42 protein-coding genes and 2 pseudogenes (1 of these 44 cut by a window edge) are annotated in these 57,671 nt (G+C 72.4%); 26 read left to right on the top strand and 18 right to left on the bottom strand.

Annotated features, from left to right (window positions below):
* Positions 1 to 802: the end of an SDR family NAD(P)-dependent oxidoreductase gene (locus ACFYT4_RS17445; protein ID WP_389269268.1), read on the top strand. It extends 1,550 nt beyond the left edge of the window; the window shows 802 of its 2,352 coding nt (coding positions 1,551-2,352); its start codon lies off the left edge, out of view; it ends in the stop codon at positions 800 to 802.
* Between the two features lie 555 nt (positions 803 to 1,357).
* Here the strand turns inward: ACFYT4_RS17445 and mmuM are convergent.
* The 7 genes and pseudogenes from mmuM to ACFYT4_RS17410 form a co-directional block, all read right to left on the bottom strand.
* The gene (gene mmuM, locus ACFYT4_RS17440) at positions 1,358 to 2,338 is read right to left on the bottom strand and encodes a homocysteine S-methyltransferase (RefSeq protein ID WP_389269266.1); all 981 of its coding nucleotides are present in this window, start codon (positions 2,336 to 2,338) and stop codon (positions 1,358 to 1,360) included.
* A gap of 4 nt (positions 2,339 to 2,342) precedes the next feature.
* Positions 2,343 to 3,266, bottom strand: a complete 924-nt coding sequence (locus ACFYT4_RS17435; protein WP_389269264.1) for an LLM class F420-dependent oxidoreductase — start codon at positions 3,264 to 3,266, stop codon at positions 2,343 to 2,345.
* 847 nt (positions 3,267 to 4,113) lie between these two features.
* Positions 4,114 to 4,680, bottom strand: a pseudogene (locus tag ACFYT4_RS17430) (DUF6099 family protein); the annotation flags it as partial.
* A 363-nt stretch (positions 4,681 to 5,043) separates the two neighbouring features.
* Complete coding sequence (locus ACFYT4_RS17425) at positions 5,044 to 5,394, bottom strand: nucleotide pyrophosphohydrolase (protein WP_389269262.1); 351 nt, start codon at positions 5,392 to 5,394, stop codon at positions 5,044 to 5,046.
* Positions 5,391 to 6,536 (bottom strand): AAA family ATPase, encoded by a 1,146-nt coding sequence (locus tag ACFYT4_RS17420; RefSeq protein ID WP_389269260.1) that lies wholly within the window; start codon positions 6,534 to 6,536, stop codon positions 5,391 to 5,393. Before ACFYT4_RS17420 ends, ACFYT4_RS17425 begins: the two co-directional genes overlap by 4 nt.
* A 101-nt stretch (positions 6,537 to 6,637) precedes the next feature.
* Positions 6,638 to 7,054: a cell division protein SepF gene (locus tag ACFYT4_RS17415; RefSeq protein WP_389269258.1), complete on the bottom strand. Its 417-nt coding sequence runs from the start codon at positions 7,052 to 7,054 to the stop codon at positions 6,638 to 6,640.
* Positions 7,055 to 7,280: 226 nt separating this feature from the next.
* The gene (locus tag ACFYT4_RS17410; RefSeq protein ID WP_389269256.1) at positions 7,281 to 11,006 is read right to left on the bottom strand and encodes a BTAD domain-containing putative transcriptional regulator; all 3,726 of its coding nucleotides are present in this window, start codon (positions 11,004 to 11,006) and stop codon (positions 7,281 to 7,283) included.
* A 151-nt stretch (positions 11,007 to 11,157) separates the two neighbouring features.
* Here ACFYT4_RS17410 and ACFYT4_RS17405 point away from each other — a divergent pair, with 151 nt between their 5' ends.
* The 3 genes and pseudogenes from ACFYT4_RS17405 (at position 11,158) to ACFYT4_RS17395 (ending at position 14,429) form a co-directional block, all read left to right on the top strand.
* On the top strand, positions 11,158 to 12,069 hold the full coding sequence (locus ACFYT4_RS17405; protein ID WP_389269254.1) for a ParB/RepB/Spo0J family partition protein: 912 nt from the start codon (positions 11,158 to 11,160) through the stop codon (positions 12,067 to 12,069).
* Between the two features lie 563 nt (positions 12,070 to 12,632).
* Positions 12,633 to 13,199, top strand: a pseudogene (locus tag ACFYT4_RS17400) (MarR family winged helix-turn-helix transcriptional regulator); the annotation flags it as partial.
* 498 nt (positions 13,200 to 13,697) lie between these two features.
* Entirely contained in the window at positions 13,698 to 14,429 is a 732-nt protein-coding gene (locus ACFYT4_RS17395) for a gamma-glutamyl-gamma-aminobutyrate hydrolase family protein (RefSeq protein WP_389269252.1), read from the top strand.
* Between the two features lie 164 nt (positions 14,430 to 14,593).
* On the opposite strand, the gene ACFYT4_RS17390 is transcribed toward ACFYT4_RS17395, so the two are convergent.
* From ACFYT4_RS17390 to ACFYT4_RS17375, 4 genes are all read right to left on the bottom strand, one after another.
* Positions 14,594 to 15,439, bottom strand: a complete 846-nt coding sequence (locus ACFYT4_RS17390) for a fumarylacetoacetate hydrolase family protein (RefSeq protein ID WP_389269250.1) — start codon at positions 15,437 to 15,439, stop codon at positions 14,594 to 14,596.
* A 5-nt stretch (positions 15,440 to 15,444) separates the two neighbouring features.
* Entirely contained in the window at positions 15,445 to 16,374 is a 930-nt protein-coding gene (locus ACFYT4_RS17385; protein ID WP_389269248.1) for a 3,4-dihydroxyphenylacetate 2,3-dioxygenase, read from the bottom strand.
* Positions 16,367 to 17,836: an aldehyde dehydrogenase gene (locus ACFYT4_RS17380; protein WP_389269246.1), complete on the bottom strand. Its 1,470-nt coding sequence runs from the start codon at positions 17,834 to 17,836 to the stop codon at positions 16,367 to 16,369. Before ACFYT4_RS17380 ends, ACFYT4_RS17385 begins: the two co-directional genes overlap by 8 nt.
* 150 nt (positions 17,837 to 17,986) lie before the next feature.
* Positions 17,987 to 18,799, bottom strand: coding sequence for an acetoacetate decarboxylase family protein (locus tag ACFYT4_RS17375; protein ID WP_389269244.1), 813 nt, complete (start codon positions 18,797 to 18,799; stop codon positions 17,987 to 17,989).
* Positions 18,800 to 19,050: 251 nt separating this feature from the next.
* Between ACFYT4_RS17375 and ACFYT4_RS17370 the strand changes: the two genes are divergently transcribed.
* Both ACFYT4_RS17370 and ACFYT4_RS17365 read left to right on the top strand, forming a co-directional pair.
* Entirely contained in the window at positions 19,051 to 20,799 is a 1,749-nt protein-coding gene (locus ACFYT4_RS17370) for a glutamine synthetase (RefSeq protein WP_389269242.1), read from the top strand.
* Positions 20,800 to 20,841: 42 nt separating this feature from the next.
* Entirely contained in the window at positions 20,842 to 22,209 is a 1,368-nt protein-coding gene (locus tag ACFYT4_RS17365; protein ID WP_389269240.1) for a pyridoxal phosphate-dependent decarboxylase family protein, read from the top strand.
* Positions 22,210 to 22,483: 274 nt separating this feature from the next.
* Here the strand turns inward: ACFYT4_RS17365 and sepH are convergent, their stop codons facing one another.
* On the bottom strand, positions 22,484 to 23,551 hold the full coding sequence (gene sepH / locus ACFYT4_RS17360) for a septation protein SepH (RefSeq protein WP_389269238.1): 1,068 nt from the start codon (positions 23,549 to 23,551) through the stop codon (positions 22,484 to 22,486).
* Positions 23,552 to 24,036: 485 nt separating this feature from the next.
* Here sepH and ACFYT4_RS17355 point away from each other — a divergent pair, with 485 nt between their 5' ends.
* Entirely contained in the window at positions 24,037 to 24,891 is an 855-nt protein-coding gene (locus tag ACFYT4_RS17355; protein WP_389269236.1) for a hypothetical protein, read from the top strand.
* Positions 24,892 to 24,897: 6 nt separating this feature from the next.
* On the opposite strand, the gene ACFYT4_RS17350 is transcribed toward ACFYT4_RS17355, so the two are convergent.
* Both ACFYT4_RS17350 and ACFYT4_RS17345 read right to left on the bottom strand, forming a co-directional pair.
* Complete coding sequence (locus ACFYT4_RS17350) at positions 24,898 to 26,220, bottom strand: D-arabinono-1,4-lactone oxidase (RefSeq protein ID WP_389269234.1); 1,323 nt, start codon at positions 26,218 to 26,220, stop codon at positions 24,898 to 24,900.
* Positions 26,177 to 27,427: an MFS transporter gene (locus ACFYT4_RS17345; RefSeq protein WP_389269232.1), complete on the bottom strand. Its 1,251-nt coding sequence runs from the start codon at positions 27,425 to 27,427 to the stop codon at positions 26,177 to 26,179. The genes ACFYT4_RS17350 and ACFYT4_RS17345 overlap by 44 nt, the downstream gene beginning before the upstream one ends.
* A 217-nt stretch (positions 27,428 to 27,644) precedes the next feature.
* Between ACFYT4_RS17345 and ACFYT4_RS17340 the strand changes: the two genes are divergently transcribed.
* Both ACFYT4_RS17340 and ACFYT4_RS17335 read left to right on the top strand, forming a co-directional pair.
* On the top strand, positions 27,645 to 28,772 hold the full coding sequence (locus ACFYT4_RS17340; protein WP_389269230.1) for a ferrochelatase: 1,128 nt from the start codon (positions 27,645 to 27,647) through the stop codon (positions 28,770 to 28,772).
* Positions 28,773 to 28,982: 210 nt separating this feature from the next.
* Positions 28,983 to 29,792 (top strand): inositol monophosphatase family protein, encoded by an 810-nt coding sequence (locus tag ACFYT4_RS17335; RefSeq protein ID WP_389269228.1) that lies wholly within the window; start codon positions 28,983 to 28,985, stop codon positions 29,790 to 29,792.
* 337 nt (positions 29,793 to 30,129) lie between these two features.
* Here ACFYT4_RS17335 and ACFYT4_RS17330 read toward each other — a convergent pair whose 3' ends face one another.
* The gene (locus ACFYT4_RS17330) at positions 30,130 to 30,303 is read right to left on the bottom strand and encodes a hypothetical protein (protein ID WP_389269226.1); all 174 of its coding nucleotides are present in this window, start codon (positions 30,301 to 30,303) and stop codon (positions 30,130 to 30,132) included.
* Positions 30,304 to 30,681: 378 nt separating this feature from the next.
* Here ACFYT4_RS17330 and ACFYT4_RS17325 point away from each other — a divergent pair, with 378 nt between their 5' ends.
* From ACFYT4_RS17325 to ACFYT4_RS17310, 4 genes are all read left to right on the top strand, one after another.
* Positions 30,682 to 31,335 carry a response regulator transcription factor gene (locus ACFYT4_RS17325; protein WP_389269224.1) on the top strand — a complete coding sequence of 218 codons (654 nt, stop codon included), beginning with the start codon at positions 30,682 to 30,684 and terminating at the stop codon, positions 31,333 to 31,335.
* 3 nt (positions 31,336 to 31,338) lie between these two features.
* Positions 31,339 to 32,571, top strand: coding sequence for a sensor histidine kinase (locus ACFYT4_RS17320; protein ID WP_389269222.1), 1,233 nt, complete (start codon positions 31,339 to 31,341; stop codon positions 32,569 to 32,571).
* Between the two features lie 396 nt (positions 32,572 to 32,967).
* Positions 32,968 to 33,264, top strand: coding sequence for a DUF4193 domain-containing protein (locus ACFYT4_RS17315; RefSeq protein ID WP_389269220.1), 297 nt, complete (start codon positions 32,968 to 32,970; stop codon positions 33,262 to 33,264).
* A 13-nt stretch (positions 33,265 to 33,277) separates the two neighbouring features.
* Positions 33,278 to 34,204, top strand: a complete 927-nt coding sequence (locus tag ACFYT4_RS17310) for a hypothetical protein (protein WP_389269218.1) — start codon at positions 33,278 to 33,280, stop codon at positions 34,202 to 34,204.
* A gap of 23 nt (positions 34,205 to 34,227) precedes the next feature.
* Here the strand turns inward: ACFYT4_RS17310 and ACFYT4_RS17305 are convergent, their stop codons facing one another.
* The gene (locus tag ACFYT4_RS17305; RefSeq protein ID WP_389269216.1) at positions 34,228 to 34,686 is read right to left on the bottom strand and encodes a DUF3093 domain-containing protein; all 459 of its coding nucleotides are present in this window, start codon (positions 34,684 to 34,686) and stop codon (positions 34,228 to 34,230) included.
* 148 nt (positions 34,687 to 34,834) lie between these two features.
* Here ACFYT4_RS17305 and ACFYT4_RS17300 point away from each other — a divergent pair, with 148 nt between their 5' ends.
* From ACFYT4_RS17300 to ACFYT4_RS17250, 11 genes are all read left to right on the top strand, one after another.
* Positions 34,835 to 35,398, top strand: a complete 564-nt coding sequence (locus ACFYT4_RS17300) for a PaaI family thioesterase (RefSeq protein ID WP_389269290.1) — start codon at positions 34,835 to 34,837, stop codon at positions 35,396 to 35,398.
* Positions 35,398 to 35,931, top strand: a complete 534-nt coding sequence (gene dut, locus ACFYT4_RS17295; protein WP_389269214.1) for a dUTP diphosphatase — start codon at positions 35,398 to 35,400, stop codon at positions 35,929 to 35,931. Before ACFYT4_RS17300 ends, dut begins: the two co-directional genes overlap by 1 nt.
* A 1-nt stretch (position 35,932) precedes the next feature.
* Entirely contained in the window at positions 35,933 to 36,691 is a 759-nt protein-coding gene (locus ACFYT4_RS17290) for a DUF3710 domain-containing protein (protein ID WP_389269212.1), read from the top strand.
* A gap of 125 nt (positions 36,692 to 36,816) precedes the next feature.
* On the top strand, positions 36,817 to 37,548 hold the full coding sequence (locus ACFYT4_RS17285; RefSeq protein ID WP_389269210.1) for an ABC transporter ATP-binding protein: 732 nt from the start codon (positions 36,817 to 36,819) through the stop codon (positions 37,546 to 37,548).
* A gap of 259 nt (positions 37,549 to 37,807) precedes the next feature.
* Entirely contained in the window at positions 37,808 to 40,351 is a 2,544-nt protein-coding gene (locus ACFYT4_RS17280) for a DUF4118 domain-containing protein (protein WP_389269208.1), read from the top strand.
* A gap of 149 nt (positions 40,352 to 40,500) precedes the next feature.
* A complete protein-coding gene (locus ACFYT4_RS17275) occupies positions 40,501 to 41,187 on the top strand; it encodes a response regulator (protein ID WP_389269206.1) in 687 nt (228 codons plus the stop codon).
* Between the two features lie 136 nt (positions 41,188 to 41,323).
* Positions 41,324 to 41,674 (top strand): OB-fold nucleic acid binding domain-containing protein, encoded by a 351-nt coding sequence (locus ACFYT4_RS17270; RefSeq protein ID WP_389269288.1) that lies wholly within the window; start codon positions 41,324 to 41,326, stop codon positions 41,672 to 41,674.
* A gap of 3 nt (positions 41,675 to 41,677) precedes the next feature.
* Positions 41,678 to 42,418 (top strand): DUF3159 domain-containing protein, encoded by a 741-nt coding sequence (locus tag ACFYT4_RS17265; protein ID WP_389269204.1) that lies wholly within the window; start codon positions 41,678 to 41,680, stop codon positions 42,416 to 42,418.
* 253 nt (positions 42,419 to 42,671) lie between these two features.
* Positions 42,672 to 46,034, top strand: a complete 3,363-nt coding sequence (locus tag ACFYT4_RS17260; RefSeq protein ID WP_389269202.1) for an FtsX-like permease family protein — start codon at positions 42,672 to 42,674, stop codon at positions 46,032 to 46,034.
* Positions 46,035 to 46,356: 322 nt separating this feature from the next.
* Positions 46,357 to 49,086 carry an FtsX-like permease family protein gene (locus ACFYT4_RS17255; RefSeq protein ID WP_389269200.1) on the top strand — a complete coding sequence of 910 codons (2,730 nt, stop codon included), beginning with the start codon at positions 46,357 to 46,359 and terminating at the stop codon, positions 49,084 to 49,086.
* On the top strand, positions 49,083 to 50,042 hold the full coding sequence (locus ACFYT4_RS17250) for an ABC transporter ATP-binding protein (RefSeq protein ID WP_389269198.1): 960 nt from the start codon (positions 49,083 to 49,085) through the stop codon (positions 50,040 to 50,042). Before ACFYT4_RS17255 ends, ACFYT4_RS17250 begins: the two co-directional genes overlap by 4 nt.
* 509 nt (positions 50,043 to 50,551) lie before the next feature.
* Here ACFYT4_RS17250 and ACFYT4_RS17245 read toward each other — a convergent pair.
* Positions 50,552 to 51,223, bottom strand: coding sequence for a potassium channel family protein (locus tag ACFYT4_RS17245; RefSeq protein WP_389269196.1), 672 nt, complete (start codon positions 51,221 to 51,223; stop codon positions 50,552 to 50,554).
* On the bottom strand, positions 51,223 to 51,891 hold the full coding sequence (locus tag ACFYT4_RS17240; RefSeq protein WP_389269194.1) for a potassium channel family protein: 669 nt from the start codon (positions 51,889 to 51,891) through the stop codon (positions 51,223 to 51,225). The genes ACFYT4_RS17245 and ACFYT4_RS17240 overlap by 1 nt, the downstream gene beginning before the upstream one ends.
* A gap of 270 nt (positions 51,892 to 52,161) precedes the next feature.
* Here ACFYT4_RS17240 and ACFYT4_RS17235 point away from each other — a divergent pair, with 270 nt between their 5' ends.
* Together ACFYT4_RS17235 and ACFYT4_RS17230 are read left to right on the top strand one after the other, a co-directional pair.
* On the top strand, positions 52,162 to 54,213 hold the full coding sequence (locus ACFYT4_RS17235; RefSeq protein ID WP_389269192.1) for an APC family permease: 2,052 nt from the start codon (positions 52,162 to 52,164) through the stop codon (positions 54,211 to 54,213).
* 129 nt (positions 54,214 to 54,342) lie between these two features.
* On the top strand, positions 54,343 to 55,671 hold the full coding sequence (locus tag ACFYT4_RS17230; protein ID WP_389269190.1) for a class I SAM-dependent RNA methyltransferase: 1,329 nt from the start codon (positions 54,343 to 54,345) through the stop codon (positions 55,669 to 55,671).
* Positions 55,672 to 57,671 lie beyond the last annotated feature (2,000 nt).

Raw genomic sequence — 57,671 nt, 5'->3', positions numbered from 1 at the left:
ACACGCCGGCGCCGCGGTCCCGCCCGCCCTCGCCGGACGGACTGCACTGATCACCGGCGGCTCGCGAGGCCTGGGCCGGGCCCTGGCCGGGACCTTCCTTGACCACGGCGCCAGAGTCGTCGTCACCGGCCGCGACCGAACGGCGCTGGCCGAGACCGACGCGGAACTCGCCTCACGCGGCGAACTGCACACCTCCTCGGTGGACATCACCGACCACAAGGCACTGCACGACCTGGCCGAGCGACTACGGGTCGACTGGGGAGGAGTGGATGTCCTCGTGGCCAATGCCGGCACGGACGGGCCGGTCGGTCCCGCCTGGGAGAACGACCCCGCCCAGTGGTGGTCCGTACAGGAGACGAACCTGCGCGGCACCTTCCTCACCTGCCACGCCTTCACGCCGCAGCTGATCGAAAACAAAGGCCGGATCGTGGCCATCGTCAGCCATGCCGGCCGGCACCGCTGGCCCCACATGTCGGCCTACTCGGTATCGAAGGCCGCGGTCATCAAACTCGCCGACAACCTGGCTGCGGAACTGCGCCCCCACGGTGTGCCCGTCTTCGCGTACCACCCGGGCCTGCTCACCATCGGGATGGCGGCGAACCAGATGAACGGTACGCCCGAGCGCAACACCTGGGAGGAGCGGATCCAACGCTGGTACCTGCGCGAGCACGCCGCCGGCCGGACCACGCACACCGACCTGAGCACCCGCGGTGCACTGCTCCTGGCAGCGGGTACCGCCGACCATCTCTCCGGCCAGTACCTGACTCCCGACCATCCGGATCTCACCGGCCCCCCGGCGTAGGACGCCACTCCGCCCGAGCCGGAGCCGGAGCCGACTGCCCGGAACGCCTGAGCCGGCGATGCCGCAGAACACCAATCCCGTCACTCATGTTCCATGCCCCCGACGGCGACGGCCTCCGCCGTTGCCAGGTGGCACAGGGGCGGTGTCTGAGGACTGAGGTCCGTGTCTCGCCTCATGCCGTGATGATCCTGGTGTGGGGCGAGCGCTCGGACCGCGTCCGGTGCCGCGCGTCCCGGCCCGCGTGCCGGGGACCCGGGGCCGGCCGCACAGGTTGAAGATCAGGCCAGACGACACTGTCGGCCCGCGAACTCCCGGCCACCCCGGAGCCTCGCGGCCACCAGGCCGCTCGCCTTAGCCGAGTCCAGCCGCACCGTCGTGCCCTTGACACCGGCAGAGGCCCTGGGGGCCATCGGCAGCGCTCCGCCATCGAGCCCGCCGCGCTCGGCGAGCAGACATCCCAGCCCGTAGCGGGAAAGCGCGTCCCGCCCCGGGGAGCGGACGGCGGCCACGAACAGCCGGAAGCCACCCGCGAGTTGTCTGCTCCCTGATTCCGGGCTAGAAGCCCCGGGTCTGCTCCGTCTGACGGGTCGGGAGGGCCGTCCGGCCGCCGGGCGCGTCCCCGGCGGCCGCGGTGAGCGCGGCCAGCTCGCCGATGGCCGCGGGGCCGACCCGGCAGCAGCCTCCGACCAGCCGGGCCCCGGCCGCCATCCAGTCCCGTATCCGCGCGGGATCGGAGGCCGGGTCGAAGGTGGGCCGGCCTCGCCACGCCCGCGCTCCGGCGTCCCACACGTCTCCGCTGTTCGGATAGACGACCATGGGCTTGCCGCCGGCCCGCGCGGCCGACTCCACGGCCTGCCGGACCTCGTGCGACTCACAGCAGTTCACGCCCACGGCGATCACCTGGTCGAGCCCCGACACGAGCCCGAAGGCCGCCGCGAGATCCTGCCCCGCACGGGTGCGCCCGCCGCTGACGGTGTACGAGAGCCACACGGGCACTCCACAGCCCTCGGCCGCCCTCAGCAGCGCCTCCGCCTCGTCCGCGTCCGGCACCGTCTCCAGTGCGAGCACATCGGGTCCGGCCGCGGCCAGCGCCTCGATCCTGGGCCGGTGGAAGCGCTCCAGCTCGCGCCCCGACAGCCCGTACCGGCCGCGGTACTCGCTGCCGTCGGCCAGCATCGCGCCGTACGGCCCCACCGAGGCCGCGACCCACACCTCCTCCTCCGTCGTCTCACCGGCCTTCCTCGCCAGGCGCACACTGCGGGCCAGCAGCCCGGCGGTCGCCTCCCGCCCCATACCCCGCCGGGCGAACCCCTCGAAGGTCGCCTGATAGGAGGCGGTGATGAGCACCCGCGCCCCCGCCCGCACATAGGCCCGGTGCGCCGCCTCGATCTGTCCGGGGCCGTCGGCGAGGAGGCGTGCCGACCAGAGGCCGTCGGACAGATCGCACCCCTGGGCCTCCAGTTGGTTGGAGATGCCCCCGTCGAGCACGACCGTGCCCTCGGCGAGAGCCGCGGCGAGCGTACGGGCGGGGCGCACCGGATCAGCCCAGCTGTGACTGGACCTGGGCCGAGATCAGCTCCAGATGGTCCAGGTCGTGCAGATCCAGGACCTGGAGATAGATCCGGGAGGCGCCGATCGCCCCGTACCGGCCGATCTTGTCGACGACCTCGGCGGGCGAACCCGCCAGCCCGTTCGCCTTGAGCTCGTCCACCTCCCGTCCGATGGCGGCGGCCCGGCGGGCCACCTCGGCGTCGTCCCTGCCCACGCAGACGACCAGGGCGTTCGAGTACACGAGGTCGTCCGGCGCCCGCCCGGCGGTCTCGGCCGCCGCCTTCACCCGGCCGAACTGCCGCTCGCTGTCCTCGACCGAGGCGAACGGGATGTTGAACTCGTCCGCGTACTGCGCGGCCAGCCTCGGGGTGCGGGTGGCCCCGTGCCCGCCGATCAGCACCGGCACCTTGCCGTCGACCGGCTTGGCAAGCGCGGGCGAGTCGGTCAGCCGGTAGTGCGTGCCGTCGTACGAGAACGTCTTGCCGGGCTCCGTGGCCCACAGCCCGGTGACGATCGCCAGTTGCTCCTCCAGCCGGGCGAACTTCTCCTTGGGGAACGGGATGCCGTATGCCCTGTGCTCCTCCTCGAACCATCCGGCGCCGATCCCCAGCTCGACCCGGCCGCCCGACATCTGGTCGACCTGGGCGACCTGGATGGCCAGCACTCCCGGCAGCCGGAAGGTGCCCGCCGTCATCAGCGTGCCGAGGCGGATCCGCCGGGTCTCCCGGGCCAGCCCCGCCAGGGTGATCCAGGCGTCGGTCGGCCCGGGCAGCCCGTCGGCGCTCCCCATCGCCAGATAGTGGTCCGAGCGGAAGAAGGCGTCGAACCCGAGGTCCTCGGTGGCCTTGGCAACGGTCAGTAGGGTGTCGTAGCTCGCCCCTTGCTGGGGCTCGGTGAAAATTCGCAGATCCATGCGTCCATCCTGCACCCTCGGACACCACCCGACCCCGCCACCCCGGCCAGGCCCCCACCGGCTCGGTCGGATGAAACCGTGGCCCCGCGCCACCCGCCCCTGGCGACCGCCACCACCGCCCTTCCGGCCGGTGCCCGTAGGGGCGTCGCGAGGAGGGTCGCGCGCCCGCACCGGTGCCAGGGCCGGCCGGGACTTCCGCCACGGGACCCGGTTCCCTCGCCACCGACCCGCATCACAGGTACCCGGCCCGGCCCGAGGGCCGAGCCCCGCCCGCCGCACGGAACGGCGCGCCGAGAACCGGCCCCGGAGCCAGACGGCAAGGACTTCGGTCACCGGACGCTTCACCCGCTGCCCCGGTCGCGGGGCCACACCGCCGCCGGACCGGCCCGGGGGCAGGGGGCCGCCTGGGGGCCTCGGCAGGGCACCCCGGGCGGCCCCCCTGCCGACGAGGACCCGTTCACGATGGACCCGCCGCCGAGTCCACCGCGTCCGGGACCTCCGCCGGACCTCTGCCTGCCGGGGGGCCGCCCGGACCGCCCGTGCCGGGAACGGCCCCGGAACGGAGTCGGGGGCCGCCGGGACCCGGACCGCCGGTGCCGGGAAGCTCCCCGGGGCCACCGGGCCGGGGCGGCGGCCGGGGCACATACGACGCCTCGGAAGCGTCGGGCCGCTCCGTGGCGGAAGGGCCGTCCTCCCGCGCGGGACCGGAGCCGTCCCGCGCCGGACCCAGGCCGTCCCGCGCCGGGCCCGACGACTCACCGGAGGCGCCGGTCTCACCCCGGGAGCGCGCACCGTCCCGAGGAGGGCCGCCGCCCGGCCCCCGGGCGGCGCTCCACCCGGCACTCTGCCCGGCGGCACCTCCGGGCGGGCCCGACCCGTCCCGCACCCGCCCGTCACCCGCCGGCCCCTCCCGGACGGGCCCCGCTCTCTCCCTGATGGTGCCCGGGCGTCTTCCCGCATCGCGCGCCGCCAGATCCTTCGCCGCGAGTCTGCGCAGCATCGCCCGCACCCGGTCGTTCGACTCGTCGGCCGCGTCCATCGCCTCGATGCACTGCCAGTACAGCCCCTCCTCGTCGGTCGCACACGCCACCCCGACGAGGGCGATCCCGACATCACCCAGCAGCGCTCCCAGCCGGGTCAGCGCCCCGCGCGGGTCCGCGACACCGGACAGCAGCGAGGCCCTGATCCCGCTGCCGCGCACGCCCGGGTGATCGAGCGACCCCAGGCCCTGGCCTCCGATCTCGCCGAGCCCCCGCGCGTCACCCCTCAGTTCCAACGGTCCATGCACAGCCAGCCATCCGCCGACCGCCTGTGCGAGGGCCTGGCCCTGCCATGCCTCCGCCACGACGTCCGGCACCGCGCGGCTCTGCGCCAAAGCGTGCCGGCTCATGTCAATGAGTCGTTCCGCGTCCATGTACGCGCCCCCGTTCGTACGACGTACTGCCCACTAGTTCATTACCCAGCGTGAAGCTCATTGAGCCCAAACACCAGGGGAATTCGGAAATCTATGGACAGCAAGCCGGTTGTGGATAAGTTGATGACTCCGGAGAGTGACAAAACCATGATCGATAGGACCGCCCGCCGGAACCACCGGATCGCAAGCCGGCACCGAACCGGCGAGAACCACGAACGAACCGCCGGCGAACCGACCGCAGACCGACGCGGACTGACCGCAGACCGATGGCGGACGGATCGCGGACGGATCGTGAATCCGCCCGCGCGCCGGAGGGTGCGCCCACCCCTCCGGGCGGTGAACTCCCCCCTCCGTAGCCGGATCTCACGGCGCCGGAAACCGGATCTCGTTCCGGTCGATCTTGGCGGAGAGCGCGGCCAGCGGGTCCACCCCGAGCACCTCGCAGAACTGCAGCAGATACGCCAGCACATCCGCCACCTCGTCCCGTACGCGGTGCGCCGACTCCTCCTCGTCCATCACCCGTGCCGACTGCTCCGGCGTCAGCCACTGGAAGATCTCGACCAGTTCGGCCGCCTCCACGCTCAGGGCGACCGCCAGATTCTTGGGGGTGTGGTACGGCCCCCAGCCCCGCGCCTCCGCGAACTCCGCCAGTCTGCGCTGGAGTCCGGCCACGTCCGGTCCGTCGCCTCGGGGACGACCGCTCTCATGTGTCACGGCACCAGGTCTACCACCGTCACCCCGTTCACCCCCCGCGCGAATGAAGCGTCGGAGACGGCACCCACCAGCCGTACATGCCCCCGGGCCGCCATCTCCGCGGCCAGTAGGACCAGTTCCCGCGCCTGCCCCGGGTCGAGGCACCGGTCGAAGCCGTCCGCGAGGACGGTCAGCGACTGATAGGCGGCGGGCACCTCCGTGGCCGGGTCCATCGCGAGCACCCCCGGCCCGGTGAGCAGGACCAGCGCGAGCCCCAGAAACCTCAACTCGCCCTCGCCGAGCCGCGCCAGGGGCGTCCCGCGCCCGCCGTCCCGGCCGAGCAGCCCCCGTAACGTCCCGTCGGCCAGTTCCTCGACGGTCAGTTCGGCGACCTCGCCGGAGCACCCGGTGCGCGCCGCGGCGGTCAGCCGGGCATGGCGTCTGGCGCACTGGTGCCGGGTGCGGTACAGCACCTCGGCGAGGTTGTCGCAACTGCCGTGCAGCCGGCCGTCGCCCGGGACCACCGGACGCCGCATCCCGCGCGGCTGGGGGTCGCAGGCGAAGACCGAACGGAGCCCCACGACGAGTTGCTCGGCCGCCGCGAGGACCAGCAGCTGGCCCTCCGTCCTGCCCGCCACGCGCAGCGGCAACAGCGCCGTGCCGAGCCGGTCGTCGGGCAGGGGCGCGCGGGTCACGGAGACCGATCCGGCCGTGAGCCAGGCGGCCTGGACCGAGGAGCGCCCCGGGTCGCGCAGCGCCGTCGTCAGCAGGGTGCGGCCGCCGCAGGTGAGCCGTTCGCCCACGATACGGAGGCCGGGTTCCGCCTGTACGGCGAGATCGAGGCGTACGGGACCGGCCGGGCCGTCGACCGTACAGCCGATCCTGAATCCCCGCCGCCCCTCGGCGTCCGCGCCCGCCCACTCCGGAACGCAGGCTTCCGGTTCGGGGAAGGCGTCCCGGAGCCCGTCGCCCGCGGCCAGCCGCGCCAGGGCCTCGTACGCCTGGAGCGCGCTCGACTTGCCACTGCCGCTGGTACCGGCGAACAGCGTCAGCGGAGTGAGGGGGAAGGCCGCGCCGCGGTGGTTCCGGAACGCGGAGAGCCGTAATTCGGTGACCGTGGGGCGGGTGCCGCGCACACCGCCCGCCGGAGAGTCCTTGTCCATGATCCGGACGGTACGCAGCACCGGCGCCGCCGAACCGTTCCGCCTCGGAGAGCTTCCTACGAACGGGCGACGGGATGGTGGGAAGCCCCGGTCGCGAAGCCTCAGTTACGGGGAACGGGGCGCTGGAAGGTGCCCGTCGCCGCGGCGATCCCCTCGACCTCCGTTCCGGCCGGCGCCAGGAGGAACACATTCCGGTCCACCCGGTGCATCCCGCTGCCGAGACCGAAGACGACACCGCTGCTGAAGTCCAGGATGCGCTTGGCCACATCGCCGTCCGCGCTCGTGAGATCGAGCAGCACCGGGATCTGGGCGATGAGGTACTCGGCGACCTCGCGCGCGTCGGCGAAGACCTGCACCCTCAGAACGACAAATCGGCGTTGTTCGGCGGCCGCGTAGTCCTGGGGGACGGTGCGGTGGTCGACCCTCGACGGCCACTCGTCGCGGCCGCGCAACGGGACGACCTGCGCCAGGCCCTCCCACTGCTCGTCGGTGACGTCGTACCTCTCGTACCTACTCATACGTCCATCCTGGCGCTCCTCACCCGTTCGGCCCAACAGCGACACGGGTGGGCCGCGCACGTATCGGCCACCGGGCTCTCGGTCCGGTTCCTTCCGCTACGGGCCCTCTGCCCGTTCTCCCGGCGCGCCCCGGAGCACGGCGCGACCGGCACCCGGCTCCGGTGGCCCGGTGGCAGGGGTCTTCCGCCGGCCGGGGAGAGCACGGCGAGATCCGTACGAAATACCCTCAGGGAAGCGACAACTCGACATATCCGTCAGCGGGATGCAGACCCTCCATCGGACGGCCGAACGGCGAGTGCAGCGGCCGGTATCCGGTGTCGGCGTAGATGTCCTCGGCCAGCCGCCCGGCACGCTCCGCCGCCTCCGGGTCGCCGCAGGCGGCCTGCGCCAGTGCGATGACGGCCTGCGACCTGCCCTCCTGGAGCCGTAGCTGGGACTCTTGAGCGAGCGTCAGCGCGTCGGCGGCGTAACACAGCCCCTCCAGCGGTCTGCGGCCCCTGACCGCGCAGACGCCGAGGCCGAGCAGGGCCATGATGCGGCCCTTGAGATGGCCGATCTCCTCGGCGGTCCGGCGGGCGATACGGAAGTGCTCGAAGGCCCGCTCGTACTGGCCGAGTTGGTAGCGGGCGTGTCCCATGGCGATCATGGCGTCCAGCCCGAGGTGCGGCCGGCCCGATCTCCGGCTGAGCCGGCACGCGCTCAGCGCGGCCCGCAGCGCGCCGTGGCCGTCGCCCGCCTCCGCGCCGATCATGGCGATGACGCTGTGCACCTGGGCCTCGCCCGCGAGATTGCCGATGGCCTCGAAGCCCCGGCGGGCGGTGGTGGCCAGGTCCTGTGCCTCGACCAGTTCTCCGAGGTCGAGGGAGATCGTGGCCAGGGTGCAGCTGACCTGGGAGATGCTGTCGGGCGCGGAGAGCTGGTGGGAGAGCGCGAGCGCGCGCCTGCACAGCCGTTCCGCTTCCCGGAGGCGGCCCATGCCGTGGAGTACCTCACCCAGTCCCAGCAGCGTCTGGGACGGTGTCCGGCGCAGCCTGCGGTCGAGCCTGATGGCCCGGTCGTAGTACTCGGCCGCCTCGCTCAGCAGTCCGAGGTCGGAGGAGACACCGCCCAGATTGGACAGGGCGACCGACTCGCAGGCACCCCAGCCCGCCCGCCGCGCCAGCTGGATGGCCTGCTGGAAGTGGCTCCGGCTCCGCTCCAGATCGCCCATGGTGAAGCTGACGAGCCCCAGACTCTGGTGGGCGGCGGCCTGGCCCCGGAAATCACCGGCGTGATGCGCGGCCCGCAGCGCGACGGAGGCCACGGTCGTCCAGTTGTCGGTGTTGTGGCGGAGCCAGTAGTAGCCGCGGAGGGTGTCCGCGAGTATCCAGACGGTCGGGTTCGGCTCGCCGCCGGTCCCGTTCTCCGGGCCCGGAGGGGAAACGGGTCCCGGACCGGAAGTCGTACACGATACGGGGGCACTACGGGCGCCGGAGGCGGCTCCGGCGCCGTCGGCACCGCCCTCCGGCCGCTGTCCTTCCGCGCGCGTCCCCGCCCGTTCCCCGGCCGGCTCCCCGGCCCGTTCCTCCGGTCGCGGCTCCGCCCCCGCCGGCTGCCCTGCCTGCTGCTGGGCCTCCGACTCGGTCACGATCAGCCGGACGAGATGGGTGTGCTCGGCGTCGAACCAGTCCGCGGCGACCTGCGGATCGTCGAACCTGGCGGGGCGCGCCTGCGCATCCACCGGCTCGACGTCCAGCCGCAGGATCTGCGGATACAGACAGCGGGCCGCGTCGTCCGCCGAGTCCGCGTACCAGCTCAGCAGCCGCCGTCGGGCGTCCCGGTGGGCGGGGGCGGGTTCCGCGGCGTCCGCCAGCAGCCGTGCGTACCACCAGATGAGGTCGTGGAGCCGCAGCCGGTCCTGGCCGACGCGCTCCACCAGGTGCTCGGCGAAGAGACGGTCGAGCACATGGACGGCGGAGGCGACCGAACGCCCCAGCAGCGCCGCGACGGCGGCCACTGTCGTCGCGGGCCCCGGCAGCAGGCCCAGCGTCCGGAAGGCGTCCCTCTCCTCCGGTTCGAGCCGCCGGTAGGACAGCTCGAAGGCTCTGCGTACGGCCGAGTCGGGGTCCCCCGCGACCGTCAGGCTCTCCAGCGGATTGCCGGACCGCAGCTCCCGGACGTGGTCGGCTATCCGGCTGTCGGGGTGGAGTGCGAGATTCGCCGCCGCGATCCGCAGCGAGAGGGGGCTGCGGCCGCAGATGGCGACGAGGTCGGCCAGCGCCTCGGGCTCGGCGAGGGACCGGCGCGCGCCGACCACGCTGCGGACCAGGTCCTCGGCGTCGCCGGAGGCCAGCGGGCGCAGCGGCAGCATGGACGCGCCGTGCGACACGATCAGCGAGCCGAGGCGGTTGCGGCTGGTCACCAGGGCGAGGCAGCCGGAGTCGTACGGCAGCAACTGGCGTACCTGGTCGGCCGATTCGGCGTTGTCGAGGACGATGAGGACCCGGCGGTCGGCCAGGGTGCGCTGGTACAGCTCCGCCATGTCGGCCGGGTCACGCGGGATGTCCTGGTACGGGACGCCGAGCGCGCGCAGCAGCCCGGACAGCGCTTCCCCGGGCTTCATCGGGGTCTCATGGCTGTGTCCGCGCAGGTCGAGGAAGAGCTGGCCGTCGCCGAAGGCGTCCTCGGAACCCCGGCACCACTGGAGCGCGAGCGCGGTCTTCCCGCTGCCCGCGGGTCCCACGATCATCAGGACGCCGGAGCCGCCGCGGGCCTCGGCGGCGAGCGCGGTGAGCTGTTCCAGTTCCTGTGCCCGGCCGATGAACGCACCGGTTCTGGACTGGCGCTGTACGGACTCGGCCTCGGGACGGCCCGGAACGGGGCCGGGCACGCCCTTCGGGGAAGCGCTTACCGAAAGGAGTGTGTCCCGCGCGCCGGAAGTCCCGCCCCCCTGCGCGCCGCGGTCCGTCGCCGTGCCGGTGCCCGCCCCCGCGCGGGCCGCGGGTGATGTGCGCCCGGGATCCGGCGGCTGCTCCGACTCGGGACGCGGATCAGGGCGGGGGCGCGTGGCCGAAACCGGCCGGTCCGATTCGGGCCATTCCGGCTCCGGCCACAGGTCGCGGTCGTGCCGCAGCCCGTGGACCGCGCCGGGCCTGCGCCCGGCCGGCGCCCGGCCTCGCTCGGTCCCCGGCACGACGGCGTCGTCCAGCAGCCGGGGATCGGCGTGCAGGATCATGTTCTGTACGCGCCGCAGGTCCGCGCCCGGGTCGAGGCCCAGGTCCTCCGCCAGGCGGGCACGGGTCTCGCTGTAGACCTCCAGCGCCTCTCCGCGGTGGTCGGCGCGGTAGAGAGCGATCATGCGGAGCATGGCGAGGCGTTCGTGGAGCGGGTGTTCCGCCGTGGCGCGGGCGAGCTCCTCCAGGACGAGTTCGCGCTGGCCGAGGGCGAGCCGCGCCTCGGCGCGCTGGGTGATGGCGGAGAGATACGACTCGTCGAATCCGGTTCCGAGGCGGCGGACCAGGCCGTCCGACGCGGTACCGGCCAGCACGGGACCGCCCCAGTCGGCAAGGGCGAGTTCCAGCACGCGCAGCCTCTCGGCATGGCTGTCCGTGCGTTCCGCCCGCTGGAGCGACGTACGGAATCTGTGCAGGTCGACGGCGCACGGATCGCCGTCGACCATGTATCCGTCACTGCCTTTGAGCAGGGCGAAGCCGTGCTGCTCGGCCCCCTCCTCCAGAAAGCGCCCGCGCAGCCGCGAGACATGCACCTGGAGGCTGCCGCGCGCACTCGTGGGCGGATGCCCCTCGTCCCAGAGCAGATCGATCAGCCGGTGAGCGGGAACCACCCGGCCGATGTCGAGGAGCAGCAGGCCGAGCAGCAAGCGCTCGCGACGACGCCCGATCCGTAGGGAACCCCCATGGGACAGCCACTCCAGGCCCCCCAGGACACGAAACCGCATTCCCCCACCGGTCATGCGGTGAATCCTCCGCAATCACCCGGCTCCATGGCAAGCGTCTGGCAAGTACTTGGCCAGCCCGTGGCCGGTGATTTCTGGGACTTTGCCAGCCTGCTCGGGCTCAACACGGGGGGCTCGGGCGGCAGGCAAGAGGAAGGTGTCCATCAGCATGTCCTCCGAGATGTCCAAGATCGACGACCGGATCGACCGCACTCGCTTTCACGCCGAAGCCGGCGCCCTGCAGCCGTCCGCGCTCCCGCTGGCCTGGATCGGCCAGAATCCGGACAACCCGCGCGAGGCGCTGAGAGACCTCCAGCCGCTGACCACCAGCATCCGAGAGATCGGCCTTGTCAACGCCATCACCGTCGCCTCCGTCGAAGCCTATGTACGGGAGCGGCCGGGGCGCGCGGTCGAGCTCGATCCGCAGGCGCGCTACATCGTTGTCGACGGTCACCGCCGTCTCGAAGCCGCCCGGCTCGCCGGTCTCACCCATGTCCGCGTGAGTGTGGACGACGCGCTGGTCTCCACCGACCGCTCACTGCTCGAAGCCGCGTTTGTCGCCAATGTCCATCGTGATGACATGAACCCCCTGGAACAGGCCCACGCGCTGAAGAAGCTCGTCGAGTTCTACGGCTCTCAGAACAAGGCGGCCAAGCGCCTCGGCATCGCCCAGTCGACGATCTCCTCCAAGCTCTCCGTACTGGAACTCGGTCCCGAGCTCCAGGCCGATCTGCTCGCGGGGCGCCGGAAGGTCGTCCATGTGCGCAATCTCTCCCGGCTCAGCCCGCAGCAGCAGAAGCAGCGGGCCGACGCGCGGGCCGCCGCCTCCGAGTCCAGGACCGGGGAGACCCGGGCCGCCGACTCCCGGCTCCGGCAGACCGTGCAGCAGTCGGCCGCGCTGTCGGCCGTTCCGCGGCAGCGGGCCGTGGTGACGATGCCGTGGACCGACGGCGTCGCCTGCGCCGAGATCGCGATCTCGCGGATGCGGCCCGCCGAGCGGGCGCGGATGCTGCGCCGATTGTGGCAGGAGGCGGAGAAGGAGGCGCGTGCGGCACGGCTGGTGACACCTCGCCGGGCCTGAGCGCCGCATCGGCACCGGCCCGCGTCCGGTCCCGCCCTCATCCGTACCCGGTCGCGCGTGCCTCATCCGTACTGGGTGGCGCCGCGCTCACCTGCGTCGGCACCGACTCGCGTCCGTACCCGCCCCGTGCGGTACGGCACGTTCCGCCTGCCGCACCCAGCCGGTTCCGGCGCCTGCGGTCCTCACTCGGTCCGGCAGGCTCCGGTGACCACCCGGTCCCGGCCCATTCGGACTCCCCCCGTCCGGATGGGCCGGGTTCGGCTCGCACCGGGCCCGAACGCTCTGGACTCCACCGGATCGGGGGCACTTCCACGCCCCGCCCGGCCGCGGGACCCGTGCCGGCCCTCGCCGCAACCGGCCGGAGACGCCCATCCGTCCACGCCTCCACCCGACGGAATCCGCACTCCACCGAGGCGGCATTCACCCGCCCCGGCGAATCCGGCCCGCACCGGCGGGACCGGCCCCTCCTCCGGCCCACCGGCCGCCCTCCGGCCGCCACCAACGGGAGACACCTATGATTTGAACCCGAACGATATGGTCGGTCTTCAGTCAGAGGAGGGTTCGTGCCTGCTCAGCGACCCATTGCCGAGACGGAGCGAATGATCCGGGCAAAACTGGGAGACACCCCGATCAGGCACGACCAGATGGCCATGGTGGGCAACATCCACCGCGCGGCGGCGGCCGTGCGCCAGCACGTGGAGAACTCCGTACTGCGCGGCTCCGATCTGACCTGGACCGGTTTCGTGGTGCTGTGGGTCGTCTGGATCTGGGGCGAGATGGAGACGCGTCTGGTTGCCGAGGAGGCGGGCATCTCCAAGGGCACGCTGACGGGTGTCGCCCGCACGCTGGAGTCCCGTGGCCTGGTCAGCCGTACGGAGCACCCCTCCGACGGGCGCCGGGTACTGCTGGCGCTCACCGACGAGGGCGAAGCGCTGATGGGGAGGCTGTTCCCGGAGTTCAACGCGGAGGAGGACTTCGTCGCCGGACGGCTCACCGACGAGGAGTGCCGCCGGACGGCGGACGCGCTGCGGCAGGTGGTCGTACAGATCGAGACACACGGCGAGGAGCGCCGCGCGGATCTGCTGGGTGGCGAGCCCCCGGTCCCCCGCCGCAGCGGGCGGCGCGCCCGGGACACCGGGAAGCGTGCCCGGGAGGAGCCGTCCGAACGGCGACGGCCGTCGGGCAGGAAGAACTCGGGTCCGGCAGCGTCCGGGCAGGGCCCGGCGACCTGATCCCCGGGGGCGCGTCATAGCCTCGGCGCTCCGGTGCGCCCGGGTCGGATCCGTGCCCGTGTTCGTGTTCGTGCCAGCGTTCGTGCCCGTGTTGGTGTGGGTGCCGCGTCCGGGTTCGCGTTCGTGCCTTTTTGCCCGGGTTTTGCACCCAGGTCCGGGTGCGTGTCCGGGTCCGCGGCCCTCTTCGCGACGACCCGGCCACCGCAGACCGTGCGGAACCCTTGCCCATCGATCGAGTCACACCATACGATTCCCGTTTATCGTTTGACCTCAAATCATATCCGGGGTGACTGACCATCCCCCGAGGACCCACCGCGCCACACCCACAAGGTTCCCGCGCCCTGGAGCAGCACTCCGTCCCGAACACCATGTGACCGAACACGACTTGGATCCTCTGTGACCCTTCCGAGACCCCTCATCGCGATACCCGCCCGCTTCTCCGCCGCGGCCTCCGCCCTGCGGTACGCGGCCGAGGTCAGCGCCCGCGCGCTCGTCGAGGCGGTGTGGCGGGCGGGCGGCGAGCCCGTCACCATCCACCCGTACGCCCCCGGGGGGTTCGCGTACGCGGCCGACGTCGCCGCCCGGCTGAGCCGGTTCGACGGAGTCCTGCTGCCGGGCGGCGGAGACATCTCCCCGCACCGTTACGCCGCCGACGACGACCGGCACGAGCGGCTGTACGACATGAACGACGAGCAGGACGGCTTCGACTTCGAGGTCACCCGCCAGGCCCTGCGCTCGGGGATCCCCCTGCTCGCCGTCTGCCGGGGGCTCCAGGTCCTCAACACCGTGCTCGGCGGGTCGCTCTGCCAGGACATGGGCGGTCCCGGGGCGGAGCACCGCCAGATGATCCACCCGGTGACCCTGCGGCCCGGCTCCCGGATCTCCCGGATCGTCGGCGGCGAGAAGGCGGAGGCGTCCTGCTACCACCACCAGCGGATCGACCGGCTCGGCGACGGGCTGCGCATCACCGCCCGGGCCGCCGACGGCACCCCCGAGGCCCTGGAACTCGTCGGCGCGAAGGGCTGGCTGACGGCCGTCCAGTGGCACCCCGAGGACACCGCGCACAACGATCCCGCGCAGCAGCGGATCTTCGACGCGCTGATAGGAGCGGCGACGGGCTCACGATGACGGACCCCCGCCGCGGGCTACGGGCTACGGGCTACGGGAACACGCTCGCGCCGACCGACCGGCCGGCGGCGACGACCGGCCTGAGGCAACGGGTTCCCTGCGGCCGCCCCCGGAGCGGCCCCGCGGTCACCGCCGACCGGCCCGCCCCGGCCTCGGCCCCGCCCCTACCGTCTCGGCGGGCGTATCCCCCGGAACTCCCAGTCCCCGCCGAGCGCCGTCGAGAGCACCTCCTCCGACGCGGTGGGCTGTGCGCCGACATCCGTACGGATGCCCGCCAGGCCGGCGACGACGTGGTTTCTGAGCCTGCCGAGTCCCTCCGCCTCCACCTCCACCACGTCCCCGGGCCGTACGGGCCGTGAACCGGCGGGTGTACCGGAGAGCAGGACATCACCGGGTACGAGGGTGATCGTGCGGGCGATGTCGGCGACGAGATAGTGCATGTCCCACTGCATCTCGTCGGTCGAACCGTCCTGGACCACCTCGCCGTTGACCAGCGTACGCAGCCGCTTGCCCCGGAAGTCCCAGCCCGTGACCAGTCCGGGGCCGAGCGGGCAGAGGGTGTCGGATCCCTTGACGCGCAGCATGGAGCCGGCGTCCGTGTCGCGGAAGTCGTGCAGGCCGTAGTCGTTGGCGAGGGTGTAGCCGCCGATGTACTCACCCGCTTCCTCCGGTGCGATGTTGCGGCAGGTGCGGCCGATGACAACGGCGATCTCACCCTCGTAGTTGAGCCAGTGACAGCCCTCGGGCCGGACGATCGCGCCACCGTGCGCGTTGAGCGACGAGACGGGTTTGTGGAAGTAGGTGGGGGTGTCCGGCAGCCCGATCCGGAACTCGTCCACACGGCTGCGGTGGTTGAGATGGACCGCGATGATCTTGGAAGGGAGAACGGGCGGCAGATGGGTGGCCCCTTCGGCCGGAACACGGCGGCCGTCGCGGGCGACCAGTTCGCCGCCCTCCCGGACGGTCTCGACGACGGCGCCGTCGAGAAGGACACGGCGGTACTCGGTCATGGCGGTCAGCCCTCCTGATTCCGGGAAGCGGCCCGGGTGCCGGTCGCGGCCCCGGTCCAGCCGGTGGCCGGGCGGTCGAACCACAGATGCGCCTGGCCGGTGCCGATGGCGTTCTCGTACTCCCCGTACTGGCGGCCCTTGGCCGTACAGCGCTCCTCGCCGAGCGCGCCGGCCAGCATCAGATAGTGGGAGAACCCGGCTTCGGGCCTGAACCGGGCGAACTCCGGCACGGTCCGCAGGACTTCGCCGTGACGCCCCTCGGTGAACCAGGCGATGCGCTCGTGGTCGGCGTCGGCGGCCTCGGCGGTGAAGACGTGGGAGGGGTCCCCGGACTCGTGGTCGCGCAGCTCGCGCAGCGGCCAGAAGGTGTGGGAGAGCGCGCCGGACGCGATCAGCAGCACCCGTCGGCCGGGGGTCGCCGCGATCCCGTCGGCGAGCGCGCGGCCGAGGCGAAGATGGTCCTCCGGGTCACCGGTCTGGCAGACACCGATGCTGACCCAGCGCCGGTCGGGCAGACCCTCGCCGAGGAACTTCCACAGGTTGAGCGTGGCGTAGTGGATCGGCAGATACGGGTCGTCGATCGCGGTGATCCAGGTGCCGTGCTTCCCGGCGAACCGGGCGACGTTGCGGGCGAGCTCGGGATCGCCGGGGAAATCGTACGGCATGCGCCGCATCCCGCGCGGGAGTTCCTCGGAGGTGAACAGCCCGGCACGGCGGCCGTGGGCGGTGACGACGAACTCGACCGTGGTGGCCCAGTGCGAGTCCAGGACGACGACCGTGTCGTAGTCGGACCGTTCGAAGACGTCCCGGCGCAGTTCCCGCAGACCGGTGACGAGGGTGATCTCACGGCCGCCGTTGAGCGCGCGCCGGTCGGCCTCCGGGAGCACGATGGTCGGGACGTGCGAGAGCAGTCCCGCGCCGGTGATCTCACCCATGGTCCCGCCATCCCCCGGGCGCCGTCACGGTGTTCTTGACGTCGCAGTAGAAGTCGAAGCTCCAGGTGCCGCCCTCGCGGCCGACGCCGGAGAGGCGGGAGCCGCCGAACGGCGCCCGGAGGTCCCGTACGAAGAAGCAGTTGACCCACACCGTGCCCGCCACCAGCTGTGCGGTGACCCGGTCGGCGCGCTCACGGTCCCCGGTGACGACGGTGGCGGCGAGCCCGAAGCGGGTGTCGTTGGCGAGGGCGACCGCCTCCTCCTGCGTACGGAAGGTCTGAAGCGTCAGTACGGGCCCGAAGACCTCCTCCTGCACGATCTCGCTGTCCTGGGCGACATCGGTGAGCAGGGTGGGGCGGTAGTACAGACCGCCCAGAGCGGTGTGGGGCCCGCCGCCGATCACCGCCCGTGCCCCGGACGCGAGGGCCCGCCGGACGAATCCGTCGATCCTCGCGAGCTGGCGGGCATGGACGACCGGGCCGATGTCGGTGGACTCTTCGCGCGGATCGCCCTGTACGAGGGAGGCCGCCCGCTCGGTGAACCGGCGTGTGAACTCCTGCGCGATCCGTTCGTCCACGAGGAGGCGGGTCGCCGCGAGGCAGACCTGTCCGGCGTTGTCGTACTGCTCGACCGCCAGGTCCACGGCGAGATCGAGGTCCGCGTCGGCGAAGACCAGCAGGGGGGACTTTCCGCCCAGTTCAAGGCTGGTGGGGGTGAGATGGGCCGCGGCCGCGGCGGTGATCGTACGGGCCGTGGCGACCGAGCCGGTGAAGCTGATCCGGCGCACATCCGGATGCCCGGCCAGCGCGGCACCCGCCTCGGAGCCGTACCCCTGGACGACGTTCAGGACGCCGGGAGGCAGTCCGGCCCCGGCCGCGACGTCCGCGAGCAGCGACGCGGTCAGCGGGGACCATTCGGCGGGCTTGAGCACCACGGTGTTGCCGGCGGCGAGCGCGGGGGCGATCTTCCAGGTGGCGAGCATCAGGGGTGCGTTCCAGGGCGTGATCAGCGCACAGGGGCCGGCGGGGTCCCAGGACACGTGGTTGGTGTGACCCCGCGTGGTGAAGTCCTCCTGGCCGAGGGAGAGCAGCCGGTCCGCGAAGAAGCGGAAGTTGTGGGCGACCCGGGGCATCACACCCCGGCGGTGGGAGCGCAGGAGCGCGCCGTTGTCGTGTGTCTCGACGAGAGCGAGGTCTTCCAGGCGCTTGTCGACGCCGTCGGCGATCGCCCGCAGGACCCGGGCGCGCTCGGCTCTCGCGGTCGCGGCCCAGCCCGGGAACGCGGCCGTCGCCGCGGCCACGGCCGCGTCGGCCTCGGCGGCGGTGCCGCGCGCGATCTCGCCGAGCGGGCGGCCGTCGACGGGTGAGACATCGGCGAAGGTCCGGGCGGAGGCGATCCGTTGCCCGTCGATGTAGTGGCGGGTGTCGACGGGCACACCCGCCACGGTGGTCCTGGGGGTCATGGTGCGGCGCTCCTCGGTGAAGTCATGTGCCGGGGGGTGAAGTCATGTGCCGGGCGGGCCCGGCGGTGGCCACGATCCGGTCCGTCCGGCGACTGCGGACCGGGGATTCGGGGGCAGGGGCCCGCGAGGGCCCGCGCCCACCGCCCCGGATCACCGCGCCGCACGCGTCGCCCCCGACCGCTCCAGCACACGTCCGCCGTCCCAGACCACACCCACCTGCCGGAAGTACGCGGCTATCGGCTCATGGATCTCCAGCCGGGCCAGCTCCTCCGTCGGCGATGCGAACAGCTCCAGCTCCGCGTCACCGCGCCATGCCTGCCCCGCCTCGAACTGTGCCGCGCCCGACTCGACGAGCTCGTCGAGGGCCGGGCCCCGGCCCTTCTCGATGGACGGGAGCCGACGGTGGTGGGCCATGGGGTGACCGTTGACGAAGCCGCCGGTCGCGGAGGGCTCCCGCAGGGTGACAACGGCCTGCGCCAGCCGCCGGTCCGCCGCAGCGAGCGTCGCGCCGAAGCGCGCGCCGGGCTCGATCCGCGGGGCGGGGCCGTACGGATGGGGCCGGGTCTGGTGGATGGAGCCGAGCTTCTTCGGGTAACCCTGGTGCAGCCCGCGGGCGATCGCGAAGTCCTTGTCGACCCAGATGTAGACACAACGGGAGTACGTCCGGCCCCGGAAGCCGCAGCGAACCACCACGAACGCCTCCTTGTACTGGGCACGCACCGGGTCGAGCAGCTCCGCGCGCGAGTCGGAGCAGGACTGCCAGTCCGCCCAGATGAGAGCGACCGCTCCGGGGTCTTCCCCGGCCGGCTCCAGCGGCTCGGGCAGCAGTTCCCGCACCCTCGCCGGGTCGGTGCGGTACTCGATCGTGAGGAGGTCCCCGGAGTAGCGCCACGGCGGTGCGGGGATCAGCGACGAGTCGCCCGTCGCCGTCCTGGGGTGGAAGTAACCATAGGTCGGGGGCACGGCGCCTCCTTATTCGTTTGGATCCAAATCAACATGGCCGGACACCTGTCGTCAACCCCGGGAACAGCGCCCGCGAACAGAGCGCGCACAAGGCTTGCCCGTCCGGGGAAACACGCCATACGTTTGACCCCAAACAGACCTCTGAAGCACTGTCAGCAACATCCGGACAGCCGGACAGCCCCGCCGAACCGACCCGGACCGGCCGCTGGACGGACCATGGGCCGCCCGGACGAGCCGGAATGGAGCACGCCGTGTCCGACCGCCACTTCCCCGCACCGCCCTCCGGCCCGGGCGGCCCCCCTGCCCCGGGCACTCCCACCTCTGCGGCCCCCGATCTCCCCGGGACCCCCGCCCCGTCCGGGAACACGACGACCGACCACGACCGCCCCGCCCCGGGCGAACCCATCCCGGAGCAACCCGCCACCCCCGCCCCGAGCGACCGCGCCCCGGAGCAACCCGCTACCCCGACCCCGGGCGAACCCACCCCGGACAAACCGGCCACCCCGGGGGACCGCGCGCCAGGAGACCGCGCCCCGGACGGCCCCGGCTGCCCTGGCGACCCCGCCCCCGACGGGCACACCCCGGGTGGCCCGGGCCGCCCGGGCTCCCCCGCCCCGGATCACCGCGCGAACGGCCGGGCCCAGGGCGCCCCCGCTCCGGGCAACCGCGCCCCGGACGGGCTCGCCGCCCTCGCCGACCAGCTCACCGCCCGGGGCGTCGACCTCGTCCGTGTGCTGTGGAGCGATCTGCACGGAGTGGCCCGCGGCAAGGACGTCCACATCGGCGAGCTGACCCGGTTCGCCGGGCCGGGGCTCTCCTTCTGCCAGGCCGTCCTGGTCACCGGCCTCGCGGGCAACCCCCTGGAGGTGTCCGAGAGTTCGGGCGGCGGCTGGCCCGACGCCCGCGCCCGGATCGACCCGGGCACCCTCGCCGTCCCCGGCTACGCACCCGGAACCGCGTACGTCCTGGCCGACCTCCTCGACTCCACCGACGCGCACGCACCGCTGGAGCTGGACCCGCGCGGTCTGCTGCGCCGCCAGGTCGAGCGGCTGACCCGCCGGGGCCTGCACCCCGTCGCCGCGCCCGAGCTGGAGTTCTATCTACTGGCTCCGGAGCCGGCCGCACCCCTGGGCTGGCGCGGCTACTCCGACCACGACACCGCCGGCTACACCGTCGGCGCGGCCCACGACCCCGGTCTGCTGCTGCCCCTGCTGATCCGGGAGTGCCATGCGCTCGGGCTCGGAGTGCTGACCGGGAACCAGGAGTTCAGCGGCGGGCAGTTCGAGATCAACCACACCCACGGTCCCGCCCTGGACGCCGCCGACCGGGCCTTCCTCTTCAAGCACGCCGTGAAGGAGATCGCGGTGGGGCACGGACTGCGGGCCACCTTCATGGGCAAGCCGTTCACCGGCAAGGCGGGCAGCGGACAGCACGTCCATCTGTCGCTGGTGGACGCGGACGGCGGGAATCTCTTCGCGGCCCCCGACGCCGACGACGGATTCAGCGGCATCGGGCGGTCCTTCCTGGCGGGCGTCCTGGAACACGCGCCCGCGCTCACCGCCGTCCTCAACCCCACCGTCAACGCCTACAAGCGGCTGGCCTCGGCGGACTCCCTCGCACCCACCACGGCCGACTGGGGCCACGACAACCGGACCGCCTACGTCCGTATACCTCCGGAGCGGGGCTCCGGGACCCGGATCGAGGTCCGCGTCGCCGACGGCGCCGCCAATCCGTATCTCGTCGTCGCCGCCCTCCTGGCGGCCGGTCTGGACGGAATCGAACGCGATCTCATCCCTCCCCCTTCCATGGATCCCCACAGCACGGTGCTCCCCGCCACCTTCCGTGACGCCCTCACCGCCCTCGACCAGGACAAAGCACTCGCCGACGCGCTCGGCTCCCGGTTCACCGAGGTCTTCGCCGCCCTGAAGCGCGAGGAGCTCTCACGCTTCGAACGCGCGGTCACCGACTGGGAGTTCCACGAGTACGCCCGCATGCTCTGACCCTCTCCCCAAACCACACCTTCGAGGGAAGATCGGACGATCATGGACCTTCAGCACTGGCTCCGCGAAGCCGCCCGCTCCCAGCAGCGGTGGGCGGCGGACTTCGGCCCGTACGGAACGCATCCGTCGCTCGCCGTGGACGACACGAGATTCGCGGAGGTCTTCGGCGAGTTCACCGAGCGGCTCAAGGACAACTATCCGTTCTTCCACCCCCGTTACGCGGGCCAGATGCTCAAACCCCCGCATCCGGCCGCCGTGGTCGGTTACACCACGGCGATGCTGATCAACCCCAACAACCACGCCCTGGACGGCGGTCCGGCGACGGCGGAGATGGAGAAGGAGGTCGTCCGGCAGCTGGCGGCCATGTTCGGCTTCACCACCCATCTGGGGCATCTCACCACCAGCGGCACCGTCGCCAATCTCGAAGCCCTCTTCGTCGCCCGTGAACTGCACCCCGGCCAGGGCGTCGCGTACAGCACCGAGGCCCACTACACCCATGGCCGGATGTGCTCGGTTCTCGGCGTCGAGGGCCATGCCGTGCCGGTGGACGACCGGGGCCGGATGGATCTCGACGCCCTGGAGGAGCTGCTGCGCACGGGCCGGGTGGGTACCGTCGTCCTCACCGCCGGCACCACGGGCCTCGGCGCGATCGACCCCGTACACCGGGCGCTGCCCCTGCGGGAGAAGTACGGCGTACGGATCCATGTGGACGCGGCCTACGGCGGGTTCTTCACCCTGCTGGCCGGCGCGGACGGCCCGGCCGGGCTGCCGGACGCGCCCTGGCGGGCCGTCGCACAGTGCGACTCGGTGGTGGTCGATCCCCACAAGCACGGGCTCCAGCCGTACGGCTGCGGTGCGGTGGTCTTCGCCGACCCGGAGGTGGGCCGCTTCTATCTCCACGACTCCCCCTACACGTACTTCACGTCGACGGAACTCCACCTCGGCGAGATCAGCCTGGAGTGCTCCCGCGCCGGTGCGTCGGCCGCCGCTCTCTGGCTCACGTTCCAGTTGCTGCCGCCCACCCGGGACGGCCTCGGCCAGGTCCTCGCCGCGGGCCGCCGGGCGGCGCTGCGCTGGGCGGAGCTGATCGACGCCTCGGAGGTGCTGGAGGTCTACCAGCCCCCCGAGCTCGACATCGTCTCCTTCTTCCCCCGCGTGGAGCCGGCCGCGCTCTCCACGGTCGACGCGGCGTCGGAACGGATGCTGCGGCAGGGCATGTCGCAGGACGACCCGGTCTTCCTCTCCACCCTCCGCGCCTCGGCGGAGGCCTTCGCCGCCCGCCACCCGAAGGTCGCGGCGGACGCGGACGGCGGACGCGTCCTGCGCAGTGTGCTGATGAAGCCGGAGTCGGAGCACCATGTGGAGTGGCTGCACGACCGGGTGGAGCGGCTCGCGGCCGGACCGGCGTAGACGGGCACGGGCAGACGTACGGGAAACCGGTTCCGGATTCTCGTCTCCGGCGAGGTGCCCGCACGAAGCGGAATCCCGCCCCGGGTGACCGTTCGGGCGCATGGGACGGTGAGCAGACCGCCTCCGCCCGCGGGTAGAACCGCCCCCGCCCGCGGGTAGGGCGGGTGCCGGGGCGCGACGCGGGCGCCCGAAAGCGACACAACGGGCCGATCCCGCCCGGGACGGAGCGGACTCCCCGCCTCCGGGGCGGGGAGCCCTCCGTTCGGTCCTGCGTTCAGTCCTGCTTCTTGCGCCGGGTCCCGAAGACGATCTCGTCCCAGCTCGGGACCGCCGCCCGACGGCCCGGACGGACGCCGTCCGCCTCCGCCTGGCGGTCCGTCGTACCGGTGAGGCGGTCGCGGTGGCCCGCCACCGACCTCGGCATCAGGACATCCGCGTACGCCGAGCCCGCACCCGCGGAGGCCGCTGGGGCGACCGGTTCCTCCGCCTCGGGCTCCTGGACCGGTTCCGGCACCGGCTCGGGCGGAGCCGGTCGCTCCGGTACCACCATGTCGCCGCGGAAGCTCGGAACGGCCTCCAGGAGACTCGTCAGGGAGTCGCGCTCCCCGCCGGGACCGGGATCGTCAGCGCCGCCCGAGGGGGCACTCGCGCCACCGCCGGGCGCCGGACGGTCCGACGGCCGGTCGAGAGCGCGGTCCAGCGGCCGGTCCCTGGGCAGACGCGCGATCCTCGGCACAAAGGGAACACTCGGCTCCTGCGCCTCGATCGTGTCGTCCGTCTCGCCGATGAGCGCGCGCGCCTCGTCGTCGACGGCCTTGACCAGCCTGCGCGGCGGATCGTAGGTCCAGCTCGCCGCGTGCGGTTCACCGGCGACCCGGTAGACCAGCAGGACTTCCCAGGTGCCGTCGTCCCGGCGCCAGGAGTCCCACTGCGCGGTGTCCTTCTCGGCGCCGCGCAGCGTCAGCCGCTCGTGCACCGCCTCACCCAGCTGCGGTCCGGTGTTCTCACCGGGACGTCGTACAGGGGTCTTCCGGGCGCGCTCCGCCATGAACGCACGCTCCGCGAGCACCGGCCCCTCGAAGCGGCGCACCCGCTCGACCGGGATTCCGGCGAGCTGGGCGACCTCTTCGGCGGATGCCCCCGCACGTATGCGGGCCTGGATGTCCCGGGGCCTGAGGTGGCTCTCCACCTCGATCTCGATCTGGCCGAGGCGGGCGCGGTCGTTGCGTACGGCCGCACGCAGCCGTTCATCAATCGGAAGGGTGTACTCCGTGCTGTCCGCAGCCTTGAGCACCAATCGTGTGCCGTCGTTGGAGACGGCCACGACACGCAGTTCGGGCATGGGGACCTCCCGGGTGGTGCCTGCCGACGTCACCTGTGCGTCGCTGCTTCCGCTAGTCGAGTGTGGCCTGCCCGGGTGCAGCCTGCCACAACCTTGCCGAGTTGCCCGGCGTGTCGGGCACAGGCCCTTGATCGCCGTTATGGCACGGTTACCTGTTAGCCACCCAGCGTGACCACCCGGTCACTCTGCGTGCAGATACCCGTGCGGTATCACGGCGCCGCCGGATCGAGCGCCGCTTCGGGCCCCCATCCCAAGGCCCGGACACCCGCGAGGGAGCCCAGGCCCAGGGCTCGCCACAGTACTCCATTCGGGCCATCGGGGTGGACTGCCGCGCCACCCAACTTCTCCGCACGCACAGCAGTTCGCCGCCGGGGCAGGGGTTACGGGTGTTCTGATTCACAGAATCTTCCCAAAGGGAACTATTCAGTTCGCTCATTTGTCCCTCATGGGTGCAAGCAGGGATGAAGGGCAAGCAGGGACTGAAGATGCATCAGAGGCCGGATACCGGAGCAGACCTGGATGACCGGGACCGGGGCGAGCGACCGGAACAGCGGGAGCGCCGTATCGATCTGAGCGTCCCGCAAGTCGCCGGCAGCGCCCTCGCGGCGGTCGCGGCGGCGGTGCTCGCCTCCCGGCTCGGCGTCTACGGCACGATCATCGGAGCCGGTGTCGTCAGCGTGGTCGCCACCTGCGGCGGCTCGGTGTTCCAGCATCTCTTCAGCCGTACGGGCGAGCAGCTGCGCGAGGCCACGGTCCCGGCGCGGCCGAGGGGCCGCCGGGCCGCGGCCGCACCGATCGCGTCCCCCGTGGACACCCCCACCCGGGTGTTCCCGTCGCCGGGAACAACCGGCGTCTTCGGCGAGGCCACCACCCACGGCACCCGTGTCCGCAGATGGAAGCGCCCGCTCATCGCCGCCGGTGTCGTCTTCGGGGTGGCCATGGCCGGTATCACCGGATTCGAACTGCTCTCGGGCTCCGGGCTCGACGGAGGCAAGGGCACCACCGTCGGCTCGGTCGTCCGGGGCGGCGACGACAAGCCGGCCGACGCCCCCTCGCAGTCGCCCGACCGGCAGCGGGAGCCGGAGCGGACCGGGACTCCCGGTCAGGGCGGCGACCGCTCGCCCGCCCCCGGGCGGGACCAGGACGGGCGGCCCTCGGACCCGGCGCCCAGCCCCTCCCGCCCCGCCGAACCGGACACCGGGTCGACCCCGCCCGCCCCGGAAGGTACGGACGGACCGTCCGCGCCTCCCGTAACGCCATCCGCCCCCGCGACGGGCGGCACCGGTGACGGCACCGGCCAGGACAGGGGCACGGACCCCGGCGGCACCGCGGACCGGTGATCCCCGTCAGTCGCCGAGGACCCGGCGGAGGTAGTCGTTCCCGAAGCGCCGGTCCGGGTCCAGCCGGTCGCGCAGCCGGGTGAACTCGCCGAACCGCGGATAGACGCCGGAGAGGTACTCCGCGTCCCGGGAGTGCAGCTTGCCCCAGTGCGGCCGTCCGCCGTGCGCGATCATGATCCGCTCCACGGCGGTGAAGTACGCCCGCTGGGGTGTGCCTTTGTACAGGTGCACGGCGATATAGGCGCTCTCCCGCCCCGAGGCCGTGGACAGCGGGATGTCGTCGGCGGGTGTGGTCCGTACCTCCACGGGGAAGCTGACCCTGAGCGGTGAGCGCTCGATCATCGCCCTGACCTCGCGCAGGGCGGCGACGCACGCCTCACGCGGCAGCGCGTACTCCATCTCCACGAAGCGCACCCGGCGCGTGGAGGTGAAGACCTTGTACGGAATGTCCGTGTACCTGCGGGTGGAGAAGGCACGGCCGGCGAGCCGGGCGATGGCCGGTATCGCCGGGGGCAGGGCCCGGCCCACCGAGTTGGCCACCTGGAAGAGGCCGTTGGAGAGCAGTTCGTCGTCGATCCAGGCGCCGAGTCTGCCGGGCGGATCGGCGGGGCCGGCGCTGCGGTTGTTGCGCTTGGTGCTGCAGTTGTCGGTGTGGGGGAACCAGAAGAACTCGAAGTGCTCGTTCTCGGCGTGCAGCGCGTCGAACTCCGAGGTGACCTTGTCGAAGGTCATCGGCCCCTCGTCGGCGGTCAGCAGGAAGACGGGTTCCACGGCGAGGGTGACGGCGGTGATCACCCCGAGCGCGCCGAGCCCGATCCGGGCGGCGGCGAAGACGTCCGGATTCTCCGAGGCCGAGCACGTCAGCAGCGAGCCGTCGGCCGTGACCAGCTCCAGCGCGGTGATCTGGGCGGCGATCGAGCCCGACTCGCGTCCGGTGCCGTGGGTGCCGGTGCTGACGGCTCCCGCGACCGTCTGCACCATGATGTCGCCCATGTTGGTGAGCGACAGGCCCTCGCGCGCGAGGACCTGGTTCAGCCGCTTCAGGGGCGTGCCGGACTCCACGGTCACGGTCATCGCCGTGCGGTCGATCGCCCGGATACCGGTGAGCAGATCGGGACGGATCAGCACACCGCCGGTGGCGGCTATCGCCGTGAAGGAGTGACCGGTCCCCACCGTCTTCACCGTGAGGCCGTCCTCGGCCGCCCGCCGTACGGCGTCCACGACCTCCTCGGGCGAGGCCGGCGAGACCTCGCGGGCCGGACGGGCGGTGATGTTCCCCGCCCAGTTACGCCAGGTCCGCGCCGCGCTTGTCGTGCCGCTCCTGCTCATCGATCCGCCGCCCCTCCCGTGTCGGCACCGGCCTGTTCAGCCGGCGGTACCCCAGCAACGCCACCACGACCGCGACCGCTCCGGCGACCGTCGGCACCGCGTACCCCGCCCGGGCACCGGCCGCGTCGACCACCCACCCCGCCGCCGCGGAGCCGAGCGCCACCCCGACCGCGAGCCCGGTACTGGTCCAGGTCATGCCCTCGGTCAGCTGCGAGCGCGGCACATGCGTCTCGACGAGGGCCATCGTGGTCACCATCGTGGGCGCGATGGACAGCCCCGCGACGAAGAGCGCGACGGCCAGAACCGTGAGATTCCCGGCCAGTTGGAGGGGGATCATACTCACGGCCATCGCACATACGCCCACCAGCCACCGCCGTCCGGCCGCTCCCTTGAGGTGGAGCAGGCCGAAGACGAGCCCGGCGAGACAGGATCCGAGGGCGTAGACCGCGAGGACCAGGCTGGCGGCCGCCTTGCGGCCCTCCTCGTCCGCGAAGGCCACGGTGACGACGTCGACCGCGCCGAAGATCGCGCCCGTCGCCACGAAGGTCATCACCAGGACCTGGAGTCCCGGGGAGCGCAGCGCGGAGGCGCCGGAGTGGTGCTCGCGCGGAAGCGGAACGGGCTCGGTGGAGCGCTGGGCCGTCAGCCAGAAGACGCCGATGAGGAGGAACACCGCGGCCAGCACCGGGCCCGCGGCCGGGAACCAGGCGGTGGACAGCCCGATGGAGATGATCGGGCCGAAGATGAAGCACGCCTCGTCGACGGTCGACTCCCAGGCGTACGCGGTGTGCAGCTCACGCGCCGATCCCCGGTAGATCGCGGCCCAGCGGGCGCGGATCATCGACCCGACGCTCGGCACGCAGCCGACCCCGGCGGAGAAGGCGAACAGGGTCCAGTCCGGGGCTCCGGTCTGGGCGCAGACCACCAGACCGCTGGCGGCGGCGACCGACGCGAGGGTGGCGGGCCGCAGCACCCTGGCCTGCCCGTGCCGGTCGACCAGCCGCGAGATCTGGGGGCCCATCACGGCGGCCGACAGGGCGATCGTCGCGGAGAGCAGGCCGGCCAGGCCGTAGCGGCCGGTGAGCTGGGAGATCATCGTGACGACGCCGATGCCCATCATGGACAGGGGCATGCGGCCGAAGAATCCAGCGGCGGAGAACGCCTTGCTGCCGGGGGTGGCGAAGATGGCGCGGTAGGGACTGGGCAACAGGGACTCCGGTAAGGCGTATGGATGGCGTTGACAGATTACGTCCCCTTCGGTGCCCCGTACACGGGCCCTGTCCGCGGCCCGGGCGGGACAGTCCGGGTCGGGAGCGGTGCCGAGCCGCCGGAAGCGGGGCCCGGCCGGTCGGGCGGCGCGATTCCGGGCGGGCGGGGGCGGGCGGTGTGCTCCCCCGCGCACGGCGGGTGGCAGGATCGGTGTCATGTCCGATGTGCGCGATCCAGCCCCCTACGACGCCCTGTTGCTGCTGTCCTTCGGCGGCCCCGAGGGTCCGGACGACGTGGTCCCGTTCCTGGAGAACGTGACGGCCGGCCGGGGTATCCCGAAGGAGCGGCTCCGGGAGGTGGGACAGCACTACTACCTGTTCGGCGGGGTCAGCCCCATCAACGACCAGAACCGGGCGCTCCTGGACGCGCTGCGCCAGGACTTCGCGGAGCACGGCCTGGACCTCCCGGTCCACTGGGGCAACCGGAACTGGGCACCGTATCTGACCGACACCCTGCGCGACATGGCCAAGGAGGGGCACCGCAGGATCGCGGTCCTCGTGACCAGCGCGTACGCCTCGTACTCGGGCTGCCGCCAGTACCGGGAGAATCTCGCGGACGCGCTCGGCGCGCTGGCGGCCGAGGGGCTCCGCCCGCCGCGGGTGGACGTGCTGCGGCGCTACTTCAACCACCCCGGTTTCGTCCGCCCCATGGTCGACGGCGTGCTGAAGGCGCTGGCGGACCTCCCCGAGGAGGTCCGCTCCGGCGCCCATCTCGCCTTCACCACGCACTCCATCCCCGTCTCGGCGGCCGACGCGTCGGGCCCGGCGGAGGAGCACGGGGACGGCGGGGCGTATCTGCGGCAGCATCTGGACGTGGCCCGGCAGATCGCCGGGGCCGTGACCGAGGAGACGGGGGTCGAGCACCCCTGGCGGCTCGTCTACCAGTCGCGCAGCGGCGCCCCGCACATCCCGTGGCTGGAGCCGGACATCTGCGACCACCTGGAGGAGCTGCACGGCTCCGGTGCGCCCGCGGCCGTGATGATCCCCATCGGGTTCGTCTCGGACCACATGGAGGTCCTGTACGACCTGGACACGGAGGCCACGGCGAAGGCCGCCGAGCTGGGGCTGCCGGTGCGGCGGTCCGCCACGGTCGGCGCGGATCCGCGGTTCGCGGCGGCCGTGCGCGAGCTGCTCCTGGAGCGCGCGGCCACGGAGCGCGGAGCCACGGCCCCGCGGTGTGCGCTCGGTGCGCTGGGCCCCTCGCACGACGTCTGCCCGGTGGGCTGCTGTCCGGGGCGGGTCCCGAGGCCCGCGGCGGCGAGCGCGGACAGCCCGTTCGCGTGACGACCGTGACGACCGTGTGTGACATGACCTGGGCGCCGGCCGCCCGCGGGTGACCGTGCGTGACCGGCCGTGCGCCCCGGACGGTGCGCGAATGACAGAGTCGTACGCCCCGGGTGTACGGACGACGGAGCCGTACGCCCCCGGTGCCGTACGGGAGTCCCTGCCGCGCCCCCGTCCGTACGCCGGGATCCGACCGTGTGAGGAATCGCCGTGACAGCCACGAACGACCCGCTCCTGTCCGAACTGCTCGCCCTGGCCCTGGAGGCCGCCGAACGGGCGGGCGCACTGCTGCGTGACGGCCGCCCGGACGATCTCGGGGTGGCCGCGACCAAGTCCAGCCCCATCGACGTGGTGACCGAGATGGACATCGCGGCGGAGAAACTGATCACCGGCTTCCTGGCCGGACGCCGTCCGCACGACGGCTTCCTCGGCGAGGAGGGCGCGGCCACGGCGGGCACCAGCGGGGTCCGCTGGGTCATCGACCCGCTCGACGGCACGGTCAACTATCTGTACGGCCTGCCGACGTGGGCCGTCTCCATCGCCGCCGAGCGCGACGGCGAGACGGTCGTGGGGGTGGTCGCGGTCCCGATGCGCGGCGAGACGTGCCGGGCGGTGCTCGGCGGCGGCGCGTACGCCGGGGACAAGCCCCTCGGATGCCGTCCCGCGCCCCCGCTGGACCAGGCCCTGGTCGCCACCGGCTTCAACTACGTGACGGCCGTACGCGGCCACCAGGCGGATGTCGCCCAGCGGCTGATCCCCCGGCTGCGGGACATCCGCCGCAGCGGTTCGGCGGCCGTCGACCTCTGCGACGTCGCCGCGGGCCGGCTGGACGGCTACTACGAGCGGGGACTGAACCCCTGGGACCTCGCGGCCGGCGATCTGATCGCCCGGGAGGCCGGTGCGGTCACGGGCGGACGGCCGGGGCAGCGCCCCTCGTACGACCTCACGGTGGCGGCGAGCCCGGGGGTCTTCGGCCCTCTGCAGGCGCTTCTCGACGAGTACGGCGCCTGGCACGACTGAGCCGTCACGAGCCCGTCACCGGCGGGCAGGGGCGGCCCCGGGGGTGTTCCCGGGCCCGTCCGCGGCCCGGGAACACCGTCACACGCGGACGGCGGGCGTCCGGAACGCGGGGAAGCGGCCCCCGCCGGGTGCGGGACGCGGGCCCCACGGTCGCCCCGGCCCGCGAGGGCACGGGACGGCGGGACGCCCGAGGCGGCACCCGGGACAGCACGGCACGGAAGGCACCGCACCCGGAGGCGGCGCGGGAAGGACCCCCGTGCCGCGGGGGACGGCACGGGGGTCCTGGGGAAAAGTTTCCGGTCTTCCGTCTCGGGGCCTGGTCGGCGTCCGCGGGCGGTCAGCCCTGGACGGCGCCGACCTCCACGCCGTGTTCGGCGGCCAGGCGGCGCAGATCGTCCAGTTCGGCCTGCTCGACGTCCGCCAGGAAGTCGTCGCCCGTCTCGCGGGCCATGGTGAGGTCGGTCTCCGCGGCCTTGATGCGCTGAAGCAGTCCTGCGGTGAATGCGTCCATGTACGCCCCCTCGTCGTGGGTCGGTGGCACGGGGGTGTGCCGTGGGGATCCCGCTGCCGCAGCAGGGGACGGGGGGGAATCACTCCTGCCGGTCGGGCCGGGCAGTCGGCCGTGTGGCGCATACGGGGTGTGCCACGTACAGGGCGTGATCCCAAGGTGTCTTCTCGTCCTCCCCAGGGCTTCCCTCAGAGAAACCTCAAGTCGTCCGGGAATCCTGTTGATTCCCCGACGCCCGGACGCACCCCCGCTCCGGGGTCCGGGGAGGCCGGATCGCCTTACAGCCGGTTTACCCGCGCAACGGGCAGGATGGAGGCGCACAGGAGTGCGCAAAACCTGCCCTGATCATGGATGACGGGCTTCGGAGGAAGGAATCGCGACGTGCGTGTACTCGTCGTCGAGGACGAGCAGCTGCTCGCCGATGCGGTGGCCACCGGACTGCGCCGGGAGGCCATGGCCGTCGACGTGGTGTACGACGGCGCGGCCGCCCTGGAACGCATCGGCGTCAACGACTACGACGTGGTCGTCCTCGACCGTGACCTGCCGCTCGTCCACGGTGACGACGTGTGCCGGAAGGTCGTCGAGCTGGGGATGCCCACCAGGGTGCTGATGCTGACGGCGTCGGGGGACGTGTCGGACCGGGTGGAGGGCCTGGAGCTGGGTGCCGACGACTATCTGCCCAAGCCCTTCGCGTTCACCGAGCTGACCGCCCGGGTGCGGGCGCTCGGCCGGCGTACGACCGTGCCGCTGCCGCCCGTCCTGGAGCGCGCCGGGATCAAGCTCGACCCCAACCGCCGCGAGGTCTTCCGCGACGGCCGGGAGATCCAGCTCGCGCCGAAGGAGTTCGCGGTGCTGGAGGTGCTGATGCGCAGCGAGGGCGCGGTCGTCTCGGCCGAGCAGCTGCTGGAGAAGGCGTGGGACGAGAACACCGACCCGTTCACCAATGTCGTACGGGTCACGGTGATGACCCTGCGCCGCAAGCTCGGCGAGCCCGCCGTGATCGTCACCGTGCCCGGCTCCGGCTACCGGATCTGATCCGTGGCCTCCTCCCCCGCGCCCCCGGCGGCGCCTCCGAAACCGACCTGGGACCCCCGGGACCCGGTCCGCCCGCTGCTGCGCCCGACGATCCGGATACGGCTCACGCTCTTGTACGGCGGGATGTTCCTGATCGCGGGGATCCTGCTGCTGTCGATCATCTATCTGCTCACCGCGCAGGCGCTGCACTCGGGCAACGATCTGCCGTTCAAGATCGTTTCAGGCCAGGTCAACCCGACCACCAGCTGGTGCGACCTGCCGAGCCAGGGCACCGGTGAGCAGTTCAACAGGGCGGTCGCCCAGTGCTTCGCGCACCAGCGCGAGGTCGCCCTGGACGATCTGCTGCGCCGGTCCCTGTTCGCGCTGCTCGGTCTGAGCATCATCGCGTTCGCGTTCGGATACGCGATGGCGGGCCGGGTGCTGTCCCCTCTGGGCCGGATCACGAGGACCGCCCGCCAGGTGGCCGGTTCCGATCTGTCCCGGCGGATCGAGCTGGACGGCCCGGACGACGAGCTCAAGGAGCTGTCCGACACCTTCGACGAGATGCTGGACCGGCTGGAGCGGGCCTTCAGCGCCCAGCAGCGGTTCGTCGCGAACGCCTCGCACGAGCTGCGGACGCCGCTCGCGATCAACCGCACACTGCTGGAGGTCCATCTCTCCGATCCGGGCGCTCCGGTGGAGCTCCAGCAGCTCGGGAAGACGCTGCTGTCGACCAACGAGCGCAGTGAGCAGCTGGTGGAGGGTCTGCTGCTGCTGGCGCGCAGCGACAACCAGATCGTGGAGCGCAAACCGGTGGATCTGGCGGAGGTGGCGACCCGGGCGGTGGACCAGACCCGCGCGGAGGCCGACGCCAAGGGCGTGACGATCCGCGGGGAGCGCGCTCCGGCCGTGGTCCAGGGCAATGGCGTGCTGCTGGAGCGGATCGCGCTGAACCTGGTGCAGAACGCGGTCCGGTACAACGTTCCCGAGGACGGCTGGGTGGAGGTGCGGACGGAGACCGAGCCGGGACAGGCGGTCCTGGTGGTGTCGAACACGGGCCCGGTGGTCCCCGCGTACGAGATCGACAACCTTTTCGAGCCCTTCCGGCGGCTGCGCCAGGAGCGGACGGGCAGCGACAAGGGCGTCGGTCTGGGGCTGTCCATCGCCCGGTCGGTGGCGCGGGCCCACGGGGGACGTATCATCGCGGAGCCCCGCGAGGGCGGAGGGCTCGTGATGCGCGTCACCCTCCCGGTCTGAGGAGGTATTCGGCACCACACACGTCGTTCGCTTTACGCGGAATTTTCGGGACCTGTTCCCGGGTTGAACGTGTGTGATCGATCACAGAGACGATTTTCGGACCATCAACTCTCCGTGATCGCGCCCCTTTCCGGAAAGCCGGGAAAAGTCCGGGTTTTCAGGGGTCGGGATCACGGGAAGTACACGGGGTGGCGCCCGTGAGCTGCGGCATTCGGATCGTGTACGGTCCCCATCGCCATCCAACCCGATCACTCTTGGAGGATCCGGTTGGGTGTCGATTGAGTAACAGACCTTGATGTGAGGCAAAATCTCCGCCTCAGGTCGGGCACAAGTCCGGCCTCTCACGCGTTACGTGCGCTGGAGACACCGCAACCACACCCAGAGGGGGAGAGCGACATGGCAACGGACTACGACACCCCACGCAAGACCGATGACGACGTCGATTCGGACAGCCTTGAGGAACTGAAGGCCCGCCGGAACGACAAGTCCACCTCGACCGTCGACGTCGACGAGTTCGAGGCAGCCGAGGGCATGGAGCTGCCCGGAGCCGACCTCTCCAACGAGGAGTTGGCCGTCCGGGTGCTGCCCAAGCAGGCCGACGAGTTCACCTGCATGAGCTGCTTCCTCGTGCATCACCGCAGCCAGCTGGCCGGCGAGAAGAACGGCCAGCCGATCTGCCGCGACTGCGAGTAGGGTCCGGTCGGCCGTGGCAGGCGAGACACCGTCCAGGAAGCGGCGTTTCCGGCGTCTGAAGCCGTCGGAGACGCATCAGGGCGGTACGGGACCGTCGGACGGCGCCAGGCCCTCCGGCGAGCACCCGTCCGCCCTCCTGCCCCATGGCGCGGGAGACGACGGGCGGGGCCCCTCGGCCTCGCTCGAAGGGCTCCCCCGCGAGGGGGAGGACCGGACCGGGGCCGCGGCCCGTCGTCTGGCAGTGGTCCGCCAGGGCGTCCGCAAGAGCGGGGAGAACGCCAGGGCGGCCATCGGCTACCTCGCCGACCGGATCATCGAGACCGCGCCCCGCATCCCGGTGCGCGATCTCGCGACTCTCCGCCGGCAGTTCCCCGGCCTGGGCCCCGAGCAGCTTGCCGACAAGCTGGTCGCGGGCGCGGCCAACGCCACCGCCACGGTGGGCGCCGGCATCGGCGCCGCCGCGATGCTGCCCGTACCGCCGGCGATGCCCACCGAGCTGGCCACGGAGATCACGGGAGTCGCGGCGATCGAGCTGAAGCTCATCGCCGAGCTGTACGAGGTCTACGGCCAGCGGCCCCCGGGCACCCTCAAGGAGCGCAGCTCCGTCTATCTGGCCACCTGGTCGGAAGAGCGCAGCATCGACGTGACCAGGCCGTCGACGTACAAGAACGCCGCGCTGAGCGGCGGGCTCAAGCGTGAGCTGCGCCAGCAGATCATGAAGCGCATGATCCGGAATCTGCCGAATCTGCTGCCGTTCATGGTCGGGGCGGCCATCGGGGCCGTCATCAACCGCCGGGACACCCGGGCGCTCGCGGGGCGCATCCGCAAGGATCTGCGCACCCGGCAGGTCCCGTGGGACGCGCTGCCCGCGCTCCCGCCGCTGGAGCAGCCCGAGCACCCGCTGGAACCGGCCCGCCCGCCGCGCGGGCTGGAGCGCTGACCTTCCGGGGCTCCCCGGCCCCGTCAGGTCCCCAGCGCGGCGACGAGGGCCTTCGGGTTCCGCGTCGACACATAGACGTACGGCGTGGGGTCGGCCGGATCCGTGACCGCGATCCTGACCGCCGTGGGGACATAGCTGCGCAGCAGCATGAAAGCCCGCGGATCGGCCTTGTACGAACGCCAGGCGCGCGCCTGCTCGGCGTCCAGCGCCTCGGGCTCACCGAGCGCCGACAGCGGAATCCGGGCGTCGCCCGCGACCAGGGAGCCCGCCACCACCCGGATGCGCGCGGAACCGTAGGAACTGACCCCGGCACCCGCGATCGCGGTCACGACGATCACCGACGCCAGCATCGGCAGGAGGCCCAGCGGCAGCGTGAGCAGACCGCCGGAGAGCCCGAGGAGGACGGCGATGGCCCACCACAGCAACGGAGCGGTCAGGCGTTCTTCGTAGCGCGGCTCGGAGGCGGGTGCGGAGGGCTGCATACGGTCAAGCTTGGCACGGTGCCGTCGAGGGGGACCCGCGCGGGTAAGGTCTGCGCCTGTGAGTACTGCGAATTCCCGGGGGGCGAACCCCGGCCCCGCCCCCGACGCGCAAGGGGCGTCGAGGGATCACCAGCCCCGGGCCTCGGCCCTGCCCCCTCCGGCCGACGCCGTACCGCCCGTCAGGCACCCCGATGCCCCCGCGCCCGGTGAGCTGCTCGGCGCGCACTACGAGCACTGCTTCGGCTGCGGCGGGGAGCAGCCGCACGGTCTGCACCTCCAGGCGCGCGCCGGCGAGGGCGTGAGCATCACGGCCGAGTTCACGGTGAAGCCCGCCCACCAGGGCGCTCCCGGTCTCGCGCACGGCGGGGTGCTGGCCACGGCCCTGGACGAGACGCTCGGCGCGCTGAACTGGCTGCTGCGCACGATCGCCGTCACCGGCCGGCTGGAGACCGACTTCGTGCGGCCCGTGCCGGTGGGCACCGTGCTGTTCCTGCAGGCCCGGATCACCGCCGTCGCCGGTCGGAAGATCTACTCCTCCGCCGTGGGCCGTATCGGCGGCCCCGACGGCCCCGTCGCCGTCCGCGCGAACGCCCTGTTCATCGAGGTCAAGGTCGATCACTTCATCGACAACGGCCGTCCGGAGGAGATCCGGGCCGCCATGGCCGATCCCGACCAGATCCGGCGCGCCCGCGCCTTCGAGGTGAATCCCTGATGTCCACCGCCCCCGGCCCCGTCGACGTACTGATCCGCCGTGTGGACCCCGAGGTGCCGCTTCCGGCGTACGCGCACCCCGGTGACGCCGGAGCCGATCTGGTGACCTGCCGGGCGGCGGAACTGGCGCCCGGCGAGCGGGCCGTTCTGCCCACCGGGATCTCCATCGCGATCCCCGACGGATACGCCGCCTTCGTGCATCCGCGCTCGGGACTGGCGGCCCGCTGCGGAGTAGCCTTTGTGAATGCCCCCGGGACGATTGACGCCGGGTACCGTGGGGAAATCAAGGTGATCGTGGTCAATCTCGACCCGCGCGAGAGCGTGCGGTTCGAGCGTTTCGACCGCGTTGCCCAACTGGTCGTCCAGCAGGTCGAGAAGGTGCGCTTCCACGAGGTGGCGGAGCTTCCCGGCTCGGCGCGGGCCGAGGGGGGCTTCGGGTCCACCGGCGGTCATGCCGCGGTGGGCGGCTCGGCGCATGGTTCAACGGGTGGGAATCGATACGCTTCCGTCGTATCCGATCGGGAAGGACAGTGACGTGTTCGGACGTCGCAAGAAAAGTGGTTCCGCTCAGGACGCGGACGCAGCGGGCGAGGCCGAGCAGGTCGTCGACGAGACCGAGGAGGAAGGCCCCGCCCGCCGGGTGAACCTCCCTCCGGCGCCGCGGCCCGACGGCCCCTGGGACGTCTCCGAAGTGTCCACGCCGTCCGAGGGCCGGGTCGACCTCGGCGGTCTCTTCGTGCCCGGGGTCGAGGGCATGGAGCTGCGGGTCGAGGTCGCGGGTGACGCGATCGTCGCCGCGACGGTCGTGCTGCGCGACAGCGCCGTACAGCTCCAGGGGTTCGCCGCGCCCAAGAAGGAAGGCATCTGGGGCGAGGTCCGCGAGGAGATCGCCTCCGGCATCACCCAGCAGGGCGGCGTCATCGACGAGGTCGAGGGTCCGCTGGGCTGGGAGCTGCGCGCCCAGGTCCCGGTGCAGCTGCCCGACGGCACCGGCGGGGTGCAGCTGGTGCGCTTCATCGGCGTGGACGGGCCGCGCTGGTTCCTGCGCGGAGTGATCTCCGGGCAGGGCGCGGTGCAGCCCGAGGCGGCGGGTCTGCTGGAGCAGATCTTCCGGGACACCGTCGTCGTGCGCGGCGACGGCCCGATGGCGCCCCGCGACCCGATCGTCCTCAAGCTTCCGGAGGACGCGCAGATGGTGCCCGAGGGTGTCCAGCAGGAGGAGCAGGAGAACTCCCGCTTCTCCGGTGGCATGGGGCAGCTCCAGCGCGGCCCCGAGATCACCGAGGTGCGCTGACCCGGGCCGCTGCCCCGGCCGTGGCCCGGTGGGCCGCACTCCCTCTCGCCGGGGAGTGCGGCCCACCGCTGTTTGCCCGTACTGTGCCGGGGCATGCCGACGCACTTCTGTACGAGGGGGGCCTCATGACGCGGAGCACCGGAGCGGGCAGCGGCACGGCGGTGGTGGATGTCCCGGGGTCCGGGCCGATGGTGCGGGTGGAGAATCTGCACCGCTCGTACGGCTCCGGGGCGGCGGCCGTGCACGCGCTGCGGGGCGTCTCCTTCGAGGTGCCGCGCGGTGAGCTGGTCGCGCTGAAGGGCCGGTCCGGGTCGGGCAAGACCACGCTGCTGAATCTGGTGGGCGGGCTGGACACGGCTGACGAGGGACGGGTCAGCGTCGACGGCACCGATCTCGCCGGGCTCGGCGAGAGCGGGCTGCTGGAGCTGCGCCGGGACCGGATCGGGTTCGTCTTCCAGTCCTTCGGGCTGATCCCGATCCTGTCGGCGGCGGAGAACGTGGGGGTGCCGATGCGGCTGCGGAAGGCGGATCCCCGGGAGCGGGAGGAGCGGGTCGGGCTGCTGCTCTCCCTCGTCGGTCTCGCGGACCACGCGGCGCAGCGTCCCGGTGAGCTGTCCGGCGGCCAGCAGCAGCGTGTGGCGATCGCCCGCGCGCTCGCCAACCGCCCGTCCCTGCTGATCGCGGACGAGCCCACGGGGCAGCTGGACGCGGAGACGGGACTGGCGGTGATGGAACTGCTGCGGGCGGTGGTCCGGGCGGAGGGGCTCACGGCGCTGGTGGCGACGCACGACGCGCAGCTGCTGGGGCTGGCGGACCGGGTTCTGGAGCTCGCGGACGGCGAGATCGTACGGGAGTGAGGGGGGCTCCCTTCCCGGACACCGGACCGGCCGGCGGTGGCCCCCGGGACCGGCGGGGAACGGGGAGACCGGAGGAACCGGCCCCGGTCGGCCCTTGAAGCGCGGGGGCGGGCCGGTGCGGGCACGGGGGGACAGAAGCCCGAGACATCAGAATCCCGTCAAATACGGGACGGGCTGACCCTCCATGCCCTGAATGCCCGAATGCCGCACCGTATCGTCGTCCCAGCGTGAACAGCTGTTTCTGAAAGACAATGAGGCCATGGGACGCGGCAAGCTACGGATCTACCTCGGCGCGGCACCGGGTGTCGGCAAGACGTACGCCATGCTGTCCGAGGCGCACCGCCGGGTGGAGCGTGGCACCGACTGCGTCGTGGGCTTCGTGGAGCATCACGACCGGCCCCGCACCGAGGTCATGCTGCACGGGCTGGAGCAGATCCAGCGCCGGGAGCTGGAGTACCGGGGCGGGGTCTTCACGGAGATGGACGTGGACGCCGTACTGGAGCGGCGGCCGACCGTCGCCCTGGTGGACGAGCTGGCCCACACGAACGTCCCGGGCTCCCGCAACGCCAAGCGGTGGCAGGACGTCGAGGAACTGCTCGCCGCGGGAATCGATGTCATATCGACGGTGAACATCCAGCACTTCGAGTCGCTGGGCGACGTCGTGGAGTCGATCACGGGCGTACGGCAGCGGGAGACGGTTCCGGACGAGGTCGTACGGCGGGCGGACCAGCTGGAGCTGGTCGACATGTCGCCGCAGGCGCTGCGCCGCCGGATGGCCCACGGGAACATCTACAAGCCGGACAAGGTCGACGCCGCGCTCTCCAACTACTTCCGTCCGGGCAACCTGACGGCGCTGCGGGAGCTGGCGCTGCTGTGGGTCGCGGACCGGGTCGACGAGTATCTCCAGCAGTACCGGGGCGAGCACAACATCCGCTCCACCTGGCAGGCCCGTGAGCGGATCGTCGTGGGGCTGACGGGCGGCCCCGAGGGGCGCACCCTGATCCGCCGGGCCGCGCGGATGGCCGCGAAGGGCTCGGGCAGTGAGATCCTCGCCGTCTACATAGCCCGCAGCGACGGGCTGACCTCCGCGTCGCCCAAGGAGCTGGCGGTCCAGCGGACCCTCGTCGAGGATCTGGGGGGCACGTTCCACCATGTGATAGGCGACGACATCCCGGCCTCGCTGCTGGAGTTCGCCCGCGGGGTCAACGGCACCCAGATCGTGCTGGGCTCCAGCCGCCGCAAGGCATGGCAGTACATCTTCGGGCCGGGTGTGGGCGCGACCGTCGCCCGGGACTCGGGGCCCGACCTCGATGTCCATATCGTCACGCACGACGAGGCCGGCAAGGGCCGGGGACTGCCGGTGGCGCGGGGCGCCCGCCTGGGCCGGTCGCGGATCATCGCGGGCTGGCTCGTCGGGGTCGCCGCGCCCGTACTGCTGTCGCTGCTGCTCTCCGCGCTCGACGACTCACTGGGGCTCGCCAATGACGTCCTGCTGTTCCTGTTCGCGACGGTGATGGCCGCGCTGCTCGGCGGGCTGCTGCCGGCGCTCGCGTCGGCGGCGGTGGGCTCGCTGCTGCTGAACTACTACTTCACCCCGCCGGTGCACACGCTGACGGTGTACGACCCGAAGAACATCGTCGCCATAGTGATCTTCTTCGCGGTGGCGGTTGCGGTGGCCTCCGTGGTCGACCAGGCCGCCCGCCGCACCCATCAGGCGGCCCGGCTGCGGGCGGAGTCGGAGATCCTGTCGTTCCTCGCGGGGAGCGTGCTGCGCGGGGAGACCACGCTGGACGCCCTGCTGGAGCGGGTCCGGGAGACCTTCGGCATGGAGTCGGTGGCGCTGCTGGAGCGCAAGAGCGACGTCGATCCGTGGACCACCGCGGGCAGTGTGGGTCCCCGCTCGGCCGTACGCCCCGAGGACGCCGATGTGGACATGCCCGTCGGCGACGACATGGCGCTCGCGCTCTCCGGCCGGGTGCTGCCCGCCGAGGACCGCCGCGTCCTGGCGGCGTTCGCCGCGCAGGCCGCCGTCGTCCTGGACCGGCAGCGGCTGGTCGGGGAGGCGGAGGAGGCCCGCAGGATGGCGGAGGGCAACCGGATCCGTACGGCCCTGCTCGCCGCCGTCAGCCACGATCTGCGCACCCCGCTGGCCGCGATCAAGGCGGCGGTCACCTCGCTCAGGTCGGACGACGTCGCGTGGTCGGACGACGACGAGGCGGAGTTGCTCGCGGGCATCGAGGACGGCGCCGACCGGCTGGACCACCTCGTCGGCAATCTGCTGGACATGTCCCGGCTCCAGACCGGCACGGTCACCCCGCTGATCCGGGTGACCGATCTCGACGAGGTGGTGCCGATGGCGCTGGTGGGCGTGCCCGACGACAGCGTGGAGCTGGACATTCCGGAGACGCTGCCCATGGTGGCCGTGGACCGGGGGCTGCTGGAGCGGGCCGTCGCCAACATCGTGGAGAACGCCGTCAAGTACAGCCCGGACGCCACACCCGTCACGGTGGCCGCGAGCGCGCTCGGCGAACGGGTGGAGGTCCGGGTGGCCGACCGGGGGCCCGGCGTCCCCGACGACGAGAAGGAGCGGATATTCGAGCCGTTCCAGCGGTACGGTGACGCTCCCCGGGGCGCCGGTGTGGGTCTCGGCCTCGCGGTCGCCCGCGGCTTCGTGGAGGCCATGGGCGGCACGCTCTCCGCCGAGGACACCCCGGGCGGGGGCATGACCATGGTCCTCACCCTCAAGGCCGCCCAGCGGGCCGAGCCCGCGGCCGCCGACCTCCCCGCCGAGGTCACCTCCTGACCCCGAGCCGAGGACACCTCGCCGTGCGGACGGACGGGGAGGATGTACGCGAGGCACACACGGCCGGAGGCACCGGCCGGACGGAAGCACGAGACAGAGCGCAGTACCGGCAGACGGACAGAAGTGAAGGACAGAAAGGCGGGCCAGGGATGACCAGGGTGCTCGTGGTCGACGACGAGCCGCAGATCGTGCGCGCCCTCGTGATCAATCTGAAGGCGCGGAAGTACGAGGTGGACGCGGCCCCCGACGGCGCGACCGCGCTCCAGCTGGCCGCCGCCCGCCATCCCGATGTCGTGGTCCTCGACCTCGGCCTGCCGGACATGGACGGCGTGGAGGTGATCAAGGGGCTGCGCGGCTGGACCCGGGTGCCGATCCTGGTCCTCTCGGCCCGCCACACCTCGGACGAGAAGGTCGAGGCGCTGGACGCGGGCGCCGACGACTACGTCACCAAGCCCTTCGGCATGGACGAGCTGCTGGCGCGGCTGCGGGCCGCGGTCCGCCGGGCGGAGCCGGTGGGCGGCGGGGACGACGATGTCGTGATCGTCGAGACCGAGGGCTTCACCGTCGATCTCGCGGCCAAGAAGGTGCACCGCGACGGGCGCGATGTGCGGCTGACCCCGACCGAGTGGCATCTGCTGGAGGTGCTCGTGCGCAACACGGGCCGGCTCGTCAGCCAGAAGCAGCTGCTCCAGGAGGTCTGGGGCCCGTCGTACGGCACCGAGACCAACTATCTGCGGGTGTACATGGCACAGCTGCGGCGCAAGCTGGAGGCCGATCCCTCGCACCCCAAGCACTTCGTCACCGAGCCCGGCATGGGCTACCGCTTCGAGCGGTAGCGAACCCTTGTGCGGGCCACGGTCCGCCGTCGGCGGTCGCCGGTACGCTTGCGTTATGAGTGCACCCCATTCCGGAAAACGCTCCGGTTCAGGGCAGGCCGGCAAGGCGGAGAAGCCTTCCGGCCGATTCCGTCGCATGCTCGACCGGCTGTCGACGTCGCGCCAGGATCTGGAGTCCGAGGAACTGCGGGAGGACATACAGGTGTCCGGGTGCACGCGCATCGCCGAGTGCGGTGACCGCCAGATAGTCAGGGTCACTGGTACCTTGCGCACGGTCACCCTGCGGCCGAGGGCCGGGGTGCCCGCGCTGGAGGCGGAGCTGTTCGACGGCACGGCCCCGCTGGACGTCGTCTGGCTCGGCCGCCGCTCCATCGTGGGCATCGAGCCGGGACGCAGGCTCATCGCCTCGGGCCGTATCTCGATGAGCCACGGCCGCCGGGTGCTGTTCAACCCCAAATACGAACTCCGACCACTCGGACAGGAGTAGCCGGTGACGTCTGTCGACAAGCCGACCACCACAGCAAGCGATCAGCAGCAGAACAGCGGTGACGTCAGGGCGGTGACCGAGGCGGCCCTGTTCGAGGCCTTCGGCGGCGTGCGCGGTCTGATCGAGACGGTCGTGCCCGGACTGCTGTTCGTCACGATCTTCACCATCAACAAGAACCTGCACGCGGCGGCCATCGCGGCGCTCGCGGTCTCGCTGCTGCTCGTCGCGGTCCGCCTGGTCCTCAAGGACACCCCCAAGCACGCCTTCAGCGGCGTCTTCGGCGTCGCCTTCGGCGTCGTCTTCGCGATGATGACCGGCAACGCGAAGGACTTCTATCTGCCGGGGATGCTGTACACCCTGGGCCTCGCCCTGGCGTACATCGTCACGACGATCGCGGGCGTCCCGCTGATCGGGCTGATCCTCGGCCCGGTCTTCAAGGAGAACCTCTCCTGGCGCACCCGCAACCCCGGCCGCAAGAAGGCGTACGCGAAGGCGAGCTGGGCCTGGGGCCTGATCCTGCTCGCGAAGTCCGCGATCCTGTTCCCGCTGTACTGGTGGGCGGACACCACCGAGCTGGGCTGGGTACTGGTCGCGCTGAAGATCCCGCCGTTCCTGCTGGCGGTCTATCTGACGTGGGTCTTCCTGGCCAAGGCGCCGCCGCCGATCGACGTCTTCGCCGAGATGGAGGCGCAGGACAGGGCCGAGAAGGAGCGCAAGGAAGCCGCCCGGCAGGGCGAGGCATAAGCACCCCGCGAGACGGCGGACACGGTCCCCGTCCGGCCGGGCGCGCCACGGCCGCCACCCCTCGCCCGTGCGGATGATGTCATGTCACACATGACACCTATGTGACGGATTCCGGTGCTCTGACACCGGAATCCGGTCACGATCTCGTCAAGTCATCGCCGCAGACGTTCTCCCGCCCGCATGGCCTCTGCAAGCATTCCGCCCCGAAAGGGCTTTCGGGAAGCGCCCGCTCAGGGGCATCAGGGGGAGACCGGTGGCGGCGTTTCTGTTTCACCGCGCGCGCGGACACCGCTTGCTGCTCGCCGCCGCGATGCTCGCCGTCCTGCTGACCACGGCCGTCCTCACCACACTCGCCGCCTTCGCCGGCTCCGTCGGTGACGCCGGGCTGCGCCACGCGCTGGCGACCCGGGACGCCGCGTCCGCCTCGCTCGTCATCACCTCCGAGAGCCCCGGAGAGGACCGCGCCGCCGTCACCGCCGCCGCCCGGCGCGGGGCGCAGCGCTCCTTCGACGGGCTGCCGGTCACCCTGCGGCCGTTCGACCGCTCGGGGCCGTTCGCCCTGCCGCGCTCCCTCCAGCCGCCCGCGGCGCGCAAGGGCGAGCCGTATCTCACCGCCTTCGCCGCCGTGGACCGTACGCGGGCCCGGCTGTCGGCGGGCACCTGGCCCGCGTCCGGCCGGCCGGGCGTGACCGAGGTCGCCCTGCCCGAGGTCGCCGCCGAGGAGCTGAAGCTCGCCCCCGGGCCCCGGGTGCTGACCCTCGGCAACAGGCTGGGCGGTCCCCCGCTGCGGATCCGGGTCACCGGTGTCTACCGCCCGGCCGACCGGAACGATCCGTACTGGCAGCTCGACGAGCTCGGCGGGCGCGGCATCCGCAAGGACGTGTTCACCACCTACGGCCCCCTCCTCACCGACCGGGCGGCCTTCGGCCCCGGAGGGGTCCCCCGGGCGGCTCTGTCCTGGCTGGCCACCGCGGACTTCACCGCGCTCGGCACGGACCGGATCGACGCGCTGCGCTCGGCGTCCCGGCAGAGCCAGACGTTCCTGAGCGCCGAGCCCGGGCTGGAGCGCGGGACCGTCGGCACAACCTCGCTGCCCGAGGTGCTGAGCCGACTGGAGCGGGCCCTGCTGGTGTCCCGCGCGACGCTGCTGATCGTCTCCCTGCAGCTGGTGCTGCTCGCCGGATACGCGCTGCTCCTGGTGGCCCGGCTGCTGAGCACCGAACGCGAGGGCGAGTCCCGGGTGCTGCTGGCGCGCGGCGCGTCCCGGGGGCATCTCGCCCGGCTCGCCGCCCTGGAGGCGCTGCTGCTGGCGCTGCCCGCCGCCGTGTGCGCGCCGCTGCTCGCCGGGCCGCTGACCCGGCTGCTGGCCGGACAGGGCCTGCTGGCCAGGATCGGGCTGCGGATCGACGGCCCGGCGGGCGGCCCCGGCCTCCAGGTCTGGCTGATCGCCGCGGCGGCGGCGCTGGCCTGCGCGGCGGCCGTTCTCGCCCCGGCCCTGACCGCGGCCCGCACCGCCAGGGGCCGCCGGCGGACCCTGCCCGGGCCGCTGCGCGCGGGGGCCGACCTCGGGCTGCTGGCGATCGCCGCGGTCGCCTACTGGCAGCTGGACCGGCGTACTTCGGGCAGCGGGGCGCTCAGCGGCGACCGTGAGGGACGGCTGGGCATCGATCCCCTGCTCGTGGTGGCGCCCGCGCTGGCGCTGCTCGCCGGTACGGTCCTCACCCTGCGGCTGCTGCCCCCGGCGGCGCGGCTCGCCGAGCGCCGGGCGGCCCGCGGGCGCGGGCTGACGGCCCCCCTCGCGGGCTGGCAGCTCAGCCGCCGCCCGATGCGCGGCGCGGGCCCGGTGCTGCTGCTGGTGCTCACCGTCGCGATGGGCATGCTCGCGATCGGCCAGGGCGCCTCGTGGGACCGCTCGCAGGACGACCAGGCGGACTTCCGCTCGGGTGCTCCGGTACGGGTGCTGGGCGGCCGCACCCCCCAGTTCGGGCAGGGCGGGGTGTACGGGGCGATCCCGGGCGTCACGGTCGCCGCGCCCGCCGCCCGCAGCACCCTCGGTCTCTCGGGCGGGCGCCAGGCCACCGTACTGGCGCTGGACACCGGCCCCGCGGTCGGGAAGCTGGTGATCCGGGACGATCTCGCCGACGGCGATCCCCGGCGGCTGCTGGCGTCGCTGCGGCCCGAGCGGACGGCACGGGCGGGGGTGGTACTGCCGGACGGCACGGCGCGGCTCCTGCTCGACCTCACCCTGCGCCCCGCGTACGACGGCCCGTACGGGACCGCCGGGCTGGACCGCATGACCCTCGGCGGGGACGGGATCAACGTCACCGTCACCGTCGAGGACCGCTTCGGCGTCCCGTACCGGATGGCGCTGGGCAGTGTGCCGGCGGACGGCGAACCGCATACGGCGACCGTGGATCTGGCGAAGGCCGCCGACGCCCCGGTGGGGCGGCCGGCCGGCCCGCTGGCGCTGACGGCGGTCGAGTTCGACGAGCCGGGCTATCCGGACCGGATCGCGGCCAAGGGGCTCACGGTCGGCGCGCTGCGGGCCGTCGCCGCGGACGGCACCTCCAGGCCGGTCGCCGTGCCGAAGGGGCTGGCCTGGCGGGCCCGGGCCACCGTGAACACCGAGCCGGTGCCGGGCGACCGGCGCGAGGCCCCGCCCGCCGTCACCGCCGTGACCACCTCGGCGAGCATGCCGCTGCGGCTCGGGTACCACACGGGCAAGGCGGTGTTCGGGGACACCTGGGGCAATGAGCGGACGGTCACCGTACGCGCCGCCGTCGAGCGGGCCCCGGCCCCGGTGCCGGCCGCGCTGGCGACACCGCGCTTCCTCGACTCCAGCGCCGCGAAGGTTGGTTCGCTGATCGAGCTGCCCATGGCGGGCGGCAGCATGAAGGTGCGGATCGCGGGCGTGCTGGGGGCCGTGCCGACGACCGGCTTGGACGACGCACCGGAGGGGACCGGGCCCGCGCAGGACGGCGGGGCGCTGCTGATCGACCTCCGGGCCGTGAACCGGGTGCTCGCCGAGCGTCCGGACGCCTCACTCGCCCCCTCCGAGTGGTGGCTGTTCACCGGGCCCGGGGCGGCGGACCGGGTCGCGTCAGCGCTGCGGTCCCGGGCCGAGATCGACCCCTCGCAGATCCGGGTGCGCGACGAGCTCGCGCGGGAGCTGCACGACGATCCGCTGGGCGCGGGCCCTCAGTCGGCGCTGCTCGCGGTGACGGCCGTCGCCGCCCTGCTGGCCGCGGTCGGCTTCGCGGTCGCCATGGCGGGGGCCCTGCGGGAGCGTTCGGCGGAGTTCGCGGTGCTCCGGGCGCTCGGTGCGCCGCGCCGTCAGCCGGCCCGGCTGCTGGCCGCCGAGCAGTCGCTGCTCATCGGAATCGCGCTGCTGATCGGGCTCGGGCTGGGCGCGGTGCTCACCCGTGCCGTCGTCCCGCTGATCGTGCTGACGGGCCGGGCCACCCGGCCCGTTCCGGAGGTCCTGGTGGAACTGCCCGCCGGACGGGTCGCGCTGCTCCTCGCGGGCGTCGCCGCCGCGCCCGTCCTGGTGGTGGCCGCGCTGACACTGCGCCGCGGCGATCCGGCGAGCGCGCTGCGCGTCCAGGGAGGCGGGTGACGGTGCGGAACGGGCTGTGCCGGAGCGGTGGTTCCGGTCCGAGCGCGCGGGCAGGAGACGGCCCCGGGGGCCGTGCGCGTGCCGGGCGGACCGTCCCCCTCCCCCGTAACGACGGGACGGACACCGCCGGAGGGCGGGCCGGGCTCGGAACCCGTACGGGTGACGGGACGGGCGCCGGGCCCCGCCGGGAGTTCTCCGGCGACCGGGCGCACGGCAGGCGGACCGCCTCCGGGACCGGTACCGGTGTCCGGGCGGCCCGAGGTCCGTTCGGCGGGCCGGGAACCGGACGTGCCGGGCACGTGTGCCCGAGGAGGCGAGCGACATGAAGGCCGTCGCCCCCTGGGTCCGCACACGGCTGCGGGCCGCGCCCCTTCCGGCGCTCGCGCTGACGGTGCTGGCGCTCATCACCTCGTTCCTCGCCGCCGCCTTCCCGCGCGCGGTCGAGGCGTACGAGGGTGAGGGCCTGCGTCACGAGATGCGGACGGCCGCGCCCGAGCTGAGCGGTTTCCGGTTCACCGACGTGCCGGAGGACTTCGGGGGCACGGACGCGGCCGAGCGGGCCGCCTCCCTGAGCCCGGCGACGGTCGCGGGGCGGTACCGGAAGATCGTGGCGGCCCTGCCGCACCCGCTGCGCGCCGACACCGGCCAGTCGGTGTACGGGGTACGCACCCCCACCCCCGTGGATTCCCTGGACCCCTGGCTGACCGAGCTGGAGGGCGGGGCTCCCGTACTGACGCTGAGCACCAGGTCCGGACTCGCCGAGCACACCACCGTCCGCGCGGGACGGCTGCCGAAGGGCGCGGTCGCCGAGCCGGGCACCGCCTCGGTGGAGGCCGTGGTCACCGCGGCCACCTCCAAGGCCCTGAACATCCCGCTCGGTGCGACGGTCCGGGTGCCGCGGGCGGGCACCGCGCAACCGCTCGCCGTCAGGATCACGGGCATCGTCGAGCCGGTGCGCCCGTCGGGCGGCTACTGGTCCGTCGAACCCGTCCTCGGGACTCCGGTCCGGCTCTACACCGCGCCGCCCGCGCCCCAGCCGTACTGGCACGGCGCGCTGCTGCTGCCGCCGCAGGCCGCGCCCGCGCTGCTGTCGGTCGCCACCGACAGCGAGGCGTACTGGCGGATCGCCCTGGACGCCGGCGACCTGCGCGTGGGTGATCTGCCCCGGGTCCGGAAGGCGGTGGCCTCCCTGGAGGGCGGCCCGGCGCGGACGGCACTGCGGACCTCGGTCGCCCCCGGTCTGGACATCGAGTCCGGGCTGGACGACATCCTCGCCGGCGTCGAGGGCGTCTTCGCCTCGATCGGCCCGGTGGTCTCCGTGGCCGCCTTCGGCGCCGGGGGTGTGATGGCGGTCGTCCTGCTGATGTCGGGCGGGCTGGCCGCCGCGCGCAGACACACGGAACTCGCCCTGCTGCGTTCGCGCGGCGGATCGGTGCGCGGCATCACGGGACGGCTGCTCGCGGAGACCGCCGTTCCGGTGGTGCCCGCGGCGGCGGCCGGGTGCGCCGCCGCGTTTCTCCTCGTACCCGAGGGACGGCCGCTGCCGCCGCTGCTCGCGTCGGCGGCCGTCGCGCTGACCGCCTGTGCGGCACTCCCGCTGCGGGCCGCGTTCCTGCACCGCGGGCCGCGGCCGCACGGCGAGCGGGACGATGCCGTACGGGCCAGGCCGTCCCGCCGCCGTACGGTCGCCGAACTGACCCTGCTGGTCCTCGCGGTGGCCGCCGTGGCCGCGCTGCGCCGGCGCGGCACCTCCGACGGCGGTGACCAGCTCGTCAGTGCCGCCCCGCTCCTCGTGGGCGGGGTCGCGGCGCTCGTCCTCGTACGGTTCCACCCGCTGCCGCTGCGGATCGCGGCGCTGCCCATGGCACGGCGGCGGGGAGCGGTCGGCTTTCTGGCACTGGCCCGCGCGGGCCGCTCCCCCGCCACGGCCGCGCTGCCGCTGCTGGCTCTGCTGCTCGCCCTGACGACCGCCGCGTTCGGCGGGTCGGTGCTCGCGGGGGTCGCCGACGCGCGGGACCGCGCGGCGCTGATCTCGGTCGGCGCGGACGCCCGGATCGAGGCCGACGAACAGCTCCCGGAGAAGCTCGCCGGCACGGTGCGCGCACTGGACGGCGTACGGGACGTGGCCGCCGTCCACCGCGACGGGGACCTGGACCTCCGGGACAGCGGGCGGGGCACCGAGAGCGTCGCCCTCCTCGCCGTCGAACCGGACGCCTACGCCCGGCTGGCGCGCGGCACCGGGGTCGGCGGATTCCGCGCGGACGAACTGCGCGGGCCCGCGTCGGGGCCGCTGCCCGCGATCGTGTCGCCCGGCGTGGCGGAGCGGCTCGGGGAGCGGGAGGCCGTGATCGGGCCGCCGAGCGAGCTGTTCACCGTACGGGTGAAGGCGGTGCGGAAGACCACTCCGGCCCTGGACGGCGGCGAGTTCCTGATCGTGGACGCGTCCCGCCTGCCCGGCGGGCGGGCCGCGAACACGCTGCTGATCACCGGCCCGGCTGTCTCGGGCCGGAATCTGAGGACCGCCGTCAGCGAGGCCGACGGAAGCGGGGCAGCGGTCCGGGTGCGCTCCGCCGAACGGGACGGCTTCACCGAGTCCCCGGTGCAGAGCGGTGCCGAGCGCGTCTACGCGGTCGCCACGGTGACCAGCGCCGGATACGCCGTACTCGCCCTCCTGCTCTCGCTGCTGCGGTCCGCGCCGGAGCGGGTCGCTCTGCTGGCCCGGCTGCGCACGATGGGACTGACCCGCCGCCAGGGCCGGCGGCTGCTGGTCCTGGAGAGTCTGCCGCAGACGCTGCTGGCGGCGGTGGGCGGTGTCCTGGCGGGGTGGGCGGCGATCCTCCTGCTCTCCCCCGGTATCGACCTGGGCAGGCTCGCGCTGGCCGCGCGGCACCTCACCTCACCCGTGCCGGTGCGGCTGACCGCCGATCCCTGGAGCCTGCTCCTGCCCGCGCTCGCCGTCGTGGTGATCGCGGCGGGGGTGGCCGCGGCCCAGGCGTGGGTGACCACCCGGCGTACCTCGACGACCGAACTCAGGGCGGGAGACACACCATGACCGAGTCCACGGCGTCTCTTCAGGAGCTGGAGGAGCGGGCGGCGCGCGGACGCGAGGGTCCGCGCTACGGCGACGACGCCCTGATCACCTGCGACCGGCTCGTACGGATCTTCTCCACCGACGGCGTCGAGGTGCAGGCTCTCCAGGGGCTCGACCTCCTGGTCCGCGAGGGCGAGCTGATGGCCCTCGTCGGCGCGTCCGGCAGCGGCAAGTCCACGCTGATGAACATCCTGGCGGGCCAGGACGAGCCGACGGCGGGCGCGGCGAAGGTGGCGGGCTGCGATCTGCTCACCATGGGCGCGAAGGAACGGCTGCGCTATCGGCGCCAAATAGTCGGGTTCGTCTGGCAGCAGACGGCCCGCAATCTGCTGCCGTATCTGACCGCCGCGCAGAACGTGGCCCTGCCGATGCAGTTGGGGGGCCGGGGGCCGGGGCGCTCGCGGGCGCGCCGGACCGAGCGGGTGGAGTCCCTGCTGGCCCTCCTGGAGATCGCCGACTGCCGCGACCGCCGTCCGTACCAGATGTCCGGCGGGCAGCAGCAGCGCGCGGCGATCGCGGTGGCGCTGGCGAACGAGCCGTCCGTGCTGCTCGCGGACGAGCCCACCGGGGAGCTGGACTCGCACACCGGGGAGCAGGTGTTCGCGGCGTTCCGGCGGGCGAACGAGGAGCTGGGCACGACGATCGTGATCGTCACCCACGACCAGGCGGTGGCCTCCGAGGTCCGCCGCACGGTCGCCATCCGGGACGGCCGTACCTCCACGGAGATCCTCCGCCGTACGGAGGTCGACACCACCACCGGCCAGGAGTCCGTCGTCGCCCGTGAGTACGCGATGCTGGACCGGGCGGGACGGCTGCAGCTGCCGGCCGAGTACACGGCGGCGCTCGGGATGCGGGACCGGGTGATGCTGGAGCTGGAACCGGACCACATCGGCGTCTGGCCGGACGCCGAGGGGTAGCGGGGGGCGGGGGTGTGTTGCTCGCGGCTGCGGGAGCTTGTCTCCGCCCCGAACCCCGCGCCTCAAACGCCGGCGAGGCTGAAATCCCCACCACAAGGACACGCGCAGCTTTCTCAGGCGAACACCGCTGAACCGGAAATGAACCCACAGCCAAGGACCAGCCCAGGGTGCGGCCTCCTCCTCGCCACCGGAAGACCGGAAGGACGAACCGACACGCGAAACCAACGGCCCCCGCCGCCGAAGCCGCACCCGACACCACAGCAGGACCAAAACCAGCCCCGCCGGCGATTGAGGCGCCGGGCCCGGGGCGGAGCCCCGGACAAGCCCTCGCAGCCGCGAACGACGCACCCACCCTGCCAGGGGAGCCACACACGACACCCCCCCGACAGGGAACGGGTCCACAGCCAGGCCCGGGCCCGGCGGCGCGCGCACCCGCCGCCGAGGGGGCCACCGCTCGCGCAGGGACCGCAGCACGGGCGCGGCCGGGGCCAGGGAACGCCCGGGTTCCCCTACGACACCTCGCGGCGGACCGACAGCAGGTCCTCCAGCTGCTCCTCCCGCGCCTGCGCCGCCACGAACAGCAGCTCGTCCCCGGCCTCCAGCGTCTCCTCCGGGCTCGGGGTCAGCACCCGCGAGCCGCGGATGATCGTCACCAGGGAGGTGTCCTCGGGCCAGGCCACATCGCCGACCTGGGTGCCCGCGACGGCGGACTCCGGCGGCAGGGTCAGTTCGACGAGGTTCGCGTCGCCGTGGCTGAAGCGGAGCAGCCGGACGAGATCGCCCACGCTCACCGCCTCCTCCACCAGTGCGGACATCAGCCGGGGGGTGGAGACCGCGACATCGACGCCCCAGGACTCGTTGAAGAGCCACTCGTTCTTGGGGTTGTTGACCCGTGCGACCACCCTCGGCACGCCGTACTCCGTCTTCGCCAGCAGCGAGACGACGAGGTTGACCTTGTCGTCACCGGTCGCCGCGATGACGACACTGCACCGCTGGAGCGCGGCCTCGTCGAGCGAGGTGATCTCGCACGCGTCGGCGAGCAGCCACTCGGCCTGGGGCACCCGCTCCACCGAGATCGCGGTCGGCGCCTTGTCGACGAGGAGCACCTCGTGGCCGTTCTCCAGCAGCTCCCCCGCGATGGAGCGGCCCACCGCGCCCGCGCCCGCAATTGCCACCCGCATCAGTGACCGCCCTCCTCGGGGCCTTCGGCGAACGCCGCCTCGACCTTCTCGATCTCGTCCGTCCGCATCATCACGTGAACGAGGTCGCCCTCCTGAAGCACGGTGTGCGAAGTGGGCAGCACCGCTTCACCCAGTCGGGTGAGGAAGGCGACCCGTACCCCCGTCTCCTCCTGGAGCCTGCTGACCTTGTGTCCGATCCAGGAGGGCGAGGTGTGGACCTCGGCGAGCTGGACCGCGCCGCTCGGGTCCCGCCACAGCGGCTCCGCGCCGGACGGCAGCAGCCGCCGCAGCATCTGGTCGGCGGTCCAGCGGACCGTGGCGACCGTGGGGATGCCGAGGCGCTGGTAGACCTCGGCCCGTCTGGGGTCGTAGATGCGCGCCGCCACGTTCTCGATGCCGAACGTCTCGCGCGCCACCCGTGCGGCGATGATGTTGGAGTTGTCGCCGCTGCTCACCGCGGCGAAGGCCCCCGCGTCCTCGATCCCCGCCTCGCGCAGGGTGTCCTGGTCGTACCCGACCCCGGTGACCCGGCGTCCGCCGAACCCGGAGCCCAAGCGACGGAAGGCCGTGGGGTCCTGGTCGACGACGGCGACCGTGTGCCCCTGCTGCTCCAGGGTCTGTGCGAGAGCGGCTCCCACTCGCCCGCACCCCATGATGACGATGTGCACGACCGTCCTTCCGGCTGCAATGTCTTTTCTGTTCTGTTCTTTACCCACCGAGCCTCACCCGGGCCCCGTGCCCGGAGTATCGCTCAGCGACCCTCGCCCAGATTTTTTGCTCAGATTTAAGGATTCTGGGATTTAAGAGTGTCAGACAGCGGCCCAAGCTACACACGCGCATGGTCGCGGCGGCCCCCGGCCCCTGCGGAATCGGATATTCAGAGGAGCAAGGGGGTGGTGGGTGGGCCTGGCTCATATCGAACGCTTACGATCCTCTGCGTGTCCAAACTGACCGACCTGCCCAAACGGATTCTCATCGGCAGGGCCCTGCGCAGCGACAGGCTGGGAGAAACGCTCCTCCCCAAGCGCATCGCGCTCCCTGTCTTCGCCTCGGACCCACTGTCCTCAGTGGCGTACGCCCCAGGCGAAGTCCTCCTGGTGCTCTCCATCGCGGGCGTGTCGGCCTACAGCTTCAGCCCCTGGATCGCGGTCGCGGTCGTGGTCCTGATGTTCACGGTGGTCGCCTCGTACCGCCAGAACGTGCACGCCTACCCGAGCGGCGGCGGCGACTACGAGGTCGCCAACACCAACCTCGGCCCCAAGGCCGGTCTCACCGTCGCCAGCGCGCTGCTGGTCGACTATGTGCTGACCGTGGCCGTTTCCATCTCGTCGGGCGTGGAGAACCTGGGCTCCGCGATCCCGTTTGTGGTCGAGAACAAGGTTCTCTGCGCGATCGCGATCATCGTGTTGCTGACGCTGATGAATCTGCGCGGGGTGCGGGAGTCCGGCAAACTCTTCGCGATCCCCACCTATGTGTTCGTCACGGGTGTGTTCATCATGATCGCCTGGGGCGCGTACAAGGGTCTGGTCCTCGGTGACACCCTCAAGGCGCCGACCGCGGGTTTCGAGATCAGGGCCGAGGAGGAGGGGCTCGCGGGCTTCGCGCTGGTCTTCCTGCTGCTGCGGGCCTTCTCCTCCGGCTGTGCCGCGCTCACCGGCGTGGAGGCCATCAGCAACGGCGTACCCGCGTTCCGCAAGCCGAAGTCGCGCAACGCGGCCACCACGCTGGCGCTGATGGGCGGCCTGGCGGTCACCATGTTCTGCGGCATCATCGGCCTGGCGATGGCCTCCGATGTGCGGATGGCGGAGCAGCCCGGCCACGATCTGCTGAACAACGGCGTTCCCGTCGGCGCGGACTATGTCCAGGATCCGGTGATCTCGCAGGTCGCGGCGGCCGTCTTCGGCGACGGAACGTTCTTCTTCGTCCTCCTCGCGGCGGCGACGGCCCTCGTGCTGTTCCTGGCCGCGAACACCGCGTACAACGGCTTTCCGCTCCTCGGCTCGATACTGGCCCAGGACCGCTATCTCCCCCGCCAGCTGCACACCCGCGGCGACCGGCTCGCGTTCTCCAACGGCATCGTGCTGCTCGCCGGGGCCGCCGCCCTGCTGGTCTGGGTCTACGGCGCCGACTCCACCAAGCTGATCCAGCTCTACATCGTCGGCGTCTTCGTGTCGTTCACGCTCAGCCAGACCGGCATGGTGCGGCACTGGAACCGGCTGCTGCGGACCGAGAAGAACCCCGCCAAGCGCCGCCATATGATCCGTTCCCGGGCCATCAACACCTTCGGCGCCTTCTTCACCGGTCTGGTGCTGGTCGTGGTACTGGCCACCAAGTTCACGCACGGCGCGTGGGTCGCGCTGCTGGGCATGGTGATCTTCTACGGCATCATGAGCGCGATCCGCCGGCACTACGACCGGGTCTCGGAGGAGCTGGCGGCCCCCGACGAGCCGAGCGACGACAGCGTACGGCCGTCCCGGGTCCACGCCATCGTGCTGGTCTCCAAGATCCACCGGCCGACCCTGCGCGCCCTCGCGTACGCCAAGCTGATGCGCGTCGACAAGCTGGAGGCGGTCAGCATCAGCGTGGACACGGCCGAGACGAAGGCGCTGCGGGAGGAGTGGGAGCGGCGCGGCATCAATGTGCCGCTGAAGATCCTCGACTCCCCCTACCGCGAGATCACCCGCCCGGTGATCGAGTACGTGAAGGGGCTGCGGCGCGAGAGCCCGCGCGATGTCGTCAGCGTGGTCATCCCCGAGTACGTGGTGGGGCACTGGTACGAGCATCTGCTGCACAACCAGAGCGCGCTGCGGCTCAAGGGGCGGCTGCTGTTCACCCCGGGGGTGATGGTCACCTCGGTGCCGTATCAGCTGGTGTCCTCGGAGGCCGCGAAGAAGCGGGCGCGCAGGCGCCAGGAGTGGAACGCGCCCGGTTCGGTACGGCGTGGACCGGTGGACGAGGAGCTTCCCAGGGAGCCCACGCGAGGGGACTGACGGCGGTTCGCGCTCCCGAGCCCGCGTAGACTGGTGGGCTGCCCCCTCCGGCTGCCCGTCCGCCCCGGCGGCGGCCGGCCACCAGCCCCGCCCGGGGCCCCGCACCTCGATCCCTGGAGTCACCCCGCCATGCAGAACGTTTCCGATGCTTCGCTGGTCGGGGAGGAGTACGAGGTCGAGATCGGGCCCGTCGCCCACGGCGGGCACTGCATCGCCCGCACCGGCGAGGGCCGGGTCCTGTTCGTACGCCACACCCTGCCCGGCGAGAAGGTCGTCGCCCGGATCACCGAGGGCGACGAGAGCTCGCGCTTCCTGCGGGCCGACGCCGTACGGATCATCGAGGCCGCGAAGGACCGTATCGAGGCGCCCTGTCCCTTCTCCGGGCCGGGCAGGTGCGGCGGCTGCGACTGGCAGCACGTCAAGCCGGGCGCGCAGCGGCGCTTCAAGGGCGAGGTGATCGCGGAGCAGCTCCAGCGGCTCGCGGGCCTCACGCCGCAGGAGGCGGGCTGGGACGGCACCGTCATGCCCGCGCCGGGCGACAAGCTGCCCGCAGGGGAGGTGCCCGCGTGGCGTACCCGGGTGCAGTACGCCGTCGACGAGGACGGCCGCGCGGGGCTGCGCCGGCACCGCTCGCACGACATCGAGCCGGTCGACCACTGTCTGATCGCCGCGCCCGGTGTGAGCGAGCTGGGCATCGAGAAGCGCTCCTGGCCGCAGATGGCGTCGGTGGAGGCGATCGCGGCCACCGGCTCCCACGACCGGCAGGTCGTCCTCACCCCGCGCCCCGGCGGCCGGCTCCCGCTGGTCGAACTCGACAAGCCCGTCTCGGTCCTGCGCGTCGACGAGCGCGACGGCGCGGTCCACCGGGTCCACGGCCGCGCCTTCGTCCGCGAGCGCGCGGACGGCCGCACCTACCGCGTCGGCAACGGCGGCTTCTGGCAGGTCCATCCCCAGGCCGCCGACACTCTGGTCCAGGCCGTGATGCAGGGCCTGATGCCCCGCAAGGGGGAGACCGCCCTCGATCTGTACTGCGGCGTGGGCCTGTTCGCGGGCGCCATCGCCGAACGCGTCGGCGACCGGGGCGCGGTCCTCGGCATCGAGTCCTCCAAGCGCGCGGCCGAGGACGCCCGGCACAACCTCCGCGACCTCGACCGGGTCCGCGTCGAACACGGCAAGGTCGACCAGGTCCTCCCCCGCACCGGCATCACCGAGGCCGACCTGATCGTCCTCGACCCCCCGCGCGCGGGGGCGGGCCGCCAGACCGTGCAGCACCTCGCGTCCCTCGCCGCCCGCCGTATCGCCTACGTCGCCTGCGACCCGGCGGCACTCGCCCGCGACCTCGCCTACTTCCGCGAGGCCGGCTACCGCTCACGGACCCTGCGGGCGTTCGACCTCTTCCCGATGACGCACCACGTGGAGTGCGTGGCGATCCTTGAACCGGCGGCAAAGGCCGCTTGACCTGCGGTTTTTCCGATGTGCGTTATGCGCATTGTGGGCGTTACGGGCGATATCTTGACGCTGAAATGACGCTCGCCGAGGCATCTTGACGCTCATTTGACGCTCGTTGATCATGGTCTGACGCCGCGCTGACCAGTGGGTTTCCGTTACTGAGCGTTGCTGCTGAACTCGCAAGCCCGCTCCTCCGGGCGACGAGCGGACAACGAGCCGGCCCCTCTTCTCGTCCACGGACGAGTGAAGAGGGGCCGGTTCGGGTGTTCTCTGCGGCGAGGGTGAGCGGATGCACCCAGACCGCCGTTGCAAAGGGGGCTGGGCAGTACCGGACGGAGGCCGTCGAAGCACGGCCCTGCTCACGCACCGCCGCCCTGTCACAGCCGCGTGCAAGGTCCTCTCCAGCAGGGGGAGGGACATCTCATGGCCATTGAGTGGGACCGGATCGGGCAGCCGTCTTTCGACAGGTACGTCGAAGCGCTACTGCACAGGCATTTCTCCGGCGTTGGCGAGGTGATCGCCGTCAACGGCCGTGGTGGTGACGCAGGCATCGATGTCCAGGTCACCACGGATGCGGGCTTGCGCGTCTTCCAGCTCAAGTACTACCCCGACGGATTCCCAGGGTCGGTAAGGGGCCGCCGCACATCGATCAAGAAGTCCTTCAACCGAGCCATGCAGCACGAGCCGATCGAGTGGACTCTGGTGGTGCCGTGCACGCTGTCGCCCTCCGAGCGCGACTATGTCAATCGGCTACGAGGCCAGCGTTCCGTCAAGGTCACCGTCTTGGACCGTGCCGAGCTCGACAGCCTCTTCGCGATGTACCCAGATCCGGAAGCCAGTTTCACGAGAGATCAGGTACGGGAGGCCGCACGGGACTTGAACCAGGAGAAGGCTCTTCTGTTCGATCCGGAGGACCTCTCCCAGCGAATCCTCGCGCTCGGCATCCGGGCCGACAACGTCGATCCGGACTGGACATGGGACTTCCAGCGTCATGGCGGCCTGGTGTCCCGAACCCTGCGGGCCAAGCACCCACGGGCTCACGAGGTCAGTCCGGTCTCCCTGACCCTGGCAGGTCGTCCCGAGGCGATGAGCCCCGATCTGAAGGCAGCACTCACCCGCTCGCTGGGATTCGGTATCGCCGAAGAAGTCGTACTGCCCCGCGAAGCGGTCGAAAGCCTGACCGTCAAGGGTCCTTCCTGGCTGGCGAAAACCATCAACGACACCGAGGTCGTCTGGCGCCCCCTCCCCCGGCCGACGACCCCCGGTGAATCCGTGGAGATGGCGTTCCTCGACGCTCACGGCTCCGTGGCGGCCCACTACGCCGGCACGGTCAACGGCACCGGGTCGGGAGGGCTGGGCGCATCCATCGATGCGGACATCCACGGTGCACGCCTGCAAGTGATGCTTCCCTTCCACGAGGGCACTCCCTCAACGCTCAGATACTCCTTCGAGCTGAACGGCCGAAGCCCCTCTGAGGCGACGCGAGTTCTACGCCTGTACCAGCGTCTTCTGCGGGGAGGTGATTTCAACCTCACACTCAACGGCGCGAGCGCCGGCTCGGGAACAATCCCCGGCAACGGCAGCGCCGAAGACCTTGCGGACGTTGAGAACCAACTGCTGTACCTGTCCGACCTCGACGTGCTGCAGCGTCACTGCGAGAACTACTTCCCCACACCGTTCAGCTTCACCGGCACTGAACGGATCATGATCCGTGTCGCCCGGCTGCTCACCGAAGGTCACTGCGTGGTCCACCCCTTCCTGAGCACACTCACCGCCACACTGAACGGGACCAGAGACCCGGCCATCGAAACGGTGCTCGGCGGCCAGCCCCAATGTCTGCGTTTCACCCCGCCGAACTTCGAAGTCACCGTCGGCGATCACATCCTGAACATCGGCACCGTGCACTTCCTCCACCCGCGGGGGGGGGGGGGGGGGGGGGGGGGGGGGGGGGGGGGCGGGGGTGGGGGGGGGCGGGGGGGGGGGGGGGGGGGGGGGGGGGGGGGGGCGGT

This window comes from Streptomyces sp. NPDC004609 (assembly GCF_042873655.1).
GTDB lineage: Bacteria > Actinomycetota > Actinomycetes > Streptomycetales > Streptomycetaceae > Streptomyces.
The sequence above is the reverse complement of the archived record's forward strand: the minus strand, read 5'-3'. Positions and strand labels throughout refer to the sequence as shown.

Excerpts from the sequence above, each read along its gene's own strand:
- ACFYT4_RS17435 (WP_389269264.1), bottom strand. The coding sequence starts at position 3,266 with ATGGATCTGCGAATTTTCACCGAGCCCCAGCAAGGGGCGAGCTACGAC.
- ACFYT4_RS17420 (WP_389269260.1), bottom strand. The coding sequence starts at position 6,536 with ATGGACAAGGACTCTCCGGCGGGCGGTGTGCGCGGCACCCGCCCCACG.
- ACFYT4_RS17415 (WP_389269258.1), bottom strand. The coding sequence starts at position 7,054 with ATGAGTAGGTACGAGAGGTACGACGTCACCGACGAGCAGTGGGAGGGC.
- ACFYT4_RS17410 (WP_389269256.1), bottom strand. The coding sequence starts at position 11,006 with ATGACCGGTGGGGGAATGCGGTTTCGTGTCCTGGGGGGCCTGGAGTGG.
- ACFYT4_RS17405 (WP_389269254.1), top strand. The coding sequence starts at position 11,158 with ATGTCCTCCGAGATGTCCAAGATCGACGACCGGATCGACCGCACTCGC.
- ACFYT4_RS17390 (WP_389269250.1), bottom strand. The coding sequence starts at position 15,439 with ATGACCGAGTACCGCCGTGTCCTTCTCGACGGCGCCGTCGTCGAGACC.
- ACFYT4_RS17385 (WP_389269248.1), bottom strand. The coding sequence starts at position 16,374 with ATGGGTGAGATCACCGGCGCGGGACTGCTCTCGCACGTCCCGACCATC.
- ACFYT4_RS17380 (WP_389269246.1), bottom strand. The coding sequence starts at position 17,836 with ATGACCCCCAGGACCACCGTGGCGGGTGTGCCCGTCGACACCCGCCAC.
- ACFYT4_RS17365 (WP_389269240.1), top strand. The coding sequence starts at position 20,842 with ATGGACCTTCAGCACTGGCTCCGCGAAGCCGCCCGCTCCCAGCAGCGG.
- sepH (WP_389269238.1), bottom strand. The coding sequence starts at position 23,551 with ATGCCCGAACTGCGTGTCGTGGCCGTCTCCAACGACGGCACACGATTG.
- ACFYT4_RS17355 (WP_389269236.1), top strand. The coding sequence starts at position 24,037 with ATGCATCAGAGGCCGGATACCGGAGCAGACCTGGATGACCGGGACCGG.
- ACFYT4_RS17350 (WP_389269234.1), bottom strand. The coding sequence starts at position 26,220 with ATGAGCAGGAGCGGCACGACAAGCGCGGCGCGGACCTGGCGTAACTGG.
- ACFYT4_RS17340 (WP_389269230.1), top strand. The coding sequence starts at position 27,645 with ATGTCCGATGTGCGCGATCCAGCCCCCTACGACGCCCTGTTGCTGCTG.
- ACFYT4_RS17330 (WP_389269226.1), bottom strand. The coding sequence starts at position 30,303 with ATGGACGCATTCACCGCAGGACTGCTTCAGCGCATCAAGGCCGCGGAG.
- ACFYT4_RS17315 (WP_389269220.1), top strand. The coding sequence starts at position 32,968 with ATGGCAACGGACTACGACACCCCACGCAAGACCGATGACGACGTCGAT.
- ACFYT4_RS17305 (WP_389269216.1), bottom strand. The coding sequence starts at position 34,686 with ATGCAGCCCTCCGCACCCGCCTCCGAGCCGCGCTACGAAGAACGCCTG.
- dut (WP_389269214.1), top strand. The coding sequence starts at position 35,398 with ATGTCCACCGCCCCCGGCCCCGTCGACGTACTGATCCGCCGTGTGGAC.
- ACFYT4_RS17285 (WP_389269210.1), top strand. The coding sequence starts at position 36,817 with ATGACGCGGAGCACCGGAGCGGGCAGCGGCACGGCGGTGGTGGATGTC.
- ACFYT4_RS17280 (WP_389269208.1), top strand. The coding sequence starts at position 37,808 with ATGGGACGCGGCAAGCTACGGATCTACCTCGGCGCGGCACCGGGTGTC.
- ACFYT4_RS17275 (WP_389269206.1), top strand. The coding sequence starts at position 40,501 with ATGACCAGGGTGCTCGTGGTCGACGACGAGCCGCAGATCGTGCGCGCC.
- ACFYT4_RS17270 (WP_389269288.1), top strand. The coding sequence starts at position 41,324 with ATGCTCGACCGGCTGTCGACGTCGCGCCAGGATCTGGAGTCCGAGGAA.
- ACFYT4_RS17255 (WP_389269200.1), top strand. The coding sequence starts at position 46,357 with ATGAAGGCCGTCGCCCCCTGGGTCCGCACACGGCTGCGGGCCGCGCCC.
- ACFYT4_RS17250 (WP_389269198.1), top strand. The coding sequence starts at position 49,083 with ATGACCGAGTCCACGGCGTCTCTTCAGGAGCTGGAGGAGCGGGCGGCG.
- ACFYT4_RS17245 (WP_389269196.1), bottom strand. The coding sequence starts at position 51,223 with ATGCGGGTGGCAATTGCGGGCGCGGGCGCGGTGGGCCGCTCCATCGCG.
- ACFYT4_RS17230 (WP_389269190.1), top strand. The coding sequence starts at position 54,343 with ATGCAGAACGTTTCCGATGCTTCGCTGGTCGGGGAGGAGTACGAGGTC.